At 72.9% G+C, this 56,724-nt stretch carries 50 protein-coding genes (2 of these 50 running past the window's edge); 17 read left to right on the forward strand and 33 right to left on the reverse strand.

The features are described from left to right. Together ACWD6N_RS16130 and ACWD6N_RS16135 are read left to right on the forward strand one after the other, a co-directional pair. A protein-coding gene (locus ACWD6N_RS16130; RefSeq protein ID WP_172899115.1) for an ABC transporter permease crosses the window boundary here: on the forward strand, positions 1-245 show its end. It extends 571 nt beyond the left edge of the window; the window shows 245 of its 816 coding nt (coding positions 572-816); the start codon falls outside the window, past its left edge; the stop codon is at positions 243-245. Continuing rightward, positions 242-1,309 carry an ABC transporter ATP-binding protein gene (locus ACWD6N_RS16135; protein ID WP_354962357.1) on the forward strand — a complete coding sequence of 356 codons (1,068 nt, stop codon included), beginning with the start codon at positions 242-244 and terminating at the stop codon, positions 1,307-1,309. The genes ACWD6N_RS16130 and ACWD6N_RS16135 overlap by 4 nt, the downstream gene beginning before the upstream one ends. A 50-nt stretch (positions 1,310-1,359) precedes the next feature. Here ACWD6N_RS16135 and ACWD6N_RS16140 read toward each other — a convergent pair whose 3' ends face one another. The 3 genes from ACWD6N_RS16140 to ACWD6N_RS16150 form a co-directional block, all read right to left on the reverse strand. Further along, positions 1,360-1,773, reverse strand: coding sequence for a type II toxin-antitoxin system Phd/YefM family antitoxin (locus tag ACWD6N_RS16140; RefSeq protein ID WP_354962358.1), 414 nt, complete (start codon positions 1,771-1,773; stop codon positions 1,360-1,362). A gap of 41 nt (positions 1,774-1,814) precedes the next feature. Next, the gene (locus ACWD6N_RS16145) at positions 1,815-2,387 is read right to left on the reverse strand and encodes a GNAT family N-acetyltransferase (protein ID WP_354962359.1); all 573 of its coding nucleotides are present in this window, start codon (positions 2,385-2,387) and stop codon (positions 1,815-1,817) included. A gap of 94 nt (positions 2,388-2,481) precedes the next feature. Further along, positions 2,482-3,717, reverse strand: coding sequence for a hypothetical protein (locus ACWD6N_RS16150; RefSeq protein ID WP_354962360.1), 1,236 nt, complete (start codon positions 3,715-3,717; stop codon positions 2,482-2,484). Positions 3,718-3,906: 189 nt separating this feature from the next. Here ACWD6N_RS16150 and ACWD6N_RS16155 point away from each other — a divergent pair, with 189 nt between their 5' ends. Further along, positions 3,907-5,466 carry an NAD(P)/FAD-dependent oxidoreductase gene (locus ACWD6N_RS16155; protein ID WP_354962361.1) on the forward strand — a complete coding sequence of 520 codons (1,560 nt, stop codon included), beginning with the start codon at positions 3,907-3,909 and terminating at the stop codon, positions 5,464-5,466. A gap of 15 nt (positions 5,467-5,481) precedes the next feature. Here ACWD6N_RS16155 and ACWD6N_RS16160 read toward each other — a convergent pair whose 3' ends face one another. Then, positions 5,482-7,728, reverse strand: coding sequence for an NACHT domain-containing protein (locus tag ACWD6N_RS16160; protein ID WP_354962362.1), 2,247 nt, complete (start codon positions 7,726-7,728; stop codon positions 5,482-5,484). A gap of 217 nt (positions 7,729-7,945) precedes the next feature. On the opposite strand from ACWD6N_RS16160, the gene ACWD6N_RS16165 reads away from it, so the two are divergent. Further along, positions 7,946-11,410, forward strand: coding sequence for a ThuA domain-containing protein (locus ACWD6N_RS16165; RefSeq protein ID WP_354962363.1), 3,465 nt, complete (start codon positions 7,946-7,948; stop codon positions 11,408-11,410). A 62-nt stretch (positions 11,411-11,472) separates the two neighbouring features. On the opposite strand, the gene ACWD6N_RS16170 is transcribed toward ACWD6N_RS16165, so the two are convergent. The 9 genes from ACWD6N_RS16170 to ACWD6N_RS16210 all read right to left on the reverse strand — a co-directional run bounded on the left by ACWD6N_RS16170 (position 11,473) and on the right by ACWD6N_RS16210 (position 22,883). After that, positions 11,473-14,550 (reverse strand): S8 family serine peptidase, encoded by a 3,078-nt coding sequence (locus ACWD6N_RS16170; protein WP_450004941.1) that lies wholly within the window; start codon positions 14,548-14,550, stop codon positions 11,473-11,475. Between the two features lie 134 nt (positions 14,551-14,684). Beyond that, entirely contained in the window at positions 14,685-15,869 is a 1,185-nt protein-coding gene (locus ACWD6N_RS16175) for an SLC5/6 family protein (RefSeq protein ID WP_354962365.1), read from the reverse strand. Then, positions 15,862-16,659, reverse strand: a complete 798-nt coding sequence (locus ACWD6N_RS16180; RefSeq protein WP_354962587.1) for a sugar phosphate isomerase/epimerase family protein — start codon at positions 16,657-16,659, stop codon at positions 15,862-15,864. The genes ACWD6N_RS16175 and ACWD6N_RS16180 overlap by 8 nt, the downstream gene beginning before the upstream one ends. 65 nt (positions 16,660-16,724) lie before the next feature. Then, complete coding sequence (locus ACWD6N_RS16185; protein WP_354962366.1) at positions 16,725-17,876, reverse strand: dihydrodipicolinate synthase family protein; 1,152 nt, start codon at positions 17,874-17,876, stop codon at positions 16,725-16,727. Continuing rightward, positions 17,873-19,024 carry a Gfo/Idh/MocA family protein gene (locus ACWD6N_RS16190; RefSeq protein ID WP_354962367.1) on the reverse strand — a complete coding sequence of 384 codons (1,152 nt, stop codon included), beginning with the start codon at positions 19,022-19,024 and terminating at the stop codon, positions 17,873-17,875. The genes ACWD6N_RS16185 and ACWD6N_RS16190 overlap by 4 nt, the downstream gene beginning before the upstream one ends. 38 nt (positions 19,025-19,062) lie before the next feature. Continuing rightward, positions 19,063-19,818: an ABC transporter ATP-binding protein gene (locus ACWD6N_RS16195; RefSeq protein WP_387322808.1), complete on the reverse strand. Its 756-nt coding sequence runs from the start codon at positions 19,816-19,818 to the stop codon at positions 19,063-19,065. A 43-nt stretch (positions 19,819-19,861) separates the two neighbouring features. Further along, positions 19,862-20,863, reverse strand: coding sequence for an ABC transporter substrate-binding protein (locus tag ACWD6N_RS16200; protein ID WP_354962369.1), 1,002 nt, complete (start codon positions 20,861-20,863; stop codon positions 19,862-19,864). A 23-nt stretch (positions 20,864-20,886) separates the two neighbouring features. After that, complete coding sequence (locus ACWD6N_RS16205) at positions 20,887-21,867, reverse strand: ABC transporter permease (RefSeq protein WP_354962370.1); 981 nt, start codon at positions 21,865-21,867, stop codon at positions 20,887-20,889. Positions 21,868-22,160: 293 nt separating this feature from the next. Next, positions 22,161-22,883 carry a cupin domain-containing protein gene (locus ACWD6N_RS16210; protein WP_354962371.1) on the reverse strand — a complete coding sequence of 241 codons (723 nt, stop codon included), beginning with the start codon at positions 22,881-22,883 and terminating at the stop codon, positions 22,161-22,163. A 92-nt stretch (positions 22,884-22,975) separates the two neighbouring features. Between ACWD6N_RS16210 and ACWD6N_RS16215 the strand changes: the two genes are divergently transcribed. From ACWD6N_RS16215 to ACWD6N_RS16225, 3 genes are all read left to right on the forward strand, one after another. Then, positions 22,976-24,049: a LacI family DNA-binding transcriptional regulator gene (locus ACWD6N_RS16215; protein WP_354962372.1), complete on the forward strand. Its 1,074-nt coding sequence runs from the start codon at positions 22,976-22,978 to the stop codon at positions 24,047-24,049. A 32-nt stretch (positions 24,050-24,081) separates the two neighbouring features. Continuing rightward, on the forward strand, positions 24,082-25,065 hold the full coding sequence (locus ACWD6N_RS16220) for a phosphotransferase family protein (RefSeq protein ID WP_450004942.1): 984 nt from the start codon (positions 24,082-24,084) through the stop codon (positions 25,063-25,065). Between the two features lie 104 nt (positions 25,066-25,169). Then, positions 25,170-25,655: a GNAT family N-acetyltransferase gene (locus tag ACWD6N_RS16225; RefSeq protein ID WP_354962374.1), complete on the forward strand. Its 486-nt coding sequence runs from the start codon at positions 25,170-25,172 to the stop codon at positions 25,653-25,655. A 143-nt stretch (positions 25,656-25,798) separates the two neighbouring features. Here the strand turns inward: ACWD6N_RS16225 and ACWD6N_RS16230 are convergent, their stop codons facing one another. Further along, positions 25,799-27,073 carry an MFS transporter gene (locus ACWD6N_RS16230; protein WP_354962375.1) on the reverse strand — a complete coding sequence of 425 codons (1,275 nt, stop codon included), beginning with the start codon at positions 27,071-27,073 and terminating at the stop codon, positions 25,799-25,801. 122 nt (positions 27,074-27,195) lie between these two features. Between ACWD6N_RS16230 and ACWD6N_RS16235 the strand changes: the two genes are divergently transcribed. Both ACWD6N_RS16235 and ACWD6N_RS16240 read left to right on the forward strand, forming a co-directional pair. Further along, positions 27,196-28,401, forward strand: coding sequence for an NAD(P)/FAD-dependent oxidoreductase (locus tag ACWD6N_RS16235; RefSeq protein ID WP_354962376.1), 1,206 nt, complete (start codon positions 27,196-27,198; stop codon positions 28,399-28,401). Further along, positions 28,398-29,318, forward strand: coding sequence for an RNA polymerase sigma-70 factor (locus ACWD6N_RS16240; RefSeq protein ID WP_354962378.1), 921 nt, complete (start codon positions 28,398-28,400; stop codon positions 29,316-29,318). The genes ACWD6N_RS16235 and ACWD6N_RS16240 overlap by 4 nt, the downstream gene beginning before the upstream one ends. A 53-nt stretch (positions 29,319-29,371) precedes the next feature. On the opposite strand, the gene ACWD6N_RS16245 is transcribed toward ACWD6N_RS16240, so the two are convergent. Next, entirely contained in the window at positions 29,372-29,932 is a 561-nt protein-coding gene (locus ACWD6N_RS16245) for an NADPH-dependent FMN reductase (RefSeq protein ID WP_354962379.1), read from the reverse strand. A 136-nt stretch (positions 29,933-30,068) separates the two neighbouring features. On the opposite strand from ACWD6N_RS16245, the gene ACWD6N_RS16250 reads away from it, so the two are divergent. Next, positions 30,069-30,533 (forward strand): MarR family winged helix-turn-helix transcriptional regulator, encoded by a 465-nt coding sequence (locus tag ACWD6N_RS16250; RefSeq protein ID WP_354962380.1) that lies wholly within the window; start codon positions 30,069-30,071, stop codon positions 30,531-30,533. Positions 30,534-30,544: 11 nt separating this feature from the next. On the opposite strand, the gene ACWD6N_RS16255 is transcribed toward ACWD6N_RS16250, so the two are convergent. The 9 genes from ACWD6N_RS16255 to ACWD6N_RS16295 all read right to left on the reverse strand — a co-directional run bounded on the left by ACWD6N_RS16255 (position 30,545) and on the right by ACWD6N_RS16295 (position 40,321). Continuing rightward, positions 30,545-31,156: an FMN reductase gene (locus ACWD6N_RS16255; protein WP_354962381.1), complete on the reverse strand. Its 612-nt coding sequence runs from the start codon at positions 31,154-31,156 to the stop codon at positions 30,545-30,547. Beyond that, on the reverse strand, positions 31,153-32,250 hold the full coding sequence (locus tag ACWD6N_RS16260; RefSeq protein ID WP_387322268.1) for an LLM class flavin-dependent oxidoreductase: 1,098 nt from the start codon (positions 32,248-32,250) through the stop codon (positions 31,153-31,155). The genes ACWD6N_RS16255 and ACWD6N_RS16260 overlap by 4 nt, the downstream gene beginning before the upstream one ends. 126 nt (positions 32,251-32,376) lie before the next feature. After that, a complete protein-coding gene (locus tag ACWD6N_RS16265; RefSeq protein ID WP_354962383.1) occupies positions 32,377-32,877 on the reverse strand; it encodes an anthrone oxygenase family protein in 501 nt (166 codons plus the stop codon). Position 32,878: 1 nt separating this feature from the next. After that, positions 32,879-33,718: a Rossmann-fold NAD(P)-binding domain-containing protein gene (locus ACWD6N_RS16270; protein WP_354962384.1), complete on the reverse strand. Its 840-nt coding sequence runs from the start codon at positions 33,716-33,718 to the stop codon at positions 32,879-32,881. Between the two features lie 127 nt (positions 33,719-33,845). Then, positions 33,846-35,693, reverse strand: a complete 1,848-nt coding sequence (locus ACWD6N_RS16275) for an IucA/IucC family protein (protein WP_354962385.1) — start codon at positions 35,691-35,693, stop codon at positions 33,846-33,848. Next, positions 35,690-36,313 (reverse strand): GNAT family N-acetyltransferase, encoded by a 624-nt coding sequence (locus ACWD6N_RS16280; RefSeq protein WP_354962386.1) that lies wholly within the window; start codon positions 36,311-36,313, stop codon positions 35,690-35,692. Before ACWD6N_RS16280 ends, ACWD6N_RS16275 begins: the two co-directional genes overlap by 4 nt. Beyond that, positions 36,310-37,599, reverse strand: coding sequence for a lysine N(6)-hydroxylase/L-ornithine N(5)-oxygenase family protein (locus ACWD6N_RS16285; RefSeq protein ID WP_354962387.1), 1,290 nt, complete (start codon positions 37,597-37,599; stop codon positions 36,310-36,312). The genes ACWD6N_RS16280 and ACWD6N_RS16285 overlap by 4 nt, the downstream gene beginning before the upstream one ends. Positions 37,600-37,628: 29 nt before the next feature. After that, positions 37,629-39,179 (reverse strand): pyridoxal phosphate-dependent decarboxylase family protein, encoded by a 1,551-nt coding sequence (locus ACWD6N_RS16290; RefSeq protein ID WP_387322265.1) that lies wholly within the window; start codon positions 39,177-39,179, stop codon positions 37,629-37,631. 110 nt (positions 39,180-39,289) lie between these two features. Continuing rightward, positions 39,290-40,321, reverse strand: coding sequence for an ABC transporter substrate-binding protein (locus ACWD6N_RS16295; protein ID WP_354962388.1), 1,032 nt, complete (start codon positions 40,319-40,321; stop codon positions 39,290-39,292). Positions 40,322-40,567: 246 nt separating this feature from the next. Here ACWD6N_RS16295 and ACWD6N_RS16300 point away from each other — a divergent pair, with 246 nt between their 5' ends. Genes ACWD6N_RS16300 through ACWD6N_RS16320 form a run of 5 tightly spaced genes read left to right on the forward strand, consistent with a single transcriptional unit; the run spans position 40,568 to position 46,010 of the window. After that, positions 40,568-41,518 (forward strand): FecCD family ABC transporter permease, encoded by a 951-nt coding sequence (locus tag ACWD6N_RS16300; RefSeq protein ID WP_354962588.1) that lies wholly within the window; start codon positions 40,568-40,570, stop codon positions 41,516-41,518. Next, on the forward strand, positions 41,515-42,543 hold the full coding sequence (locus ACWD6N_RS16305) for a FecCD family ABC transporter permease (RefSeq protein WP_354962389.1): 1,029 nt from the start codon (positions 41,515-41,517) through the stop codon (positions 42,541-42,543). The genes ACWD6N_RS16300 and ACWD6N_RS16305 overlap by 4 nt, the downstream gene beginning before the upstream one ends. 29 nt (positions 42,544-42,572) lie before the next feature. Further along, complete coding sequence (locus tag ACWD6N_RS16310) at positions 42,573-43,397, forward strand: ABC transporter ATP-binding protein (protein ID WP_354962390.1); 825 nt, start codon at positions 42,573-42,575, stop codon at positions 43,395-43,397. Beyond that, on the forward strand, positions 43,394-45,448 hold the full coding sequence (locus ACWD6N_RS16315; RefSeq protein ID WP_387322262.1) for a penicillin acylase family protein: 2,055 nt from the start codon (positions 43,394-43,396) through the stop codon (positions 45,446-45,448). The genes ACWD6N_RS16310 and ACWD6N_RS16315 overlap by 4 nt, the downstream gene beginning before the upstream one ends. Beyond that, a complete protein-coding gene (locus ACWD6N_RS16320; RefSeq protein WP_354962393.1) occupies positions 45,438-46,010 on the forward strand; it encodes a GNAT family N-acetyltransferase in 573 nt (190 codons plus the stop codon). Before ACWD6N_RS16315 ends, ACWD6N_RS16320 begins: the two co-directional genes overlap by 11 nt. Before the next feature lie 20 nt (positions 46,011-46,030). On the opposite strand, the gene ACWD6N_RS16325 is transcribed toward ACWD6N_RS16320, so the two are convergent. The 3 genes from ACWD6N_RS16325 to ACWD6N_RS16335 all read right to left on the reverse strand — a co-directional run bounded on the left by ACWD6N_RS16325 (position 46,031) and on the right by ACWD6N_RS16335 (position 48,635). Further along, positions 46,031-46,648, reverse strand: a complete 618-nt coding sequence (locus tag ACWD6N_RS16325) for a bifunctional 4-hydroxy-2-oxoglutarate aldolase/2-dehydro-3-deoxy-phosphogluconate aldolase (RefSeq protein WP_354962395.1) — start codon at positions 46,646-46,648, stop codon at positions 46,031-46,033. After that, positions 46,645-47,688: a sugar kinase gene (locus tag ACWD6N_RS16330; protein WP_387322260.1), complete on the reverse strand. Its 1,044-nt coding sequence runs from the start codon at positions 47,686-47,688 to the stop codon at positions 46,645-46,647. Before ACWD6N_RS16330 ends, ACWD6N_RS16325 begins: the two co-directional genes overlap by 4 nt. Before the next feature lie 77 nt (positions 47,689-47,765). Continuing rightward, a complete protein-coding gene (locus ACWD6N_RS16335; RefSeq protein ID WP_354962397.1) occupies positions 47,766-48,635 on the reverse strand; it encodes a S1 family peptidase in 870 nt (289 codons plus the stop codon). A 177-nt stretch (positions 48,636-48,812) separates the two neighbouring features. Between ACWD6N_RS16335 and ACWD6N_RS16340 the strand changes: the two genes are divergently transcribed. Beyond that, positions 48,813-49,991, forward strand: coding sequence for a low temperature requirement protein A (locus ACWD6N_RS16340; protein WP_354962398.1), 1,179 nt, complete (start codon positions 48,813-48,815; stop codon positions 49,989-49,991). A 10-nt stretch (positions 49,992-50,001) separates the two neighbouring features. Here the strand turns inward: ACWD6N_RS16340 and ACWD6N_RS16345 are convergent, their stop codons facing one another. Next, complete coding sequence (locus ACWD6N_RS16345; protein WP_354962399.1) at positions 50,002-50,574, reverse strand: nucleosidase; 573 nt, start codon at positions 50,572-50,574, stop codon at positions 50,002-50,004. 212 nt (positions 50,575-50,786) lie between these two features. Between ACWD6N_RS16345 and ACWD6N_RS16350 the strand changes: the two genes are divergently transcribed. Next, on the forward strand, positions 50,787-51,218 hold the full coding sequence (locus ACWD6N_RS16350) for a Rieske (2Fe-2S) protein (RefSeq protein WP_387322258.1): 432 nt from the start codon (positions 50,787-50,789) through the stop codon (positions 51,216-51,218). A gap of 12 nt (positions 51,219-51,230) precedes the next feature. Here ACWD6N_RS16350 and ACWD6N_RS16355 read toward each other — a convergent pair whose 3' ends face one another. The 5 genes from ACWD6N_RS16355 to ACWD6N_RS16375 form a co-directional block, all read right to left on the reverse strand. Further along, the gene (locus ACWD6N_RS16355) at positions 51,231-54,122 is read right to left on the reverse strand and encodes an Hsp70 family protein (RefSeq protein WP_354962401.1); all 2,892 of its coding nucleotides are present in this window, start codon (positions 54,120-54,122) and stop codon (positions 51,231-51,233) included. Between the two features lie 126 nt (positions 54,123-54,248). Further along, the gene (locus ACWD6N_RS16360) at positions 54,249-54,872 is read right to left on the reverse strand and encodes a hypothetical protein (RefSeq protein ID WP_354962402.1); all 624 of its coding nucleotides are present in this window, start codon (positions 54,870-54,872) and stop codon (positions 54,249-54,251) included. A gap of 79 nt (positions 54,873-54,951) precedes the next feature. Beyond that, positions 54,952-55,659, reverse strand: a complete 708-nt coding sequence (locus ACWD6N_RS16365; RefSeq protein ID WP_354962403.1) for a RibD family protein — start codon at positions 55,657-55,659, stop codon at positions 54,952-54,954. After that, positions 55,656-56,339, reverse strand: a complete 684-nt coding sequence (locus ACWD6N_RS16370) for a GTP cyclohydrolase II (protein ID WP_354962404.1) — start codon at positions 56,337-56,339, stop codon at positions 55,656-55,658. The genes ACWD6N_RS16365 and ACWD6N_RS16370 overlap by 4 nt, the downstream gene beginning before the upstream one ends. 58 nt (positions 56,340-56,397) lie before the next feature. After that, positions 56,398-56,724, reverse strand: partial view of a lysylphosphatidylglycerol synthase transmembrane domain-containing protein gene (locus ACWD6N_RS16375; RefSeq protein WP_354962589.1) — the final stretch only. It continues 612 nt past the right edge of the window; the window shows 327 of its 939 coding nt (coding positions 613-939); its start codon lies off the right edge, out of view — the gene reads right to left on this strand; the stop codon is at positions 56,398-56,400.

Here is a 56,724-nt window from a genome sequence, read left to right on the forward strand (position 1 = left end):
TGCCGCTGGTGGCACCGGGGCTGGCCGCCGGCGCGGTGCTCTGCTGGGCCCGGGCGCTCGGCGAGTTCGGCGCCACGATCACCTTCGCCGGCAACTATCCCGGCCGGACGCAGACCATGCCACTCGCCGTCTACCTGGCGTTGGAGACCGACCTGGAGTCCGCGATCGTGCTCAGCCTGGTGCTGCTCACCGTCTCGGTGGTCATCCTGGCCGCGTTACGTGACCGCTGGATGACCAGCCCGTGACCGCGTCACTGCTCGACGCCCGGCTCGTCGTCGACCGGGGCGCCTTCCGGCTGGATGTGCCGCTGCGGGTCGCGCCCGGCGAGGTGGTCGCGCTGCTCGGGCCGAACGGCGCCGGCAAGACCACCGCGCTGCGCGCGCTGGCCGGGCTGCACCCGCTCAGCGCCGGGCACGTCACGCTCGGCGGCGCCGACCTGGACCGGCCGGCGAGCCGGCGCTGGGTGCCCACCGAACGCCGGCCGATCGGCGTAGTCTTCCAGGACTATCTGCTCTTTCCGCACCTCAGCGCATTGGACAACGTGGCCTTCGGGCCGCGTAGGCACGGCGTCGACCGTCGGGCGGCGCGGGCCACCGCCCGGGACTGGCTCGGCCGGGTGGGGCTGGCCGAGCAGGCGCACCGCCGGCCCCGGCAGCTCTCCGGCGGGCAGGCGCAGCGGGTGGCGCTGGCCCGCGCGCTGGCCGTCACGCCATCGCTGTTGCTGCTCGACGAGCCGCTCGCCGCACTGGACGCCCGCACCCGGCTGGACACCCGCGCGGAGCTGCACCGCCACCTGTCCGCGCATCCGGGGGCGACGGTGCTGGTCACCCACGACCCGCTGGACGCGCTGGCGCTGGCCGACCGTCTGGTCATCGTGGAGGGCGGACGGGTGGTGCAGGAGGGCGACGGCCCCAGCGTCACGGCCCGCCCGCGCACCGACTACGTGGCCCGCCTGGTCGGGCTGAACCTCTATCGGGGGCGGGCCGAGGGGCACGGGGTGCGGGTCGCACCGGAGCTGACCCTCACCGTCGCCGACCGCCTCGACGGGGAGGCGTTCGTCGCCTTCCGCCCGGCGGCGGTGGCCCTGCACCCGCGCCGACCGGAGGGCAGCCCCCGCAACACCTGGGCGGGCACCGTGGCCGGGGTCCAGCGGCACGGCGACAACGTGCGGGTGCAGCTGGACGGGCCGATCGGGGTGGCCGCGGACGTCACCCCGGCCGCCGCCGCCCAGCTGCGGCTGATCCCCGGCCAGCAGGTCTGGGTGGCGGTCAAGGCGACCGAGACGCACGCCTACCCGGCCACCGGCTGACACCTGGTCGCGGTGCCCCGTCGTCCGCCGGGCGGCCCGGCGGGGACGGCTCAGCCGGCGAGGAGGTCGGCGTGCGCGGCGCGCAGCCGTGCCAGCGCCGGGTCGCTGCCCGGGACGACACGGCGGTCCAGCTCGGCCCACACCTCGGCCAGTGCCGCGCGAACGGCACCGAGCTCGGCCGCGTGCCGGTGACTGCTGCGCCGGTGCTGCTCGTCGAGGCGACGGGCCCAGCCCGCGGTGACCGCGGCGAGCCGGTCGGCGTCGGCGCGGGCCTGTGCGCCGCTGCGGGCGGCAGCGGCCGGGACGATCGCGGCGACCGGGCGGTGATCGCCGTCGCGGGTGACGACGGTGACCGCGTCGGTCAGCTCGGCCAGCGCGACGAGCTGGCTGAACCGGGTGCGCGCCTCGCGCAGCGGCACGGAGCGCGGCGGATCGGGGTGCGGGGTGAGCGCGGGGACGGCCATGGATGCATGGTGCCGTCCGGGTACGACAGAACCCGCCGTCGTCAGTGGACGGTGGACTGCGCAACGGCCGGCCCGACCAGCCACTCGTCGGCCAGCACCGACCAGACTTCGAGGTCGATCCGCCCCTGCGGCCCCGGGTAGACCTGCCGCAGCGTGCCGTCGTGGCGCAGGCCGAGACGGCGGGCGAGCGCGATGCTGCGGGCGTTGTCGGCGTTGGTGCGCCACTCCACCCGCTGGATGCCGCGCTCGCGAACCGCCCAGTCGACGATCCGGCGGACCGCCGGCGCGACGATGCCCCGACCCTGCGCCGACGGCTCCACCCAGCAGCCCACCTCGCAGACGCCCAGCGCCGCGTCGAACGACACGAACATGACCCCGCCGACCAGCGTGCCGCGCCACCACAGGCCCCAGATGCCGCCGGCGTCGCGGGCCCAGCGGTCCGCGTACCGCTGGAGCACCGCCCGGGCCGAGGGCAGGTCGGTGGCGACGAAGGACGGCGACACCCAGGGCTGGATGTGCTCCCGGGCCCGGTCCAGGTTGGCGAGGAACTCCTCGGCCCGCCACGGGTCCAGCGGGCGCAGCTCGACCTCCTCGGTCAGCGGCAGGGCGAACACGGTGCCTCCACGGGGTGCGGTTCGGACGTCGTCGGGATGCAGGTTCGCACAGGCCGGCCGGCCGGACCCAGCGCGGGGCGCGCTCGGGCGCCACTCAAATGATCATGTGGGTCCAGTAGCTGAGCCAGAGCACGAACAGCGCGCCCTGCACCAGGGCGAGGGCCGCGGTCAGCCACACGTCGACGGTGGCGCGGCGTGCCCAGCGGGCCAGCACCAGGGCGACCGGGAAGGCGGCGAGCAGGTAGCGCAGCAGGCTCTTGTAGACCGCCGGGCCCATCGACAGCGGCACCAGGACCATGAGCACGCCGTACACCAGGTACGGCAGCTCCCGTCGGCGGAACCCGGCGATCAGCACGGCCAGCACGGCCACGGCGAACCAGACCCGGGCGGCGTCGCGGGGCTCCCCGGCCAGCCCGTCCAGCAGCACCGGCAGCGGGTTCTGCACCTCGATCCCCCAGCCGACCTGCTGGGCGTGCTGGTAGGCGAACCAGTCCCCGCCCCGCCACCGGCAGAACGCCATGAAGGTGAACCACCCGGTGGGCAGCAGCAGCAACGGCCAGCCGATCCGCAGGTAACCGAGCAGGGCGCGCGGGCCGAGCCGCCAATCGTGCTGGCGGAGCAGCACCAGGGCCAGCGGCAGCGCGACGAGCAGGCCGACCGACCGGCTCATCGCCAGGAAGTAGCCGAGTACGCCGACCAGGAGCCACCGACGGCGCTCGGCGTAGTAGAACGCGGCCAGCGCGAGGCAGACGAAGAGCGACTCGGTCAGCGCGGCCTGGAACAGGAACGCGGTGGGCAGCAGCACCAGGTAGCGGGTGAACCGGCGGGCCCCGTCCGGGTCGCCGAGCAGCAGCTCGGCCAGTCGGTAGCCGTACCAGAGGGCCAGCAGGAACGCGACGTTGCTGATCAGCAGCAGGGCCAGCGCGTTGTCGCCGCCGAGCAGCGCGCCGACCGGCCGGGCCAGGAACGGGTAGAGCAGGGGGAAGCCGAAGTCCCGCCACGGCCCGGTCAGCGGCAGCTCACTGAGCCGTAGGTAGAGCAGCGCGTCCCAGGCGAACCAGAAGGAGATCCACCGGTGCCCGGAGATCTCCCGCTGCTGCGCCCACATCAACGCCTCGTCGGCCGGCGGCGCGCCGGGAACGCCGTCCCAGGCGTGCAGGACCAGGAGCCCGACCAGGGTGAGCAGCAGCTTCGCGCCGAGGAACAGGCCCAGCAGGTACGGCCAGGGGGCCGGCACCCGGCGGGCCAGCCGTGCCCCGGCCCGGGCCGTCGCGGCCAGCCGGGGGGCGAGCGCCCTCGCGCGCCCCCGGCCGCTCCGCCACCGGCGCATCCGCCCCGCTCCCCCGGTCCGCCCCGGCCCACCCTCCGCGCGGGGGCGCCACTCTTCCCGTTGTACGCCGCCGCGCGCGCCGCCGGAGCCGAAACCGTCACATACCGGTGCGGTCGCGCGGGTGAAGTCCGCCGCAGAACGGGTACGCGCCGCGCCTCAACCACAGCGGTGAGCAGGGAGCGCGGCGGCATGAGCGAGCAGCACGGCACGGTGGTCATCGGCGCGGGGCCGGCGGGCCTCACGGCGGCGTACGAGCTGCTCCGGCACGGCCTGCCGGTCCGGGTGTTCGAGGCGGACGAGGTGGTCGGCGGGATCAGCCGGACCGTGGAGCGCGACGGGTGGCGGTTCGACATCGGCGGGCACCGGTTCTTCACCAAGGTGCCCCGGGTGGAGGCGTTCTGGCACGAGATCCTGCCGGACGAGGACTTCCTGACCCGGCCCCGGATGAGCCGGATCTTCTACCGGGGGGCGCTGTTCAACTACCCGCTCAGCGCGGCGAACGCGCTGCGCAACCTGGGGCTGCCGGAGGCGGCCCGCTGCCTGGGCTCGTACGCCCGGGCCCGGCTGCGCCCGCCCCGGGACCAGTCGCACTTCGAGGGCTGGGTGTCGGCCCGGTTCGGCTGGCGGCTGTACTCGATCTTCTTCAAGACGTACACCGAGAAGGTCTGGGGAATGCCGGCCGATCGGCTCCAGGCGGACTGGGCCGCGCAGCGGATCAAGAACCTGTCACTGGCGAAGGCCATCCGCAACGCCGTGCTGCCCCGGCGGTTCCGCACGGACGTGACCAGCCTGATCGAGCAGTTCCAGTACCCGAAGTACGGGCCGGGGATGATGTGGGAGCGGTGCGCCGAGCAGGTCCGCCACCGTGGCGGCGAGGTGTCGACCGGCACCTGGGTCACCGCGGTGCACCGCGACCCGGCGCGACGGCGGGCGGTCAGCGTGACGGTCAACGGGGCGGGCGGGCAGCGCACTGAGGCCGCCGACCACGTGATCTCGTCGATGCCGATCTCCGAGCTGGTGACCGCGTTGCGGCCGGCGCCGCCGACGGAGGTGCTGGCCTGCGCCGCCGACCTGCGCTACCGCGACTTCCTGACGGTCGCGCTGGTGGTGCCGGCCGAGTTCTCGTTCCCGGACAACTGGATCTACGTGCACGACCCGGGAGCGCGGGTGGGCCGGATCCAAAACTTCGGTTCCTGGTCGCCGTACCTGGTCAAGGACGGCCGCACCTGCCTGGGTCTGGAGTACTTCGTCTTCGAGGACGACGAGATGTGGCGTACCCCCGACGCCGAGCTGGTGGCGCTGGCCACCGCCGAGCTGGAGCGGCTGGGGTTGGCCCGGCCGGGCGTGGTGGAGGCCGGCTACGTGGTGCGGATGCCGAAGGCGTACCCGGTGTACGACGAGCGATACGAGCACAACGTGGACGTGATCCGGGCCTGGCTGGCCGAGGAGGTGCCGAACGTGCACCCGGTGGGTCGCAACGGCATGCACCGCTACAACAACCAGGACCACTCGATGCTCACCGCGATGCTGACGGCGGAGAACATCGCCACGGGCAGTACGCACGACGTCTGGTCGGTCAACGTGGAGCAGGACTACCACGAGCAGTCGTCCGGCGGCGACGGACGGCGGGGCACGGGCCGGGACGCGCCGGTGGTGCCGAGCCGGATCGTCACGGCCCCGATCACCGCGCCGGCGGGTACCCGCCACGTCGGCGACGAGGACCGGCCAGCCCAGGTGCCGCTGGCCTGACCGTGGGCTGTCGGCTCACCGCCTGACGCGGACACCGGGGCTCGCCGCGGTTTCGCCGCCGGCCCCCGGCGCCGGCGGCCGGCGTATCGTGCCTGGATCCTGCCGTCGCTGGTAGGCGGCGGCCAGGTGGTCCTGGAGTTCGGCGTGCCGGAACTGGTACACCACACCGGCCTGGCGCAGCACCTGCCGTCGCAGCGCCTCTCGAAACAGTACGGGGAACCGAACCGGCGGACGCCCACGCAGCAGCAACACGATCTGAGCGAACCCGGTCAGGACCGCCGGGCCGAGGCCGCTGAAGATGCCGTACGACATCCCGAGCAGGATGCCGAGCTCCGGTCCGACCGACACCATCCCGGGTCGAGGCGGATCCACGATATTGAACAGCGCGAACAGGACTCCGCCGAGGACGATGCCAGAAGTCACGGTCACCACGGTGCGGCGGCGGTCGGCCCGGTAAATGCCGTCCGGGGTGCTCGCCGGCGAGTCGGCCAACGGCTTCAGCCAGATGCCCAGCAGGCCGAATGTCACGTTGGATCGACCGATCGACGTGCCGACGATTGAGAGGCCCATCAGCGTCAACCCGAGCAGCACCCCGGCGAACGGGCCGAGGACAAGTCCGGTGGCTACGCCGATGGTCAGCGGTGGACCCGATCCGAGCAGCCACAGCGTGCGCAGTTCCGCCCTGGTCGGCCACCGCGGGTCCATGCCGATCGGGTCAGCGGGGGTTGGTGCCGGGCCGGGGGGCTTAGATCCCAGAACACACGCGCCTGCGGTGGCGGCGGCGCCGAAGATCACGCCGAGCACAGCCAGCAGTATGTCGGCCCTGGTGCCGTTGGCCAACGCCACGCATGTCCCAGCCAGCACGGCCGTCGGCAGTCCGATTCCGAAGCCGACAACGATCGACAGAGGCCCGAAGGGAATCCAGGTCGGGATCTCCCACCAGCGCAGGTCGCGGCGTCCCTGGAGGTGGTGGGCGAACCAGGACAGGTAGAACAGGTGACGCCGGTTCCGCCGCCGCTCGCGTCGGCCGCGCGGGCCGGAACCGGCCGGGTAGGCCCGCTTCAGGAACTGGCCGATCACGCGGGCCTTCACCTCCGCCACCGACGACAGCTCGGCCAGCTCAGCTGGGTCGGATGCCCCACCGTCCGGCCCGTCGAACGCGTCCCGGGCCAAACTCAGGATCAGGGGGTTGGCGAAGGCTTCCGCTACCGGCGAGTCGGGGTGGTTGCGCAGATGGTCGGTCAACTGCCGCCAGAGCCGACGTTGCCGGTCGCTGTCGTGGCCACGGCGCAGGTACTCGGCGGCGGTGTCTGGCTCGACCGGGTCGAGCTGGAGGACGACCGGGCGGGGCAGCCGTCCGCCGGCGCGCGCACGGTCGTACCCCTCGATCTGGGAGGTGAGTACGACCCGCAGCCCAGCAGCCTCACGGGCGATCGCGGTGAGCGCGGCCCGCTGCCCCGCCGCCGGCATCTCGTCGAGGCCGTCGAGGAAGAGCGCCACCTGTCCTTTCTCGATCAGGCGGCGTGCGACGTCCGCGCCGTAACGCGGGTGCCGAAGAGCCCGGAAGTTCGTCTCCATCTCCCTGACCACGTGGTCGAGCAGCGACCTCTCGCCCGGGTGCCAACTGCCCAGGGTCACCCATACCGGCACCGGCGTGCCGGCGTGCCCCCCTGTCATGATCGGTTGGACGCACTCCTCGGCCGCCCTGACCAGCAGCATCAGCATCGCCGCGGTCTTCCCGCTACCGGCCGGGCCGAGCAGGAGCAGTTGCTGGCGCTGGATCCGCCGGTAGAGGTCCGCATGCAGGTCGCTGACCACGCCCTGTTCGCCGCGACCGTCCTCGACCTGGTTCCGGCGATCGGCGCTTCGACGGCGGGGAGCCCGGCGAGCTTTCCCACCGGGGCGGTCGAACACTTCGTGAATCGGCAGCGACCGTTGGTGGTCCCAGTGCCAGGTGACCCGCACCGGGTCGGCGGTCGTTTCGATGCCCCAGGCCGCAGACTGCTTCGACCACAGCGACAGGGTGGCCTGGGCCAGTACGTCGGCTGCCGCCGTGAGCTGCTCCGCCGCCGAAAGCTGCGGCTCTTCTGAGCCGCGCCGCCACTCCACCACCGCCGCCGCGAACACGAGTAGGGCACACGGGATCCACATGGCCGTGTACACCCAGGACGGCAGGTGGACCGGGGCGGTGGTCAGGTTGATGACGACGGCGAGCGCGGCCGTCAGCGCGGCCGTGGCCAGAGAGTAACGGAATCGCCGCATGCACATCTCCCGGTCAGCGGAGCCAACAGTATCGACCGGGACGCCCTTCGGGCGGGGGCCCGGATGGGCCCGGTGCCACGGCACCCCGGCGTCCGGTCTCGGAGGCAGGAAACCGCTTACCTCTAGGCTATTGACGGTCATCACTGGCTGTCAGTACCGTGATGCGGGCAGCGAGAAAGCGCTTTCCGACCCTCACCGTCCGACAGGGAGCGCCCCCATGCCCAAAACCCTGCGCGCGTTCTGCCTGGCCCTGCTCGCCGTCGCCACCGTGCTGAGCACTACCGCCCCCCTGCCCGCCGAGGCCGCCCCCCGCTTCCGGGTCCTGGTCTTTTCCAAGATCACCAACTTCTACCACGACTCGATCCCGGCCGGCATCGCCGCGATCCAGCAGCTCGGCACCGCCCACAACTTCGAGGTCGTGGCCACCACCGACGCGGGCGCGTTCACCGACGCCAACCTCGCCACCTTCGACGCCCTGGTGTTCAACAACACCAACTCCACACCCGCCTCCGGTGACCTGCTCAACGCCGGCCAGCGGGCGGCCCTGCAGACATTCGTCCGCAACGGCGGCGGTTGGGCCGGCCTGCACGCCGCCTCGGCCAGTGAACGCGACTGGCCCTGGTACGAGGGCCTGGTCGGCACGATCTTCGACTTCCACCCCGACTTCTCCGCCACCGGCGGCACCTACCCCGGCCGGGTGAAGGTCCTCGACCGGGCGCACCCCTCGACGCGGAACCTGCCGGAGCTGTGGGAGCAGAGCGAGGAGTGGTACAACTGGCGGACCAACCCGACCGGCAACGTGCACACCCTCGCGCAGATCAAGGTGCGGGACGGGATCAGCGGGCTGGACGAGGGCGTCGACCACGCGTACTCCTGGTGTCAGCGCTACGACGGCGGCCGTTCCTGGTTCACCGCCGGCGGGCACGCCAGCTCCCGGTTCAGTGAACCGGCGTTCCTGGAGCACCTCCGCTATGGCATCGAGTGGGCCGCCGGCGCGGTCGCCGGCGACTGCTCGGCCTCCGAGACCGGCACCTTCGAGCGGGTGGGACTGGTCACCGAGAACCTCGCCGACCCGTTCGAGCTGGCCGTCGCCCCCGACCGGAAGGTCTACTACATCCAGCGCACCGGCGCGCTGAAGGTCGTCAACCAGGACACCCTCCAGGTCACCACGCTGCTGGACCTCGCGTACACCTCGGCGATGACCGACCAGTCCGACGGTCTGCTCGGCATGACCCTGGACCGCAACTTCGCCAGCAACGGCTGGATCTACCTGCTCTGGTCCGACAAGACCCTGAAACAGCTCAACCTGTCCCGGTTCACGGTCGCCAACAACAGCGTGGCGCTCTCCTCCGAGAAGCGGCTGCTGACGATCCCCACCTACCGTGGCGTGGGCCGGGCGAACTCGCACATGGGCGGCTCGCTCACCATGGACGCCGCCGGGCGGCTCTACGCCGCCATCGGCGACAACACCGATCCGTTCGCCTCCAGCGGATACACGCCGATCGACGAGCAGGCCGGACGGGCCGCCTGGGACGCCCAGGGCACCGCCGGCAACACCAACGACCTGCGCGGCAAGATCCTGCGGATCACCCCGCAGGCGGACGGGACGTACACCATCCCGAGCGGCAACCTGTTCCCGGCCGGCACCGCGAGGACCCGCCCGGAGGTCTACGCGATGGGCATGCGCAACCCGTTCCGGATCACCATCGACCCGCACACCAACGCGCTGCTGGTCGGCGACTACGGCCCGGACGCCCGCGCCGCCGATCCCAACCGCGGTCCGGAGGGGACGGTCGAGTTCAACCGGATCACCGCCGCCGGCAACTACGGCTGGCCGTACTGCGTGGGCAACAACATCCCGTTCAACGACTACAACTTCGCCACCAGCACCCCTGGGGCGAAGTTCAACTGCGCCGCGCCGGTGAACAACTCCCCCAACAACACCGGCCTGACCACCCTGCCGGCGGCGAAGCCAGCGCTGGTCTGGTACGCGTACTCCGCCTCCAGCCAGTTCCCGGAGGTGGGCACCGGCGGGGGCGGGCCGATGAGCGGTCCGGTCTACGACCACGACCCGGCCAACACCCGGACGACGAAGTTCCCGGAGTACTTCGACGGCAAGTGGATCACCTACGAGTTCACCCGCAAGTGGTTCAAGACGCTCTCGATCCACAGGACGGCGCAGACGTTCACCAACGCGCGCTTCGGGCCCACCGCCGTGGGCGACCTCCAGTCGATCAACGGAATCTTCGGCAACATGACCTGGATCCAGCCCTTCGAGGCGGAGTTCGGCCCGGACGGGTCGCTCTACGTCATCGACTTCGGCGAGGGAACCGGCAGCGGCCGCGGCGGCAGCAACGCCGGGGCGGGCATCTACCGCATCGACTACGTGGCGAACGGGAGGCCGCCGACCGCGAAGATCGCCTCCAACCCGGACAGCGGGCGCCCTCCGCTGACCGTGGCCTTCTCCTCGGCCGGCTCGACCGCTGGCGACCGCTCGGCGCTCAGCTACGCCTGGGACTTCACCAACGACGGCACCACCGACTCCACCGCCGCCAACCCGAGCCACACCTACCCGTCGGCGGGGACGTTCACCGCCCGGCTGACCGTACGCAACAGCGGCAACGGGTTGACCGCCAGCGCGGTCACCGACGTGGTGGTCGGCAACACCCGGCCCACGGTGACCATCACGGTGCCCGACGGTGGCTTCTTCGACTTCGGCGACAAGATTCCGTACACGGTGACGGTCACCGACCCGGAGGACGCCACCATCGACTGCGCGAAGGTGACCGTGCAGACCCAGCTCGGCCACGACTCGCACGCCCACCCGCTGGACAACTACACCGGCCGCTCGGGCCTGCTGGCCACCGAGGCGGACGCCGGTGACGGGCACGGACCCGGGCAGAACCTCTACACGGTGGTCACCGCGCAGTACACCGACGGCGGCGCGGCCGGCGGCGTACCGGCCCTGACCGGCTCGACCCGGGCGCAGTTGCAGCCCAAGAGCAAGGAGGCCGAACACCTCAGCGGCCAGTCCGGCATCACGGTGAACGACCGGCCCACCGCCCGCGCCGGCAAGCGACTCGGCGACGTCGACCACAACGACTGGGCGGCGTACGGACCGGTGGACCTGCGCAACATCGGCTCGGCGACGCTCGGGGTGACCAACGGCGGAGTCGGCGGCGACATCGAGCTGCGAACCGGCTCACCCACCGGCACGCTGATCGGCAGGGCCACCATCGGATCGACCGGCGGATGGGACAACCTGGTCTCGCCCACCGTCACGCTGACCAACAAACCCGCCGGCACCACCACCCTGTACGCGAGGTTCGTCAACGCCGCCCAGGTCGGCGGCACCCCGGACCTGCTCTCGCTGGACTGGCTGCGGTTCAACGGGGCCGGTGTCAAGCAGGAGCCCGGCGGGTCGCTCTCCCTCGCGGCCAGCCCCGGCAGCGGCACCGCGCCGCTGACCACCACCCTGACCGCCACCGCGACGGCGCCGTCCGGGCGGAGCATCACCGACTACGCGTGGGACTTCGGCGACAACAGCGCCGTCACGCACGGAGCGACGCTGCGGTCGACCGGCCACAGCTACCCGCGCAAGGGGACCTTCACCGCCCGGGTCACGACCACCTACACCAGCGGGGAGACCCGCTCAGCCAACCTGACCATCACGGTCAACTGACCGTCGAGCGGTGGCGGGCAAACGTCCATCCCGCCCGCCACCGCCCCACGGACAGGTGCGGTTTACTGCCAGGAACTCTGCTGCGTGTAGACGAGGTTGCCGGGAATGACCGTGCCGTCGGTGCTCAACTCGGTGTAGGCCCAGAAGTCACCCTCGGGCAGCGGCTTGTTCGGCTTCAGCGTGAATCCGACCGTCGAACCGCGCTCCACCGTGCTGGGCAGCGTCAGCGTCGCACCCGAATACTTGGCGTTCCGACCGATGATGGCGTGGCTCAGCTGGAAGTCGACGACCGGGCCGCCGGGCAGCTGGGCGAACACGTAGGCGGTGTAGCGCCCCGGCTCGGGCAGGAACTTGTAGGCCTGCTCCGCGCTGGTCCAGAACCTGTCACTGCTGTAGATCAGGGTGTCGCCCTTGTACAGGTAGAGGTCGAGGTTCGTGTTCGGGTCGTCGGTGTTGGCTTCGACAACGATGCCGGCGGTGTTCGCCGGCACGGTGAAGTCGAACTTCCTCACTCCGGTCGCGGTTGGGTCGAAGACGCCGCCGTAGACGCCGGCCGGCATCGAGTACGACTTCCGCTGCATCGGCGTGTAACCGGTGCTGCGACCGTCGAGTGGTCCGGTGAAGCCCGGCTGGAGCGAGCCGAACGCGCCGTTGGTCATCCGGCCGAATTCCTCCCCGTCGTCACCGTACGGTCGGGGGGTGATTCCCCACGGGCGGGCGGTGACCGGGATCCGGGCGTCGTGGGCCTTGCCGCGCCAGGCGATCGACCCGGTCACGTACCGGTCCCAGGGCGCGCTGCCCCGACGCAGGGTGACGGTCACCGTCGCGGACCGGCCCGGCTCTAGCGTCACCGATGCCGGCGTCACGGTGACCTTCATACCGTCCAGTCCGGACACCGACGAGCGGTAGGTCTCCCGCGCCTTGCTCACGTTGGTCAGGGTGCGGGTGAGGGTCACCGGCCGGGTCCCGTCGTACTCGCGCAACGAGATGGCCGGCAGGTTGAGCGCCTTACCGTCGGGCTGGGCCGTCTCGCTGAACTCGATCAGGTCTGCCGCGGTCGGCTCGATGACCAGTCCCGGGTCGGTGGCTCCGGCCAGGTTGATGAAACCGCTGCCCTGGTCCAACGGACTGCTGGTGCCGACGGTGTCGGTGGCGGTGGTCCGCAGTGCCGAGGAGACCGCGCCCGGTGACCAGGTCGGATGCGTGGCGCGCAGGATCGCCGCCGCGCCGGCCACGTACGGCGAGGCCATCGAGGTGCCGGAGTACGCGTCGTAGTTCCGCCCGAAGTTGCCGGGCGGTGCGACCGCGGCGATGATGTCCGAACCCGGCGCGACCAGGTCCGGCTTGAGGATGCCGGTGGCCACCTTGTCCGGACCGGTGGAGGAGAAGTCCGCGACGCTGGGTACGCCCGGCACGCTGGAGCCGTCGCCGCCGCTGCGCAGAGACACCTTCGCGTCGGTGGGGTGGCGCATCAGATAGTTGAACAACGTGCCGGCCTGCTTCTCGGTCGGCAGGTAGACGACCGGGAAGTTGAAGATCGAGTTGATCCGGTAGTTGCCGACGGGGTCGAACAGCACCATCGCCGCCCCGCCCTTGGCCTTGATCTCGGCGGCGGAACCGAACGTGTCGGACAGCGCGCAGGCGACCACTTTGCCCTTGATCTTGGCAGGGTCGAGGCTGCCCGGTTCGCAGTACACCGAGCCCTCCGCCGATCCGGCCTGCTCACCGAAGACCATCGGCAGCGAGTTGCCACCGGGCAGAGCGTCCAGCGAGCCGCCGACGAGCTTCGTGCCGTCACCCAGTTTGACGGTCGCTTCGTCGAGGTTCGTCACCGCCGCGCCGACCGTGGTCACCCAGGGCGCCGCGTTGCTGATCGCCCCGCTGACGATGCCGGTGTTTCCCGCCGACGCCGCCACGAAAACTCCGGCCAGCGACGCGTTGAGGAACGCGACGCCGATGGGGGTGTTGGCTTCCCAGTCGCCGAGATCGGAGCCGATCGAGAAGTTCAGCACCTGCACACCGTCGGAGACGGCCGCGTCGATGCCGGCGATGATGTCGGCGTCGTAGCCCATCCCGCCCCACAGCACCTTGTAGACAGCGATCTGGGCGTCCGGCGCGACCCCGGAGACGGGACCGAAGCGGCGGCCGTCGATCGTGACGTTCGACAGCGGCAGACCCGCCGCCGTGGACGCGGTGTGCGTGCCGTGACCGGCCATGTCGCGGGCGGACAGGACCTCACCCTCCGGGATTGAGCCACCGTAGGCGAGCCACGAATCGGCGAAGTACCGAGCGCCGACGATCTTGCCGTTGCAGTGCTCGGCCACGAAGGCGACGCCAGTCTGGCAGGTGCCGCGCCAGGTCGCCGGGGCGGTCATCCGCTTGGCGAACGACGCGCTCTCCGGCCAGATGCCGGTGTCCAGGACGCCGATCACCATGCCCGCGCCCGTGCCGGGGCCGGGCTTGACCGGTTTGCCGGCGACGCCTGATGCCACCGGCTGGTCCGGCTCGCCAGGAGCGGTGGCGGTCGGGGTGCCGGCGGTCGGGTTGGTCGGCGTCGCGGCCGGCAGAGCCGTTCGGGTGCCGAGCGCCCGCGAGGCGGTGACGGCGCGCACCCGCTTGTCCGCCCGCAACGTGGTCACCTGCTGGGCGGTCAGCTTCGCCGAGAACCCGTTGAAGGCGGTGGTGTACGCGGCGGTGACCTGGACCCCGGCCGCGGCAGCGACGGCGTTGCGCTGCGCGTCGAGGTGTCCGCGGTAGGCGCGTGACGGTGCCGACGTCACGTCCAGCCGGTCACCCGCCTCCGGACGGGTTCGCGCCAGCCCGGACACGCCACCGGCGTACGAGGTCAAGGGATCCTCGGCCAGTTCGACGATGTACATGCCCGGACGGGTCTCGTCCACCATGGCTCGCTGGCTGGCCGCGTTCTTGCCGTCGGGCCGGCGATCGGCGCCGTCGGTCAGGGTGACTCTCTTGTCGGAACCGGGGGTGAAGTATCCGGCGGCGCTGCTGCCGCTGCCCGTCGGCCCTACCGGGGCCGCCGACGCCGATCCCGCGACACCGGTGGTGCCGGCGATCACGGCGAGGACCAGCGTCGGTAGCGCCAGTCTTCGCAGCCTGTCTCCGCTCGTGCTTGTAGCCACGAGGCTCCTTTCGATGACTCCCTTGTGGAGCGTTCTTACGATCACGACCCGCGCCTGGGAGCGCTCCCCCGCCTAGGCCGCCGAGAGTTGATCGGCGGTTTGGGGAGTGGTACGGATCGCTGGTGCGTATAAGATCATGATCCGTCAGCCGAGACCAGATGCGCGTTTCCTCGGTGCCGCCAGAGCACAGTGCACACCCCGGCGAGGGCCAGTCCGAGCAGCGGAGCGACGCCGACCCCGGCGAGCGTGCAGGCCACCGCCAGCAACGCCGGCGGCACCCAACACCAGGCGGGCACGGTACGCGGCGCGCGACCGCGCCGACGTGCCGCCGCTTCCACGGCTATCGGCACCACCAGCACCGGCAGCGCAGCGGCCAGGAGCGTCAGCCAGGGCAGCACGAGGCGGTCGAAGCGCGCCACCGCGAGCAGCCCGCCGAGCACCGCGACGCCGAGCATCGCCGTGCGCGCCGGCACCCGCGGCGTCAGGCCACGCAACGCCAGCGCCCCGGAGTACGTGGTGGTCAGCGCGGCGGCGAAGACCGCCACGGCGACGAAGAGATTCGCGTACGCGGCCAGCCCCGAGCCGGCGGCGAGCAGCGCGACCACGTCCGCCGAACCGGTCCGCAGCCACAGGCCCGCACCGGCCACCACCCCGAGCAGCGCCGGCCCGAGCAGCAGCCCCACACACCAGGCCAGGTCCCGCCGCCGGGCCAGGCCGACGCTGAAGTCCGGCGCGCGCAACGCGAAGACCGCCACGTAGCCGATCATCGCGGCGGCGTCGGCGAGACCACCGGCGGCGACGCGGACCGGCGCGCCCGGCGGCGGCAGGACGATCAGGCACCAGCCGACCAGCACCACCGCGCTGAGCGTGGTGAGCACCGCGACCCGGTTGCCGAACCGGGCCGGCGCCCAGGAGACGACGAGGACGGCGACCTCCAGCAACGCCGGCCCGACCCAGCCGGGCAGGTGTGTCAGCGCCGCCAGGGACGCGCCGCCGAGCCCGACGTTGAAGCCGTTCCAGCCGACCATCGACACGGTCAGCACGGCCGCCAGCAGCATCCGCGAGGTGTTCCCCAGGTACGCGGGCAGCACCGCGGTCAACGTTCCGCCGTCGCCGAGCGGCCGGCGCAGCCCGATCCGGCCCTGCCCCCAGAGCAGCGCCGCCATCAGGGCGCCACCGACCAGCAGCCCGGCCACCGGCACCGCGCCACCGTGCCGGGCGGCCATCGCCGCGCCGAGCACCAGTGTCGCCGGGGCGGTGCCGATGCCGAGCCACGCCCCGATCGCCGCCGGCCACCGGCGTTGCGGAGCCTCAGGCAACGTGGTGCAGGTAGCCGGCGATCGCCGCGTCCAGCACCTCCGCGCCGGGACGTGCCCACACCTCGGCGGAGAAGACCTCCACCTCGATCGGGCCGAGGTAGCCGGCCGCGTCCACCGCCTCGCGCAGCCGGCGCAGCTCGATGCACCCGTCGCCGGGCAGGGCCCGACCGAGCAGCACCCCCTCCGGCAGCGGGGTCACCCAGTCGCAGACCTGGAAAATGGCGATCCGGGCGCCGGCCCGGTCGATCTGCGCGTACACGGTGTCGTCCCACCAGACGTGGTACGCGTCCACGACCACGCCCACCACCGCCGGGTCGAAGCGCTCGGCGATGGCCAGCGCCTGGCCGAGTGTGGCGATCACGCAGCGGTCGGCGCAGAACATCGGGTGCAGCGGCTCGATGGCCAGCCGTACGCCGGCCGCCGCCGCGTGTGGGGCCAGTTCGCCGATCGCGTCGGCGACCCGGCGCCGGGCGCCGTCGATGTCCCGGCTGCCCTCCGGCAGCCCTCCGGACACCAGCACCAGCTCGGGGGCGCCGAGGGTGGCCGCCTCCTCGATGGCCCGCAGGTTCTCCGCGCTCCAGTCGTCGGCCTGGAAGAAGCCACCCCGGCACAGCGACGTGACGGCGAGGCCGGCGTCACGGACCAGCTTCGCCGAGCGGGCCAGCCCGTACTCGGCGACCGGCTCCCGCCACAGCCCGATGCCCGGCACCCCGGCCGCGACGCAGCCGGCCACCACCTCGGGCAACGGCCAGTGCTGGGCGGTGGCCTGGTTGAACGAGAAACGCTCCAGCCCGCTCACTGAGCTGGCTTCCGTTCGCGACTGCGGGGCTCGCAACACCGGCTCACTCCTCGCGCTCACTGGGCAACTCCCGCCACGGTGAACAGCGCCCGGGCGCGGGTGGCGGCCAGCTCGGCGTCGGGCAGCAGCCCGGCGGCGTCGGCCAGGGTGAGCAGGGTGGCCAGGTGGGCCGGCGACCGGCCGGACTGCGCGCCGCCGACCATGGTGAAGTGGCCCTGGTGCCCGGCCAGCCAGGCCAGGAACACGATCCCCGTCTTGTAGTGCCAGGTCGGCGCCGCGAACAGGTGCCGCGCCAGCGGCACGGTCGGCGCGAAGATCTCGTCGTACGCGGCCAGGTCGCCCCGGTCCAGGGCGGCCAACGCGGCGGCGGCGGCTGGCGCGATGGCCGCGAACACCCCGAGCAGCGCGTCGGAGTGGCCCACCTCGTCACCGCGGATCAATTCCGGGTAGTGGAAGTCGTCGCCGGTGTAGAGCCGTACCCCGGCCGGCAGCCGGCGGCGCAGCGCGACCTCCCGCCCGGGGTCGAGCAGCGACACCTTGATTCGGTCCACCTTGGACTGGTGCGCCTTGATCAGCTCGACCACCGTGTCGGCGGCCAGGTCCAGGTCGACCGCACCCCAGTAGCCGGTCAGCGCCGGGTCGAACATCGGGCCCAGCCAGTGCAGCACCACCGGCTCCTCGGCGGCGGTCAGCAGGTCGTCGTACACCCGTAGGTAGTCCTCCGGGCCGCGGGCCGCGGCCGCAAGGTGCCGGCTGCACATCAGCACCGGTTGGGCGCCGGCCGCCCGCACGTCGTCCAGCTGCTCCCGGTAGGCCACGGTGACCGCCGTCAGGGTGGCCGGGCCGGCCGGCAGCTGGTCGGTGCCGACCCCGGCGACGATCCGCCCGCCCACCGCGCGGGCCTCGGCGGCGCTGCGCCGGATCAACTCCCGGGTGGCCGGGTAGTCCAGCCCCATCCCCCGCTGGGCGGTGTCCATCGCCTCGGCGACGCCCAGCCCGTACGACCAGAGGTGCCGCCGGAAGGCGAGGGTGGTGTCCCAGTCCACCGCCGCCGGTGCGCCCGGCACGTTCTCCGCGCTCGGGTCGGCCACGACGTGCGCGGCGGCGTACGCGATCCGGCTGGTCGCCGGGGCGGCCGGACGGGGGAATCCGCGCCCTCCGGCCAGCCGGTGCCGCCGGCCCCCGGGCAGCACCACCTCCGCCGTCATGAGGTCAGCTCCGGCACCTCGACCCGGACGCCCTCACGGGCCGAGCGCAGCCCCAACTCGGCGAGCTGCACGCCGCGTGCGCCGGCTAGGAAGTCCCAGCGGAACGGCTCACCGGCCACCACGTGCCGCAGGAACGCCTCCCACTGCACCTTGAAGCCGTTGTCGAACTCCTCGTTGTCGGGTACCTCCGTCCACTGTGCCCGGAAGTCCTCGGTGACTGGGAGGTCCGGGTTCCACACCGGCTTCGGGGTGACCGCCCGGTGCTGCGCCCGGCAGCGGCGCAGCCCCGCCACCGCGCTGCCCTCGGTGCCGTCGACCTGGAACTCCACCAGCTCGTCGCGGTACACCCGCACGCACCAGGACGAGTTGAGCTGCGCGATCACCCCACCGTCGAGTTCGAAGATGCCGTACGCGGCGTCGTCGGCGGTCGCCGGGTAGCTGCGGCCCGCCTCGTCGACCCGCTCGGGCACGTGGGTGGCGGTCACGCAGGAGACGGCGTTGACCCGGCCGAACAGCTCCTCCAGCACGTAGTGCCAGTGCGGGAACATGTCGACCGTGATGCCGCCGCCGTCCTCGGCCCGGTAGTTCCAGGACGGACGCTGGGCCGGCTGCCAGTCGCCCTCGAAGACCCAGTAGCCGAACTCGCCGCGCACCGAGAGGATCCGGCCGAAGAAGCCGCCGTCGATGAGCCGCTTGAGCTTGCGCAGCCCGGGCAGGAAGAGTTTGTCCTGCACCACGCCGGTGCGTACCCCGGCGGCGTCGGCGGCACGGGCCAGGTCGAGCGCGCCCGCGGTGTCCTCAGCCAGGGGCTTCTCCGTGTAGATGTGCTTGCCGGCGTCGATGGCCTGCCGGATCGCCTTCTCCCGCTGCTGGGTGACCTGGGCGTCGAAGTAGATCTCGACGTCGTCCCGGGCCAGCGCCGCGGTCAGGTCGGTGGTCCAGTCGGTCAGCCCGTGCCGTTCGGCGAGCTCACGGAGCTTCGTCTCGTTGCGCCCGACCAGGACCGGTTCCGGCCAGATGGTCGTGCCGTCGGCCAACGTCACGCCGCCGGCTTCGCGGATGGCCAGCAGCGAGCGGACGAGGTGCTGCCGGTAGCCCATCCGTCCGGTCACGCCGTTGACGATGATGCCGATCGACCTGCGGGTCATGATGTTCCTTCCGTCGTGCTGGTCGTACCGATGCGGGCTCAGTGGTTGGCGGCCGCGCTGCCGAGCAACCCGCGCAGGTCGGTGGCGAGCCGGTCGAAGCGGGGATCCGACATCACCTGCGCGTAGTCGCGGTGCGCCGGCAGGTCGACCGGGAAGGTGCGGATGATCCGGCCGGGTCGGGCGCTCATCACCACGACCCGGGTGCCGAGGAAGACCGCCTCGGCGATGGAGTGGGTCACCAGCACCACCGTGGTGCCGGTCTCCCGCCAGATCCGGTGCAGCTCGGCGTTCATCTGCTCGCGGGTCAGCGCGTCCAGGGCACCGAAGGGCTCGTCCATGAGCAGCACCGGCGGGGAGTGCAGCAGCGCGCGGCAGAGTGCCACCCGCTGCTGCATGCCGCCGGAGAGCTCGTGCGGCAGCGCCTTCTCGAAGCCGGTCAGGCCGGTCATCTCGATCAGCTCGTCCGCCCGGCGGGCCGCCTGCGCCCGGTCCATGCCGCGCATCTCGGCCTGGAGCAGGATGTTGGCCCGCGCGCCGCGCCACTCGAGCAGCGCGGCCTTCTGGAAGACGAAGCCGATCTCCTTCTGCGGGCCGGCTACCGGGCGGTCCAGCAGCGACACCTCGCCGCTGGTCGGCCGGACCAGCCCGGCGACGATCTTCAGCAGGGTGGACTTGCCGCAGCCGGACGGACCGACGATGGTGACGAACTCCCCCGGCTGGATGTCCAGCGACACGTCGTCCAGCGCGGTGGTCTGCGACCGCCGCGAGCTGAACCGCACGGTCAGCCCGGACATCCCGATGGCGGTGCCGGCCCGGGCCGGCGCGGCGGTCACCGGGTCACCCCTGGGCCGCGTACGAGGCGTCCCAGTACGCGTTGGGCGCGCCCGGGTCCTTCAGCTCCGCGTAGCGGGACATCAGGTCGATGGTCTCGCTCCACTGGGCGTCGGTGTTCACGCCGGGCGGGCCGTCGGAGCCGATCAGCGGCAGGTTGAGGGTGAGCTGCTTGGTGAGGACCTCGGGCGCGGGCTCGTTCTCGGCCAGAGCGGTCATCGCGCTCACCGCACCGGCCGGGTCGCGGGCGGCCTCGGCCCAGGACTTCTGCGTGGCCCGGACGAACTTGCGGGCCAGCTCGGGGTCCTTCTGCAGGGTCTGGGTGTTGGCGATCAGGCCGGTGCCGAGCAGGTTCATCCCGTAGTCGGCGAAGAGCAGCACGTCGACCTTCTTGCCGGTCTTGCTCTCGATGGTGGGCGCCTGGTCGTGGAAGAAGCCCATGATGGCGTCGACCCTGCCCTCGGCCAACGCCGCGATCTTGCCGGCGGCGTCCACGTTGACCACCTTGACGTCGCTCTGCTTCAGGCCGTTCTTCTCCAGCCAGGCCGGGAAGGTCGCGTAGAGGGCGTCGCCGGGGGTGCCGCCGACGGTCTTGCCCTTGAGGTCGGCTGGGCTCTTGATGTTCTCCTCCGCGAAGAACTCCACCGAGGAGGGGCCCTTCTCCAGGTACGCGCCGAGGCTGCGCACCGGCATCCCGCTGGCCACGGACTTGAGCAGCACCGGGCTGTCCGCCCAGCCGAAGTCGGTCTGCTTCTGGGCGACCTGCTTGACGGTGTTGCCGGAGCCGTTGCCCGGCAGGATCTTCAGGTCGATGCCCTCGGCGGAGAAGAAGCCCTTCTGGAGCCCGTAGTAGAACGGGGCGTGCTCGCCGTACGGCACCCAGTTGAGGGTGAGGGTGACCTGCTTGCTGCCGTCGGTGCCGCCGTCGGAGGAGTCGTCCCCGCCGCAGCCGGTGGCGGCGAACAGCAGGGCGACGGTGGCCAGGATGGTGGTGGCGGTGCGTTTCATCGGTGCCTCCGTGATGGGGTCGGTCAGGAGGTGGTGAGCGGTACGCCGGCCCGACGGCTGGCGTGCCAGGGAATGAGCAGTGCCTCGGCGATCTCGACCAGGACGAACAGGACGATGCCGATGGCGGACATCAGGATCAGGTCGGCGAACAGCAGCGGGGCGTCGAGGTTGCCGTTGGCCAGCAACAGGACGTAGCCGAGCCCTTCGCTGGCGCCGACGAACTCACCGACCACGGCGCCGACCACCGCGAGGGTGACCGCCACCTTGAGGCCGGCCATCAGGTGTGGCAGCGCGTTCGGGAAACGGATCTTGCGGAAGGTGCGCCACGGCCCGGCGCCCATCGTGGCGGCGAGGTCGAGCAGCTCCGGGTCGGTGGAGCGCAGCCCGGCCACGCCGGAGATGACCACCGGGAAGAACGCGATGAGCACCGCCAAAATGATCTTCGGGGTGAGGCCGAGACCGAACCAGACCACCAGTAGTGGTGCGATGGCGATCTTCGGGATGACCTGCGCGAACAGGACGATCGGATAGAGCGCCTTGTCCAGGGTGCGCGAGTAGGCGATGGCGACCGCGGTGGCCAGCCCCAGCGCGGCGGCCAGCACGAAGCCGAGCACCGTCTCGTAGAGGGTGACCATGGTGTGCCGGGCCAGCTCGGACCACTGCTGCGTCATCGTGGTCCAGACCTGGCCGGGGGTCGGCACCAGATAGTTGGGCACGTACTCCCGGGCGGCCACGAACCACCAGGCGGCGAAGAACGCCGCCAGCACCAGCGCCGGGCGCCAGAGCGAGTCGGCGAGGGCCAGTGCACGCCGGCCGAGCGTCGGTCGTGGCGGGCGGCCGCCGGTGCCCGGTGGCGGACCGCCCACTGCGGACGGAGTCGCGCCGTCGACGGAAGCCGGCCCACCGACGGACCCGGGCGGGAGCGAGGAAGCGGCAATTTGTTCGCCGCTCGCCGCCTCGGTGGCGGCTTGCTGACCCGCCGCGTCCAGAGCGTTGTCGGTCACGCGGAACCTCCTCGAAGCCCGGCATGGCATGGCACCGACGGACCGGGCCGGTCGGCGTATCAGGCAAACGCTTTCCAGGAGCGTAGGCGGCTCCCCGACACCAGGCAAGGCCTTTCCTGGGTCTGTTCGCCGCTACGCCAGGTCCGCCCGCGATCGTGGCCTCCGAGATCGACTCGACTTCCAGGGAACCGGGCCATCGTCTGCCCTCGATCACCCCGGCTTCAAGGAAACCGAGTCGATCAACCACGACGTAGCGCGGACCGTCCGAGAAGGACGGCCAGCTAACCGCGCCGTCAGATGGCCGCCGGATAGGTGTCGAGCAGGCCGCACATGCCCAGCCGGCCCCGCTCGACCGGCTCGTCCACCGCGTACACCCCGGCCTCGCCCAGGTGCCCGGCATCGCCCCGGCCGAGGGCGTCGAGCTGCTCGCCGGTCCCGGCGGCGGCCCGGCCCGCGCCGGCCGCCCAGCGCTCCCGCCAGCGCGCCAGCAACGGCTGACGCAGCGCCACCGCGGCGGAGTGGAAGGCGGCGAGCGCCGCAGGTCCGCCCGCCCGCAGCGCCTGGAAGCCGGTCACCGCCAGATCCCGCCGCCGGTACGCGGCGGTCACGTCGGCGCCCGGCGCTCCCCCGTCGGGCAGCGCCGCGGCGGCGGCGTACGCGGCCGGGTCGGCCAGCACCTCAGGCGGGAAGGTGAGCACGGCATCGCCGGCCTCGGGCAGGCCGCTGTTCTGCATGAGCACCACGATGGTCAGACCCCCGCCGTTGACGAGGCGGTGCACGGTGCCCGGCTCGAACCAGACCACCGCACCCGGCCGCAGCGGGGTCTCCCGGTAGCCGCCGGCGGCGGTGAGGGTCTGCACCGCGCCCTCGCCGCCGGTCACCACGTACCCCTCGGTGCAGCACAGGTGCACGTGCGGGGTGCCGCCGACCACGCCGTCCGGCGCGGGGGTGTCGTAGACGCGTAGCCGGGAGAGCCCAACCCCGCCGGGCAGCGGGGCGGCGAAGCGTTCCGACACGGCGGGCCTCCCTGCGGGAAAGGGCTTTCTCTGCGGTACCGTGACGCTAGCCGGCGCGGCGAAACGCCGTCAACAGACCGAGGGGGCGGGCCATGGCCACCCTGTCCGACGTGGCGCGGCGCGCGGGCGTCTCGCCCGCCACCGCCTCCCGCGTGATCAACGGCAGCAGTAAACCCGTCACCGACGAGCTGCGCGAGCGGGTGCTCGCCGCCGTCGCCGAGTTGCAGTACGTGCCGAACGCGCACGCCCAGTTGCTGGCCCGCTCGCACCGCAGCGCGGTCGGCGTGATCGTGCACGACGTCTCCGACCCGTACTTCGCCGAGATCACCCGTGGGCTGCAACGCGTCGCCACCGACCAGGGCCGGCTGCTGATGATCTGCAACAGCTACCGCGACCCGGACCGCGAGTTGGAGTACGTGGAGCTGCTGCGCGGCCACCAGGTGGCGGCGCTGATCCTGGCCGGTTCCGGCTACCACGACGACGCGTTCACCCGGCAGCTCAACGAGAAGCTCGCCGCGTACGAGGCGACGGGCGGGCGGGTCGCGGTGATCGGCCGGCACGAGCACTCCGGCGACGCGGTGATGCCGGACAACCGGGCCGGCGGCTACCTGGCCGGGCGGGAGCTGTGCGAGCTGGGCCACCGGGCGATCGGCGTGGTGGCCGGTCCGCGCATCCTCACCACCACCACCGACCGGCTGGCCGGGCTCCGGCAGGCCCTCGCCGAGCAGGGCCGTGACCTGCCCGAGCGGCGGATCCGGTACGCCGAGTTCGACCGCGACGGCGGCGCCGAGGCCACCGCCCGGCTGCTCGACGCCGACCCGGAGCTGACCGCGATCGTGGCGCTCAACGACTCGATGGCCATCGGCGCGCTCGCCACCCTCCGGGCCCGATCGCTGGCGGTGCCGCAGCGGGTCTCCGTGGTGGGCTTCGACGACATGCCGATCGCCCGGGACGTGACTCCGGCGTTGACCACCGTGCGGCTGCCGTTGGTCGCCATGGGGGTCCGGGCGATGTCCCTGGTGCTCGGCGCGGAGGCGCCGGCGCCCCGCGTCGAGGTGCTTCCCGCCGAGCTGATCCGCCGGGACACCGCCGGCCCCGCCCTTCGGTCCACGTTGGACGCGACCGGCGCGGCGCCGCGCGCGCGTCGGGGTGACGCCGGCTCGTGACCGTGGCGAGCCCGACCCAGCGTCCGCTCACGATGGACGACGTGACGTACCTGGTCCGTGCGTCGTTCGGCCCGCACACGCGGGTACGCGACGGCGGCCCACTGACCGGCGGCGGCTACGCCACGGTCTGGTGGGCGCTGCTCGACGACGACCGCAGGGTGGTGCTGAAGCTGGCCCCGCCGGCCGGTACGCGGCTGCTGCGCTACGAGCGCGGGCTCTGCACGGCCGAGGCGCGGTACTTCCGGCTGGTCACCGAGCGGGCACCGGGGGTGCCCGTTCCTCCGGTGCTGCACCACGGCGCCGACCCGGCGTACGGCGAGTGGCTGGTCACCGGAATGCTGCCCGGCCGGTCACTGCGCCAGTTGGCCGAGGCCGGCGCGGCGGTCGACGACGGCTCGGCGCGGTACGACCTCGGCGCGGCCCTCGCCGCGCTGCACCGGGTCACCGGCGACCGGTTCGGTTATGACGGCGACCGGGCCAGCGGGGCGACCTGGCGAGCGGCGTTCACCGGGATGCTCGACGCGCTCCTCGTCGACGCCGCCGACTGGGACGTCCGGCTGCCGGTCACCCCGGACCGGTTGCGCGCGCTGGTCGGGCGGCACGCCGGCGCGCTGGACGAGGTACGCCGGCCGGCGCTGCTGCACTTCGACTGCTGGGACGGCAACGTGCTGACCGTGCCCGGCCCGGACGGCCGGCTGCAGTTGAGCGGGCTGGTGGACGGCGAACGGTTCCTGCACGGCGATCCGCTGCTGGATCTGGTCTCTCCGCTGCTCTACCGGCGGATCGAGGACGAGCCGGAGCATCCACTGCTGCGCGGCTACCGTGCCGCGGCCGCCGAGCCGCTGGTGCTGGACGCGGCGGCCCGCCGCCGGCTCGGTCTCTACCGGCTGCATCTGTACCTGCTGATGACGGTGGAGATGCCGAGCCGGGGCATGACCGCGCGGAGCCATCCTGGCCGGCATGCCCGGCTGGCGGCCCTGCTGGACGAGGAGATCGCCGCGCTCGTCCGGGACTGACGCGCGGGTCTCGTCACTACCCATGCTTCGCACCGGGTGTGCCGCACGGATGCGCCTCGGCACAACGGATTGTCCCGGGCCCGTCCCGGGCTTAACCTCCCCCGGTGCAGATTCGGGAGTTCGTCGACCAGGACTGGTCGCAGGTGTGGCCGATCATCGAGGAGGTGATCCGGGCACAGGAGACCTTCCCCTACGATCCCGCGATGACCGCCGAGCAGTCGTATGGCATGTGGGCGGAGGCGGCGCCGGGGCGGACCGTCGTGGCGGTCGACGGCACGCGGGTGCTCGGCACCGCGAAGATGGGCACCAACCGACCCGGGCCGGGCTCGCACGTGTCCACCGCGAGCTTCATGGTCGCCGCCGACGCGCGCGGGCGGGGCGTGGGCACCGCCTTGTGCCGAGACGCCGTGGTTTGGGCGCGCCACCAGGGGTACGTCGGGATGCAGTTCAACGCCGTGGTGGAGAGCAACCGATCGGCGGTCGAGCTGTACCGCCGGGAGGGCTTCGAGGTGGTCGGCACGGTGCCGGGCGCGTTCCGTCACCCCACCCTCGGCCGGGTCGGCCTGCACGTCATGTACCAGGAGCGGTGACCGGGCCTGCGGGTGCGGCGGAAACGCTGGCGGGTGCGTGGCCCTGCCAGGTGCCTGTCGAGCTGCCCCACAACTGGGGCAGCTCGACAGGCAGCCGTGGAACAGGCCGACTCGGAGGACGACGACCCGGGGTGGAGCCGGGGCTAACCGGCCCCTCCTACCGGGACGGCGACGGGCGACCGATGCGGCTCCGCGCCGGCTCGGCGGATCGGCGTGAACAGGCCACCGATCGCGACCAGCAGACATCCCGCCCCCGACACGATGGCGACCGCCGCGACGCCGTACCGGGCGGCGGCCCAGGTCAACGCGACCGCACCGGCCGGCCCGAGGGCGTAGTGCGTGCTCCAGAACGCCGAGGTGACCCGGCCGAGCAGATGATCAGGAGTGATCTCCTGGCGCAGGGACATCGAGCAGATCCCGCCCACGCTCAGGCAGCACAGGTACACGGCGGTGAGCGCGGTGACCGTCGGCACCGACGTCGCGAGGCCGACGCCCGCCACGGCGAGACCGCAGATCGCGTGCGCGCTGATCCAGGTGACGCCGAAGCCGCGCCGGCGGCGCAGCGGGGCCACCAGGAGCGCCCCGGCGATGGTGCCCACCGCCGCCAGGCCGAGCACCGTGCCGACGGTGCCCTCGGATCCGCCGAGGTCGTGCGTGACGTGGTAGATCAGCACGTCGGTGAAGCCGTAGGTCAGGAAGATGAAGACCGACAGCAGCACCGTCAGCGCACGGAGCACGGGTTGGCGCCACAGGAACCGCGCCCCGGCCAGGAACTCGACCAGCGGTCGCTGCCGGGTCAGCGGGGCGGCGTCGTCGGCCTGGACGGGTCGCAGCCGGATCAGCCACAGGCCGACCGCGGAGGCCGCGAAGCTCGCCGCGTTGACGGCGATCGCCACCGCCGGACCGAACCGGGCCGACACCACGCCGGCGAGCAGCGGCCCGAGCACGGCCGCTGCCGCGTACGTCGCCTGCAACCGGCCGTTGGCCTCGGTGATCCGGTCCCGGTCGACCAGGTTGCGGACCGCGGTCACCGCGGCGACCTGGAACATCATCCCGGCCGCCTCGCAGATCGGCAGCACGACGAAGAGCAGCCAGACCTGCGGCCCGGCGAGCCAGGCCAGTGGCACCAGGCCGTAGAGCACCAGGCGGGTGAGGTCGGCCACGATCATCAGGGTCCGCCGGTCGTACCGGTCGACCAGCACGCCGCCGAAGATCCCGGCGACGACGGACGCCGCGCCCGCGACGGCGGTGAGCAGGCCCATCCGGGCCACCGACCCGGTCGCCTGGAGCACCAGCAGCGGCACCGCGAGGAACGCGAACGAGTCGCCGGCCGCGGAGAGCGACTGCGCGATCCAGTACGTACCGAATGTGCGGTCCCGCCACAACGGAGGCCGGACCGCACCGGCAGGTCGGCTCATGGCGACGAGGGTAGTGGGCGCGGCCGCCCGCATCGGCTGTGCCGGGCGTCACACCAACCCATGTCACGAATCGTCGGGCGACACGCATCTCGTGGTCGTCACCCAACGAGAGAGGCCAGACGATGAGCACATCGCACGACGCAGGCACGGCCACCACGCACCGCGTGCTGGTCCTGGGCGCGGGGTACGCGGGCATGGCCGCGGCGATCCAGCTCGCGGCCCGCACCAGGGGACGCGCCGACGTGCAGGTCACCCTGGTGAACGCGCAGGAGCGGTTCACCGAACGGTTGCGGCTGCACATGGTGGCGACCGGGCAGCACCTGCTCGAGATGAACATTCCGGCGCTCCTGGCCGACACGGGCGCGCAGTTCGTCCGCGGCTGGGTCACGGCGGTGGACCCGAACGCGAAGACCGTCCGGATCGACGACAGTCGGGTGCTGCACTACGACACGCTGGTGTACGGGTTGGGCAGCGTGGCCGACACGGCGCTGGTGCCGGGGGTCGAGGAATACGCGTACACCCTGGACAGCGCCGACGACGCGGCGTCGCTGGCCGACCGGCTGGCGCGGCTCGCCAGCGGCACGGTCGTGGTCGCTGGCAGCGGCCTGACCGGTGTCGAGTCGGCCGCGGAGATCGCCGAGTGGCACCCGCAGCTGAACGTCGTGCTGGTGGGCCGGCAGGAACCGGGCGCCACCATGAACCCCAGGGCCCGGGCGTATCAGCGGGCGGCGCTCGAACGTCTCGGTGTCCAGGTGCGCAGCGGGACGGCGGTGACGAAGGTGCTGCCCGATTCGGTCGAGCTGGCGGGCGAGGCGACCATCGCGGCCGACGTCGTCCTGTGGACCGGCGGTACGCGGGTGTCACCGCTGGCGGCCGCCGCGGGCCTGACCGTCGACCAGGGCGGTCGTGTCGTCACCGACGCCACACTGCGGTCGGTGTCGCACCCGGACGTGTACGCGATCGGCGACGCGGCCGCGATCCGGCAGGGTTACGGCGTCATGCACGGCACCTGCCAGAGCGGCATGCCGACCGGCGTGCACGCGGCGGTGTCGATCGTCCGCGCGCTGGACGGCAAGCTGCCCAGGCCGTTCCGGTTCGGTTACTACCACACCCCGGTGAGCCTGGGACGGCATGACGCGGTCGTGCAGTTCACCCACCCCGACGACAGCCCCCGACGGGCGTGTCTGACCGGCCGCGCGGCCATCTGGTACAAGGAGACGGTGAGCGCATCCCCCTGGCCGACGTACCGCCGCATGGTGAAGCTGCCCTCCTCCGGCGCGTTCTGGCCGCGCGGTGGTCGCTTCACCCGCCTCCGGGACGCGCGGTGACCCGCCCCTACTCGGACGTCGACCAGCAGGTGTTCCACCGCCATCGCAACCTGCTGTTCTCGGTCGCCTACCGCATCCTCGGCTCCGCGGCCGACGCCGAGGACGCCGTCCAGGACGCGTGGATCAAATGGTCCGGGGCCGACCGCGCCCAGGTGGCCGACCCCAAGGCGTACCTGGCGCGCATCGTCGCGAATCTGGCGTTGCAGCGCCTGCGCTCCAGCCAGCACCAACGTGAGACCTACGTGGGTCCTTGGCTTCCCGAACCCGTCCTGACCGAGGGCGACACCGCCGATGCCGTCACCGACGCCGAGTCGGTGTCGATGGCGATGCTGGTGGTGCTGGAGACGCTCAGCCCGCTGGAACGCGCGGTGTTCGTCCTGAAGGAGGTCTTCGACTTCAGCCACGCCGAGATCGCGGTGGCGGTGGAACGCTCCGAGGCCGCCGTACGCCAGGCCGCGCACCGCGCTCGGGAGCACGTGCGCGCCCGGCGACCACGCTTCACCGCGGACCGGTCGCAGCAGCGCGGAGTCACCGAGCGGTTCCTCGCCGCCGCGACCGGCGGCGACATCAACACCCTGCTGGAGTTGCTGTCGCCGGACGTCACGTTGTGGACCGACGGCGGCGGCAAGGTCCGCCAGGCCCTGCGCCCGATCGTGGGCGCGGAGACGGTCGCCGCCTGGTTCGCGGCCATCGGCACCGTCACCTACCAGGGTGTCCGACCCGATGACATGCGCGCCGCCCTGGTCGAAATCAACAACGGGCCGGGCGTGGTGTTCAGCGGTGCGGGCCGGGTGATCGCCACCGTCACCTTCGACATCGGCGCTGACGGCCGCATCACCACCATTCACAACGTCGCCAACCCCGACAAGCTCCGGGCCGTCGGCGACGGCGCCACCCGCGACCTCACGACGAGCTGAGCCGGCCGCGGGAAGGATCCCGGCGGCCGGCCCCGGATCGGTGTGAGACGTGGTCAGCGCTGGCGCAGGGGTGCGAGCGCGGTGCTCCAGGCCACGACCTGGTCGAGGGTGACGCCGAGCGCGTCCCGCTGGTGCTCGTTGGGCTTGAAGACGCTGAAGTTCTCGAAGTCGGTGAAGAGCGACAGCGCGACCTGGGACCGCACGTCGGCCATCTGGAGCTCAGCGGAGATCAGCCGCAGGTGCTCGACGGCCCGCGCACCGCCGACCGAGCCGTAGCTGACGAAGCCGACGGCCTTGTTGTTCCACTCGGCGTAGAGGAAGTCGATGGCGTTCTTCAGGGCGCCCGAGGTGGAGTGGTTGTACTCGGGCGTGACCATCACGAACCCGTCGAACGACGCGATGGTCTCGGCCCAGCGCAGCGTGTGCGGCTGGGTGTACTGGCCCATCGCCGGCGGGTACGCCTCGTCGAGGTGCGGCAGGTTGTGGTCGAGCAGGTCGATCAGCTCGAACTCCGCGTCGGAGCGCTGCTTGGCGACCTCGAGGACCCAGCGGGCGACGGCTTCGCCGTTACGGCCCGGGCGGGTGCTCCCGAGGATGATCCCGATCCTGGTCATGGTTGCGCCTTTCAGAAGTCCTTGCCTGGCGACGAGAACGCTAGCCATTTGTTGCTTCGTCAAGCAACCTCCTGATCCATGTCGAGCATCACAGCGAGGGCGAGCAGTTGCTCGGTCAAGCAACTAGGATGGGGGCATGTCCGGCAACTCCGCAGAACCCCTTCGCCCCCTCAACCCCGACGAGGAAGCCCTGGTCCGCTCCCTGGGCCAGCTGATGTTCGTCCTGCCCCGGGCCATCGACGCCGACATGACCGGCGACCGTCAGCTGCCGCTGACCGAGTACACGGCCCTCCGGGTCCTCTCCGAGGCGCCGGGCCGGCAGCTGCGGATGCACGAACTCGCCGCGGAATGCCAGCTCTCGCTCAGCGGGATGACGCGCACCATCATCCGGCTGGAGACGCAGGGCCTGGTCGAGCGGGTCCGCAGCGAGCAGGACGCCCGCGGCTGGAACGCCGTCCTCACCGACGCCGGCTTCGCCCGGTTGGAAGAGTCCTGGCCGAGCCACCTGACCGCCGTGCGGCGGCGGTTCCTGGACCACCTCGAGGGCGTCGATCTCGTCCAGCTGGCCCGTGCGTTCCGGCAGATCGGCACGGCTGACTGAGCCGGGTGCGCTCACCCGCCGAGCAGCCGCGCGAACGGCGTCGGGTCGTCGTACGGGTCGGCGGGAGCGGGCGAGTCGCGCCGCTGGACCTCGCGGGCCAGCTCGCCGGCCGCCCGGTCGATCCGTTGCACCAGGGAGCCCTGGGCCGCGTCGCCGGCACCCCAGTCCTCCGGCGCCGCGAACACCCCGGTCGGCACCACGACCGCGCGCAGGTAGCTGAAGAGCGGTCGCAGCGCGTGTTCCAGCACCAGCGAGTGCCGGCCCGTCCCCCCGGTGGCGGCGATCAGGACCGGCTTGTCGATCAGGGCCGTGTCGTCGAGGACGTCGACGAACATCTTGAAGATCCCGTTGTACGAACCGGAGAACGTCGGGGTCACCGCGACCAGCGCGTGGGCACGCCGGACGGTGTCCTGCACCCGTTCCAGCTCCTCCGACGGGTACCCGGCCAGCAGATTGTTGACCAGGTCGTGCCCGTGGTCGCGCACCTCGATCAGCTCCACGTCGACCTCGGCGCCGAGCCGCTCCAGCTCGCGGCGGACCGCGTCGGCCAGCCGGTCGGCGAGCATCCGGGTCGACGACGGCTGCCGCAGGCCGGCGGACACGACGGCGATGGTGCGCTTCATCGAAGCTCCTCCCCCGCAGCGGCAACCGTCGCCGCCTTGAGCGAGGCGTGGGTCGGGGCGTCCGGGACGTGGGCGGGACGGCCCACCGCGAACTCCTTGCGCAGCACCTGCACGACCTCGCCCAGCATCTCGATCTGCTCCAGCACGGTCTTGCGGGGGACGCCAATGCCGTCGACGTTGAAGAGTTGGCGCTGGTAGTCGCCGCCGGCGTACTCCCGGAAGGTCAGGGTTCGGTCGATCACCTCCTGCGGGCTGCCGACCAGGAGCGCCGTCTGCCTCATCGTCTCCTCCAGGGACGGCCCGTGCCCGTACGCGGCGGAGTTGTCGAAGTACGGACGAAACTCGCGGACCGCGTCCTGGGAGTTGCGCCGCATGAACACCTGCGCGCCCAGGCCCACGATCGCCTGATCCGCCGGGCCGTGCCCGTAGTGCTCGAACCGTCGGCGGTAGAGCTCGACCATCCGCTGGACGTGCGCCTTGGGCCAGAGCAGGTTGTTGTGCAGGAACCCGTCGCCGTAGTAGGCGGCCTGCTCGGCGATCTCCGGGCTGCGGATCGAGCCGTGCCAGACGAACGGGGGCACCCCGTCGAGCGGGCGCGGCGTGGAGGTGAACGACTGCAGCGGAGTGCGGTAGCGGCCCTCCCAGTCGACCACGTCCTCGCGCCACAGCCGGCGCAGCAGGTCGTAGTTCTCGATGGCGAGAGGGATGCCGGCGCGGATGTCCTTGCCGAACCACGGGTAGACCGGGCCGGTGTTGCCACGGCCCATCATCAGGTCTACCCGGCCGTCGGCGAGGTGCTGGAGCATCGCGTAGTCCTCGGCGATCTTCACCGGGTCGTTCGTGGTGATCAGCGTGGTCGAGGTCGACAGCAACAGCCGCTCGGTACGCGCCGCGATGTAACCGAGCATGGTGGTCGGCGACGAGGGCACGAACGGCGGGTTGTGGTGCTCGCCGATGGCGAAGACATCCAACCCGACGTCCTCGGCCAACGTGGCGTACTCCAGCACGGCCTTGATCCGCTCGTGCTCCGACGGCATCCGCCCGGCCACCGGGTCCCGTGCCAGATCCCCCACGCCGAAGATTCCGAACTGCATCTGAAGTCGCCGCCTCACTCGTACCGGTTGTGCCTGACGCTCGTCAGCAACCCGGGACACACGCGGCAGATTCCTTGACCAGTCAAGTACTTACGTGACGGCGGTCACGTGGAGCGAGCGGGCGGCTCAGCCGGGCAGTCGGCCGAGCGCGACCAGGGCCCAGGTGAGCAGCCCGAACGCGCCGGTCGAGGCGACGGCCCGGACCACGTTGCCGCGCACCCAGGCAGCCTCGAAGCCCTCCCGCAAGCCGGCCAGGTCGGCGACCCGGTCGACGTCGCCGGCCTGCGCCAGCACGTTGTTGAGGGGCACGTTGACGACGGCCGTGACGCCGAGCACCACCAGGTACAGCAGCAGCGCGGCGACGATCCACGGCAGCACCGCGCGGTGCCCGGCGTCCAGGTGCAGTGCCGCCGCCAGCAGCGTGAACACCAACGCACCGCCGAAGCAGACGGCGAACCACCCGTTGAGGATGGACTCGTTGATCCGCTGCATGGCGAGCACCAGCGTCCGGTCGTCGGTGCGGGCCAGGCCCGGCATGACCGCGTACGAGAACGCGGTGAACAGCCCAGCGGTCAGACCGGTGGTCACGGTGGCGGCGAGCAGGCTCGCGGTTCGCAGGACACTCATCTCACACCGCCCAGACGCTGGTCGCGGCGGCGGCCCGGGCGTACCCGCTGAAGTCAGCTGGGTCGCGGCCGAGAGCCCGCCGCACGCCGTCGGTCAGGCTCGCGTTGCGACCGTCGAGCACCGTGCCGAAGAGGTACGCCAGCAACGCCACCGTCTCCGCCGGCACGCCGGCACCGCGCAGCGCGTCGGCGTACTCCGCCGGGTCGACCGGGACGAACCGGATCGGTCGGCCGCTGGCCTGGGCGATCTCCGCGATCGCGTCGGCGAAGGTCAGCAGACGCGGTCCGGTCACCTCGTACACCTCGCCAGCGTGGCCCTCGGCGGTCAGCGCGGCCACCGCGATGTCGGCGATGTCGTCGACGTCCACGAACGGCTCCGGCACGTCACCGATGGGCAGCGCCACGGTGCCCGAGCGCACCGCGTCGGTCAGGTCCCCCTCGCTGAAGTTCTGTTGGAACCAGCTCGCCCGGACCACCGTCCAGGTGCCACCGGCGTCGTCGAGCACCTTCCGGACGGCCTGTTCGGCCTGCTCGGCCTCGGCCTCGCCGCGCCCGGAGAGCAGGACCACGCGGTCCACTCCCCCGGCGACGGCGAGCCGGGTGAACGCGTCGACCGCCGGCACCGCCCCGGGCACCGCGAGGTCGGGCTGGTAGCTCAGGTACACCGACCGGACGCCGGCCAACGCGGCCGGCCAGGTGGCCCGGTCGGTCCAGTCGAAGGGCAGAGCGCCGGCGCGGGAGCCGAGCCGGACCGGCAGCCCTCGGGCGGCGAGCCGGGCGGCGACCCGGCGGCCGGTCTTGCCGGTGCCACCCAGGACGAGTACGGGGGAGGTTTCAGTCACGCCTCCATTGCACTGGCCGGCGAACGCTTCGACCATGCGTCACACCGTCGGGTGCATACGCAATCGTCTCGCGGTCGCGCCCCGGCCGGGTGTCAGCCTCGCCGACCCGGCCGGAGCGCGACCGGTGTCACCGGGCCGGCGCGTAGCGGGCCAGCGGATTGGTCAGCGTGCCGACGAACTGGAGGGCGGCCGACGGGTCGGCCAGGTCGATCATCTGCTGGTTGTCGCGCAGTTGCAGCCGGTTGAGGCAGGACAGCGCGAACTCCGGGGCGAACAGGTCGTAGCGGCGGGCACGCTCGGCCAGGTGCGGCACCCGGTCCAGGTAGTCGGCGGCGCAGGCCGCGACCGTACGCCAGAAGGCGTCCTCGGCCAGCACTCCGGCCTCGACCAGCACCGCGTTGAGGTGGCGCAGGAAGCAGTCGACCACGTCGGTGAAGATGGTCAGCAGTTTGGTGTCGTCGGGCACCTCGACCCGGATCCGCTCCACCGCGGGCGGCAGCTCGACCTCGGTGCTCATCACCGCGATCTCCTCGGCGATGTCCTTGAAGATCACCCGCTCGACGGTGTCCCGCTCGTCGAGGACCAGGATGACGTTCTCGCCGTGCGGCATGAACGCCAGATCGTGGGCGTAGAAGCTGTGCAGCAGCGGGGTCAGGTAGGCGTCCAGGTAGCGGCGAAGCCACACCTCGGGCGCCAGCCCGGACCGGGCGATCAGCTCCGCGGCCAGCGAGCCGCCGTCACTGTCCACGTGCAGCAGCGCGGCCATGGTGGTCAGTCGCCGGCCCGGCGCCAGGCCGGGGACCGGACTCTCCCGCCACAGCGCGGCCAGCATCTTCCGGTACGGGGAGGTGCGGTCGGTGGCCGCCTCGTACTGCCGGTGCCGGTAGCCCACCGCGGCCCGCTCCCGGATGACCGTCAGCCCGGTGCCGGCCAGCACCTCGTCCCCCGCGATCAGGTCCGCCAGCCAGTCGTTGATGGCCGGCGTGGCCGCCATGTACGCGGCCGACAGACCGCGCATGAAGCCCATGTTCAGCACCGACAGCGCGGTCTTCACGTAGTGCCGGCCCGGCTCGGTGACGTTGAAGAAGGTGCGGATGGACTGCTGGGCGAGGTACTCGTCCGACCCGGGGCCGAGGTGCACGAGCCGCCGCTCGGCCAGCTCGCCGGCGAAGGTGACCGCCAGCTTGTTCCACCACTGCCACGGGTGCGCCGGGATCAGGTGGTAGTCGGCGAGATCCAGCCCCAGGCCGGCCATCGTCGCGGCGAACCGGGCCCGGGTGTCGACGTCCAGCTCACCCTCGATCAGCGTGTCGTAGTCGAGGTCGGCGGCGCTGCTGAACGTCGAGTGGTCCCGGTGTGCGGCCAGCCACTCCAGTCGGACCGGCGCGGCGGCCTCCGGGGCGTACCGGTGGTACTCGTCGACGCCGAAGCCGAGCCGGCCGTTGTTGGCCACGAAGCAGGGGTGGCCCTCGGTCATCGACGTCTCGATGGTCTGGAAGTCCGCCCCGGCCAGCTCGGCGGCGTCCGGCGCGGGGCGGGCCAGCTTGTACGCGGTGCCGGCGAGGGTGGAGGTGATCTCCTCCAGGTAGACCGGAAGCACCCGCGCGGAGAGCCCGAGAGTGTCGCGCAGCTCGACGATGAGGTCGACCGCGTCGGGCGGCAGGGCGACCCCGTCGCGGTGCCGGGTGATGCTGTCCGGGTCGATCTGCCAGTGCGCCAGGGCGAACACCCGCGCGGCGAACCGGTAGGTGACCGCGCCGTCGTCGCTGCGGACCTCGTACCACTGCCGGTCGTCGGTGGTGACCGGGACGGGCTCCGGGGTGATCAGCCGTTCGTGGGTGAACTCGGCGAGCGCCTTGCGGACCAGCAGCCGGTTGGCCCGGGCCCAGCGCTGCGGGGTGAGATGCCCGACCGGGTCGACGGCGGCCGAGGCGGCGGCGGAGGACGGCTGGGTGGGGACGGCGGTGGCGGTCACGCCGGGGCTCCTTCGGTTCGGGTGGCGGCTGCGCGGTCTGTGGCGGCCCGGTCGGCCGCTGCCTGGTCGGTCGCGGCGTGGAACCGGGCCCGGGTGCAGACGCTCAGCAGCGCCTCCTTCTCGGGCTTGGCGATGGCGCCGACGACCTCGAAACCGACGGCGGCGTTCAGCGCGTGCACGGCGGTGTTGCGCACGTCCGGCTCGACCACCACCCGGCGGGTCGCCGGGTCGGCGAAGAGCCAGGCCATGACGGTGGTGATGACCGCCCGGGTGAAGCCGTGCACGGGGGTGCCGGTGGGCGCGCAGAGGAAGTGCATGCCCACGTCGCCGGGCTGGGCGTCGTACAGGCCGACCAGCTCGACGCGCGCCGGGTCGTAGCGTTCGGCCAGGAAGGCCGGACGTCCGTCGCACAGGCCGAGGTACGCGTCGTGGTGCGGGTGGGCGGCGATCCGCCGGTACTCCTCGGCCACCCCGGCCGGGTCGGCGTCCTGCATCAGCCAGAACGCCGCCTTCGGGTGGGTCACCCAGGCGTGCAGCAGCGCGGCGTCGGCGTCCGGGTCGAGGGTACGCAGCGTGAACTCACCGAGCCGGTCGTCGACGCGGGTGTAGACGACGGTCACGACGCCACCCCGGCGGGCGCGCCGAACTCCTGGAAGGTGATGCTCTTCTCGATCGGGTAGTGCTCCCGGCCGAGCAGCTCCCGGATGATCCACGAGTTGCGGTACGCGCCCATGCCCAGGTCCGGTGAGGTGATGCTGTGCGTGTGGGTGCCCGCGTTCTGCAGGAAGATGCCCCGGCCGGTGTGGTCGATGCTGTAGTTGCGGGCCACGTCGAATCGGCCGCGCGCGTCCCAGCGGATCCGGTCGCGCACCGGCGTGAGGAACTCCGGCACCCGGTAGTGGTAACCGGTCGCCAGCACCAGGCCCTCGGTCCGCAGGGTGAAGTCGCGCTCCTGCTCCACCTGACGCAACCCGAGCGTGTACGCCCCGTCGTGGTGGTCGGCGCCGGTCAGCTCGGTGTTGGTGAGCAGCCGGGTGTTCACCGGCCCGTCGACGCTGTGCGCGTAGAGCAGGTCGAAGATGTCGTTGATCAGGTCCGCGTTGATCCCCTTGAACAGCCCCTTCTGCTCGGACTCCAGCCGGTAGCGGGTCGCCTCGGGCAGCGCGTGGAAGTAGTCCACGTAGTCCGGTGACGTCATCTCCAGAGTCAGCTTGGTGTATTCGAGGGGGAAGAACCGCGGCGAGCGGGTCACCCAGTTCAGTTGGTAGCCGTACCGGTCGAGGTCGCCGAGCAGGTCGTGGTAGATCTCGGCGGCGCTCTGCCCGCTGCCCACCACGGTGATGCTGCGTTTGGTGCGCAGCGCGTCCCGGTGCTCCAGGTAGCGCGAGTTGTGCACCGCGTCGCCGGGCAGCGCGGCGACGGCGGGCGGCAGGTGCGGCGGGGTGCCGGTGCCGAGCACCAGGTGCCGGGCCCGGTATTCGACCGTCTCCCCCGCGGCGGTGCTGGCCCGCACCACGTACCCCTCGTCGGCGGGGTCGTACTCCACGGTGGTGACCGTCTGGCCGAAGCGCAGGCTCGGCAGCTTCGCCGCAGCCCACCGGCAGTAGGCGTCGTACTCGCTGCGCAGCGGGTAGAAGCTCTCCCGGATGTAGAACGGGTAGAGCCGGCCGATCTCCTTCAGGTAGTTGAGGAAGGAGTACGGCGAGGTGGGGTCCGCGAGGCTGACCAGGTCCGCGAAGAACGGGGTCTGCAACCGGGCCGACTCCAGCAGCATGCCGGGGTGCCAGGCCAGGCTCGGCCGGGCCTCCAGGAACACCCCGTCCAGCTCGTCGATCGGCGCGGTGAGGCAGGCCAGGCCCAGGTTGTACGGGCCCAGCCCGATGGCGATGAAGTCGTGGGTGGACATCCGGCCCTCCAGGCGCGGGTTCGCCGGCATCAGCCGACGTGGCAGGTCAGGTCGGCGGCGGTACGGTCGTGCACGTACCGGCCGGCGTGGGTGGCGATCAGTTCGAGCACGTGCCCGACGTCGTCGAGAGTCGTGGCCGGGTTCAGCAGGGTGAACTTCAGGAAGTGCCGGCCGTCCACCCGGGTCCCGGCGACGAGCGCGGCGCCGGAGGCGGCCAGCGCCTCCCGGGCGTGCAGGTTGGCCGCGTCGGCGAACTCCCGGGCAGGGCCGGTGGGCAGGTAACGGAACACCACCGTGCTCAGCTCCGAGCGGGTCACGACCTCGAAGCGGGGATCCTCGCTGACCAACTCCCAGGCGTCGGCGGCCCGGTCGACCACCTCGTCGAAGAGCGCGCCGAGCGCGTCCGGGCCCATCACCCGCAGGGTCAGCCAGAGCTTCAGCGCGTCGAAGCGGCGGGTGGTCTGCAGGCTCTTGTCGACCTGGTTGGGGATCCGCTGCTCCACCATCCGCGCCGGGTTGAGGTAGTCGGCGTGGTAGGTGGCGTGCCGCAGCACCCGCCGGTCGCGCACCAGCAGCGCGCTGGAGCTGACCGGCTGGAAGAACGACTTGTGGTAGTCGACGGTCACCGAGTCGGCCCGATCGATGCCGTCGAGCAGGTGCCGCCGGGTCCGCGAGACCAGCAGGCCGCAGCCGTACGCGGCGTCGACGTGCAGCCACACCCCGGCTGCCGCGCAGACCCCGGCCAGGTCGGCGAGCGGGTCGATGGAGCCGAAGTCGGTGGTGCCGGCGGTGCCGACGACCGCCATGACCACCAGCCCGGCCTGCCGGCACCGGGCGATCTCGTCGCGGACGGCGGTCGGGCGGATGCGGCGCTGCGGGTCGGTGGGCACCGCGAGCACCGCGTCCGGGGCCAGGCCGAGCAGCTTGGCGGACTTCTGCACGCTGAAGTGACCGGCCGCGGAGGTGAGGACACGCAGGCGGGGCAGCAGGTCGGCGCGGGCCGCCGGAGTGGTCGCGGCGGCGCACGCCTCCTCCCGGGCCAGCAGCAGCGCATGGAGGTTGGACTGGCTGCCCCCGGTGGTGAAGACGCCGTCGGCGGTGGGGCCGAGGCCGACCCGCGCGGCGGTCCAGTCGATCAGGCGCCGTTCGATGAGGGTGGCCCCGGCGCTCTGGTCCCAGGTGTCCAGGGAGGAGTTCACGGCGGTGAGCACCGCCTCGCCGAGCAGTGCCGGGATGGCCACCGGGCAGTTGAGGTGGGCGAGGTAGCGGGGGTGGTGGAACCAGACGGCGTCGCGCAGGTAGACGTCCTCCAGCTCGTCCAGCGCGGCGTCCGCGTCGCCCAGGGGTCGGTCCAGGTCGACGCCATCGACCACGGGCGCCAGCTCGGCCGGGGTGATCCCGGTGCCGGGCCGGTCCACGGTGGCCACCCGGCGGGCGACCCGGTCGACGCCGTCGGCGAGTGTCCGCCGGTACTGCTCGACCGAGTCGCCGTGCAGCAGCTGGGCCCGCGCGACTGCCGGCGCGGTGGCCGGTGCCGATGGCGGCGCGGTGGTCTCGACGGGGTACGTCGGCAGGGTCACGGATGTCCTCCACGTTCTCGACGATGGGCAGCCGGAACCGTCCCCCGGCGCGGTCGAGCGCCGGGGGCCGTGCTGCCTTCGATTGGGTCGCCGGTCAGGCGGTCATGGCGTCAGCTGATCTTCTTCGCGTTCCGGATGGCGGTGGCGAGGTTCTCCAGCAGCGGCGCGGAGCCGGCGTACGAGAAGCGGGGCACCGTGTCCCACGGGGTCACCTGGTTGGCCTTGACCGCCGGCAGCTGCTGCCAGGTGGGCTTGGCGGTGAGGTCCTTGGGCTGCAGGGCGGTGCTGCGGTTGTCCAGCAGGATCAGGTCGGCCGGGAACTTGCCGGCGTTCTCCCAGCTCAGCGCCTCGAAGTAGTCGCCGGCTTCGAGCTTGGTGGGGACCACGATGTCCACGCCCAGCTCGGCGAAGTACATCAGGTCGGTGCTCACCTTGGGGTTGGAGACGTAGAACAGGTCGGGGCTGCCGGAGCAGGCCATGACCTTGATCGCCGGGTTGGCCTTGACGGCCTGGCGGACCGCCTCGGCGCCGGCCTCGAAGCGGGCCTTTGCGTCGGTGACCTTCTTCGCGGACAGGTCCGCGCCGAGCGACTCGGCCAGCGCGGCGTACCGCTCGATGGGCTTGGTCATCGGCACCCGGGCGGTGGTGATCGCCACGCTCGGCGCCAGCGGCAGGATCTTGGTCTTGCTCTCGTCCGGCACGTACCAGAGGGCGTCCGGGTCGTACATGTGCGTGACCAGCAGCTCGGGGCGCAGCGCCGCGTACTTCTCCAGGCTGAACTCGCCCCACACGTTGCCGAGGATCTCCACGGCCTCGATGTTCAGGTCGCCGGCCTGCGGTTCGGCCGTGCCGTCGGCGCGCTTGGTCTCGCCGAACACGCCGACGAGCTGCTTGTCGAGACCGAAATCGATCAGTGCGGCCGCTACCCCCGTGAAGGCCACCACGCGGGTCGGACGAGCCGCCACCTCGATCTTCTGGTTGCGGTCGTCGGTGAACGACCAGGGGCCACTTCCGTTGCTGGCGTCGGGCTTCTGGGCGTCGTCCTTGCCACAGCCGGCGAGCAGGGCGGCCAGCGTGGCGGCGCCACCGGCGGCCAGCAGGCCACGACGGGAGAGGCGACGGGCGGACAGGGCATCGGGCATGGTGTTGTCTTTCGATCAGGGGACGGCCGGGGTCGACCAGGACGGCGGGGTTAGGTTAGCCTAACCTCGTTCGTTGTCAACATCGGTACGTCGTGTCGCCACACCCCGGAGCCCACACTGGACGCCACACCCTCCGTCACCAGACCGGCACCAACCGTGCCAGCTGACCTGGCGGCACCACCCCTCGCACCACCGCCGGTGCGGCGCGGTCGCGACGCGGCCCGCGCCACCGGCCTGATCGGCGCCGTGGCGCTGCTCGGCGTGGTCCTGCTGCTCAGCATCGCGGTCGGCGCGAAGTCCATGTCACTCGGCGACGTCTGGTCCGGGTTGCTGCACCGCGACGCCACCGAGTACGCCGTGGTGCACCGGATGCGCCTGCCACGCACCCTGCTCGGGCTGATCGCCGGCGCGGCGCTCGGGGTCGCCGGCGCGGTGATGCAGGCCCTCACCCGCAACCCGCTCGCCGACCCCGGGCTGCTCGGCATCAACGCCGGCGCCTCCGCCGCCGTCGCCTCCGCCGCCGCCTTCCTGGGCGTCACGGCCATCGGCGGGTACGTCTGGTTCGCGCTGCTCGGCGCGGCGGTGGTCACCGCGCTGGTCTACGCCGTGGGTGGCGGACGCGGGGCCACTCCGGCCCGCCTCGCGCTGGCGGGCGCGGCGCTGAACGCCACCCTCTACTCGTACGTGAGCGCGGTGATGCTGCTGGACACCGCCTCGCTGGAGCGGCTGCGGTTCTGGACGGTCGGCTCACTGGCCAGTGCGGACTCCGCGACCGTGACCCGGGTGCTGCCGTTCATCCTGGTCGGCCTGCTGGTCGCGCTCGGCGCCGCCCGCCCGCTGAACGCCCTCGCGCTCGGCGACGACGCCGCGCGCGCCCTGGGCGCCCGACCCGCGCTGATCCGGGCCGCCGTGATCGTCGCGGTGACCCTGCTCTGCGGCGCGGCGACCGCGGCCTGCGGCCCGATCGTCTTCGTCGGGCTGCTGGTGCCGCATCTGGTCCGCGCCCTGATCGGCCCCGACCTGCGCTGGCTGCTGCCGTACTGCGCGGTGCTCGCACCGGTGCTGCTGCTCGGCGCCGACGTGCTGGGCCGGGTGCTGGGCCGGCCGGGTGAACTCCAGGTCGGCATGGTCACCGCCGTGCTGGGCGGCCCCCTCTTCCTCTGGCTGGTCACCCGCGGACGGGTGGCCCACCCATGACCGTCCTCCGTACCCCGGGCGGGCTCTCGCTGCGCTTCCGCCCCCGCGCGCTGATCGTCGGCGCCGGTGCCGCGCTGCTCGCCGCCGGGCTGGGTCTGGTCGCCCTGGGCAGCGGCGACTACCCGATGGGCGCGGCCGACGTGCTGCGCACGTTGACCGGCGGCGGCACACCGGCCGAGCAGTTCATCGTCGGGGAGCTGCGGCTGCCCCGGTTGGTCACCGCCCTGCTGGTCGGCGCGGCGCTGGCGCTGGCCGGCACCGTGTTCCAGTCCCTGGTACGCAACCCGCTGGGCAGCCCCGACGTGCTCGGCTTCACCCAGGGCGCGGCGACCGGCGCGCTGGTGGTGGTCGTCCTCGGCGGCGGCAGCCTGGCGCTGGCCGGCGCGGCGGTGGCCGGCGGGCTCGGCACCGGCGTGCTGATCTACGCGCTCGCCTGGCGGCGCGGGGTGCACGGTCACCGGCTGATCCTGGTCGGCATCGGCGTCGCCGCGATCCTCACCGGGGTCAACGGCTACCTGCTGACCCGGGCGCCACTGATGGACGCCGCCCGCGCCGTGCTCTGGCTCACCGGCAGCCTGGACGGCCGGGGCTGGGCCAACGCCGGGCCGCTGCTCGCCGTCGTGGCCGTGCTGGCACCGCTGGTGCTCATCGGCTGCGCCCCGGCGCTGCGAATGATGGAACTGGGCGACGACACGGCCAGCGCCCTCGGCGTGCCGGTGCGGCTGCTGCGCCTGGTGCTGCTCGCCGCCGCGGTGCTGCTGGTCTCGTTCGCCGCGGCCGCCGCCGGGCCGGTGTCCTTCGTGGCGCTGGTCGCGCCGCACGTGGCGAAGCGGTTGACCCGCGCGCCGGGCCCGAACCTGGTGCCGTCGATGGCGGTCGGCGCGGCGCTGCTGGTCGGTGCCGACCTGCTGGCCCAGCGTGCCTTCACCGGGCACCAGCTTCCGGTCGGTGTGGTGACCGGGGTGATCGGCGGCGGCTACCTGGTGTGGCTGCTGGCCATGGAACGCCGGGCGGGTCGGCTGTGAACACCCGCGACGCCTTCGAAGGAGCATCCATGCACCCCGGCAGTTCACGGCTCGGCGGCACCGCGCTGACCCTCGCCTACGATCGGCGCACCATCACCGAGGACCTGACCGTGGCGGTGCCCGACCGGTCGTTCACGGTGATCATCGGCCCGAACGCCTGCGGCAAGTCGACCCTGCTGCGCGCCCTGTCCCGGATGCTGCGCCCGACCACCGGCGCGGTGCTGCTGGACGGGCGGGACATCCACGACGTGCCCGCCCGGAAGGTGGCCCGCACCCTCGGCCTGCTGCCGCAGACGTCGATCGCGCCGGACGGGATCAGCGTCGCCGAACTGGTCGCCCGGGGCCGGTACCCACACCAGGGGCTGCTGCGGCAGTGGTCCCGGGAGGACGAGCGGGTCGTCGAGGAGTCGATGGCCGCCACCGGGGTCGCCGACCTCGCCGACCGGTCGGTGGACGAGCTCTCCGGCGGGCAGCGGCAACGGGTGTGGATCGCCATGGCGCTGGCCCAGCAGACCCCCCTGCTGCTGCTCGACGAGCCGACCACCTATCTCGACATCGCCCACCAGATCGAGATCCTGGACCTCTGCGCCCGGCTGCACGAGGAGCAGGGGCGCACGCTGGTCGCTGTGCTGCACGACCTCAACCACGCCGCCCGCTACGCCACCCACCTCATCGCCATGCGCGACGGGCGGGTGGTGGCCGCCGGCGAGCCGGCCTCGGTGGTCACCGCGGACCTGGTGGCCGAGGTGTTCGGGCTGCCCTGCCGGGTGATCGACGACCCGGAGACCGGCACCCCGCTGGTCATCCCCGCCGCCCGGCGCCGGGCCACCGTGCCCGCCCCGGAGCCGGCGTGAACGCTGAGCGGTTCCGCGACCGGTGGGGTGTGCCGCACCTGCGGGCCGGCGACCCGCTCGCCCTGGCGACGGCGCAGGGCCGGGTGACCGCGTACGACCGGGCGTGGCAGATCGAGGTGGAACGGCACCGGGCGCAGGGCACCAGCGCCGCCTTCCTCGGCGCTGACGCGCTCGGCTGGGACCGGTTCGCCCGGCAGGTCCGGCTCGACGACACCGCCCGCCGCTGCCACGCCGCGCTCGACCCGGCGACCGCCGCCTGGGTGGGCGCGTACGTGGCCGGGGTGAACGCCGGCCTCGCCGCCGGGGCGGCCCGCGCTCCCGAGTTCGCCGCCACAGGGCTGAGCCCGGGCCGGTGGCAGCCGTGGACGCCGCTGGCCATCTGGCTGGGTCACCACATCCTGTTCGCGGGGTTCCCCAGCAAGCTCTGGCGCGAGCACGTGGCGCGCCGGCTCGGCCCGGACGCGCGGGACCTGTTCGCCACCGACGGGCCGGCCGTCGCCGGCAGCAACGGATGGCTGCTCGCGGCCGAACGGACCGGCACCGGGGCGGCGCTGCTCGCCGGCGACCCGCACCGGTTCATCGAGGATCCCGGCGTCTACCAGCAGATCCGGTTGGCCTGCCCGGAGTACGACGTGGTCGGGCTGGCGATGCCGGGTGTGCCGGGCATCGCGCACTTCGCGCACGCCGGCGCAGTGGCCTGGGCGATCACCAACGCGATGGCCGACTACCAGGACCTGTACGCCGAGCGGCTGCGCCGGCAGCGCCCGGTGGTCGAAGCGCTCGGCCCGGACGGCTGGCGACCGGCACACACCCACGTCGAGACGATCGAGGTGGCTGGGGCGGACCCGGTCGAGGTCGAGGTGGTGGAGACCGAGCGAGGCCCGGTGATCGTCGGCGGGCCGGACGAGTCCAGCGCCATCAGCCTCCGCTACCCTCCCCGCGTCCGCGCCGAGCTGGGGTTCGCGGCGTTGCCGGAGCTGCTGCGCGCCCGGAGCGTGGCGGACGTGGACCGGGCACTGCGGCACTGGGTGGAGCCGGTCAACGTGGTGCAGGCGGCGGACACCGCCGGCGGGCTGCTGCACCGGGTCGCCGGCGCGGTGCCGGTGCGGAATCCGGAGAACGGCCGGGGGGTGGTCCCGGCCTGGCGGGCCGAGTACGCCTGGCGCGGCTGGTACGCGCCGCTGCCCCGGGCCGACGTGGCCGGCCGTGCGGTGATGGCCAACGAGCGGGGGCTGGCGGCGCCGCTGGGTGTCGAGTTCGCCCCGCCGCACCGGGCGCACCGGATCGCCGAGCTGCTCGACGCCGGCCACGCCTGGACGGCCGAGCGCCTGGCCGCCGTGCACACCGACACGTACCTGGCGTCGGCCGGTCCGCTGCTGGCGATCCTGGCCGGGGTGACCGGGCTCGGTCCGGATGCCGACGCGCTGCGTGAACGCCTGCTGCGCTGGGACCGGCGGATGGCCGCCGACAGCACCGACGCCGCGGACTTCGCCGTGCTGCGGTCGGCCGTCGTACGCCGGCTGGCTGCCCACCCGGCGCTGGCCGCGCTGGCCGAGCCGCCGGCGTACCCGGAGGTGTTCGCGCCCTGGCTGGCACTGACGCCGCGGGTCGGCTACGCGCTGTCGCACCTGCTCGGCGGCGCCCGGCTGCCCGGCGTGGACGTGGCGGCGCTGGTCCGCACGGCGGCCGAGGAGGTCGCGGGCGCGGCGGACGGGCAGGTGCGCTGGGGAGACCTGCACCGGTTGGCGCCGTGGCGGGCGCTGCCCGACCCGGACGCCGGCCCCGGCCCCCGCCTCGGCGGCGACCACGACTGCGTGCTGTCCACCTCCAGCGTGCCCGGGGTGACCCATTGGTGCTTCCGGGGACCGGCCGCGCGTTTCGTGTGGGACCTGGCCCGGCGGGACGACAGCCGCTGGGTGGTCCCGCTGGGCGCCTGCGGGGTGCCCGGCGACCCGCACCACGACGACCAGAGCCCGGCCTGGCTGGCCGGGGAGCTGTTGCCGGTGACCACGGGCTGGGAGAAGCTCACCGAGGAGCGTGATGAGCACTGACACCAGGACCGCCGATCGACACCGCCACCGGCGGGACATCCCCGCTTTTGGGCTGGTGACCATCCGGCCGGTGCGGCCCGACGAGGACGCCGACCTGTTGCACGCCTGGGTGACCCAGGAGCGGGCCCGGTTCTGGGGGATGCGCGAGGCGAGCCGTGAGCGGGTGCACGAGATCTACGCGTACCTGGACTCGCTGGCCACCCACCACGCGTACCTGGTGCACCGCGACGGCGTGCCGGTGGCGCTGGCGCAGACCTACCAGCCGGAGGCCGACCCGGTCGGCGAGCGCTACGACGTGCTTCCCGGCGACGTCGGCGTCCACCTGCTGATCGGGCCACCGGTGACGGTCGAGCGCGGCTTCACCGGCACGCTGTTCGGCGCGATCCTGGATTTCGTCCTCGCCGACCCCGGCCGCCTGCGGGTCGTCATGGAGCCGGACGCCCGCAACGACAAGGCCGTCGACCGGTTCGTGCGCGCCGGCTTCCGGCCCGGCCCGCTGATCGACCTGCCGGAGAAGCGCGCCCGGCTGCTCTTTCTCGACCGACCGGCGGCCACCGGCTGACGCCGGGCGGCGAACCGGGATCAGCGGGCGGAGGTTCCGAGGGCGACCAGCTCGGACAGCCGGTCCAGCTGATCGGGATCGGCCAGCGCCGAGCCGACCGCCACGACCCGTACGCCGGCGTCGAGGAACGCACCGGCGTTGCCCGCGTCGAGGCCACCGGTGGCGACGAACCGTAGCTGCGGCAGCGGGCCGGCGACCGCCCGGAACCAGCCCGGTCCGAGGGAGATCGCGGGGAACGCCTTGAGCCAGGTGAGGCCGTGTCGCAACGCCTGCTGTGCCTCGGTCGGCGTGGCCACGCCCGGCAGGTGCGGCAGGCCGCGCGCGGCAGCGGCGTCGGCGACCGCGAGATCCAGGCCGGGCGCGACGGTGAACGCGGCCCCGGCGTCGGCCGCGGCCGCGACCTGCTCCACGTCGAGCACGGTGCCGGCGCCGACGATCCGGCCGCGCTCGGCGCCCGCCTCGACGGCCGCGCGCAGCGCCGGCACCGCGTCGGCGGTCGCCACCGGCACCTCGACCACGTCGATGCCAAGGTCCCAGGCGCGGCCGGCGAGCCGGACGGTCTCCGCCACCGGCAGGCCGCGCAGGATCGCCATCACCCGGGCCGTGCCGAAGACGTCGCCGAAGTCCGCTGTGCTCATGATCCACTCCATCCGAGATCGCTTGGAAGCCGGGCCAGGTCCAGCGGCGACCAGGCCTCGGCGGGGGCGTCCAGCAGCTGGTCGAACCAGGCCCACGGCGGCACCGGCGCGTTGTCGCCGCTGCTGCCCAACGCCTGGGCCGCGACCAGATGCCCGAGACGCAGCCGCCGTACCGTGTCGAGGCCGCGCAGCAGCCCGGCGAGGTAGCCGGCGGCGAACGCGTCTCCGGCGCCGACCGGCTCCACCACCGCCACCCGCGGCGCCGGGACGAAGACCGGCTCGGCGTCGCGGCACAGCGCGATGGCCCCCACCGCGCCATCCTTGACCACCACCGTCTCCGGCCCGGGCAGCAGGCGGCGCACCGCCGCCGGATCGTCCGTGCCCCACAGCGCGTCCGCCTCGTCCTGACCGACGAAAACCAGGTCGCTGCGGTCGGCGAGGTCGCGCAGCACCGACGCGGCCCGGTCGGCCGGCCAGAGCCGGGCCCGGTGGTTGACGTCGAAGCTGACCAGCGCGCCCGGCAGCGGCCGGTCGGTCACCGCGTGCTCGGCCAGTGCTCGACAGGGGGCGGAGAGCGCGGGGGTGATCCCGGACAGGTGCAGCACCCGGGCGCCGGCCAGCCGCTGGTCGGCCAAGGTGCTGGGGCCCATTCGGGAGGCGGCCGAGCCGGCCCGGTAGTAGTGCACCTCGGTCGCCGTCGCGCCCGGGTCCTTGACGTACAGCCCGGTGGGGGCCGCCGGATCCACAGTCACCAGATCCACCCGGACGCCGGCGGCGGCGACGTGTCGGACGACGGCCCGGCCGAAGGGGTCGTCGCCGACCCGGCTGACCCAGGCCGCCCGGTGCCCGAGCCGGGCGAGGTAACCGGCCACGTTGGACTCCGCGCCGCCGACCGAGACGGCGACCCGCTCGGCGTGCTCCAGTGGCTCGCCCGGCGCGGGGCACAGCACGACCATGGTCTCCCCCACCGTGGCGACCTCGACCGACGGGGAACCGGCCGGAGCGGTCGCGGAGTCGGGTCGGGCGTCGGGGGTCGGCACACGTCCTCCGGGCGAGGGTTCGGGGTGCGCCGAGCCTAGGCGCGTCGCGCGGGACGAGCAACTGCATCGCGACGAGGTCAGGGCAGCGTCAGCCCGTACGCGGCCAGCACCTCCCCGATCGGCTGGTAATAGGTGGTGCCGCCGGAGGTGCAGTTGCCGCTGCCGCCGGAGAGGATGCCGATGATCATGCCGGTGGCGGCCACGTAGAGCGGGCCGCCGCTGTCCCCCGGCTCCGCGCAGATGTTGGTACGGATCAGGCCGTAGACCACGTTGCCGCCGGCGTAGTTGACGGTCTGGTTGAGGCCGGTGACGGTGCCGCAGCGCACGCCGGTGGTGACGCCGCTGCGGCACACCGCCTGACCGACGTACGCGCCGCCGGCGCCGTAGATCGTCAGCAGCCCAGGGTAGGTGTAGACCGCGCTGGGATGGGCGATCCGGCCGGTGTAGCGGATCAGGCCGTAGTCGTTGCCGGGGAAGCTGGTGGCGGTACGGGTGCCGAGCACGGTGGTCTGCGCGCTGTCGGCGTACCAGGCGCTGGCGACGGTGGTGCAGTGGCCGGCAGTGATCACGTAGTAGGTGCTGCCGCTGCGCACGTTCGCGCCGAGCGAGCAGCGGCTGCCACCGCCGTAGACGCCCTGTCCGGCGGCGATCAGGGTGCGCAGCGTTCCGGGTTCCCGACGCAGCAGCGCGCCGGCCCGGTCGGCCACCGTCCGCAGCGCCGCCACCTGGGCAGGAGTCACGGTGTCGTCGACGGTGAGGGTCATCCGGCCGGTGGCCGGGTCGAGGCCCCAGGCGGTGCCGGGTGTGCGTACACCGGCCAGCGCGGCCACCGGGTCGGCGACGGGCGCGGCGGGGGCGGCGCGGTCGGGGACGGCGGCCTGCGCCGCGCCGGGCGCAACGAGCAGGAGGGCGGTCAGGACGAGGGCGACGAGCGGGCTGCGGAGCATCCGAACCTCCAAAGAGATCGAGATATATGGATGCCGTCAAGCATCGCCCGGCGGCTGTCGCCATGGCAACCACGCCCGGTCGCGCGCTTGACCAGGGGTCGGCGGGAATCGTCGATCCGGGGACGGGCCACGCCGTCGCCGCCGATAATCCTCGAAGGATGCGGCGGGAGGCCGGGCATGACCACCGGAGGCACTGCGGCGCTGGTGCGCCGCCCGGACGGATCGGCCCGGGCCACCCTGCTGGAGCTGCTCTTCGACGTGGTCTTCGTGGCCGCCCTCGCCTTGGTCTCGAAGCTGATCGCCGAACGTGAATCCTGGACCGGCGCCGCGGAGGTGCTGCTGACGCTGACGGCCATCTGGTGGACCTGGTCGGTCACCTCGACCACGACCGAGTTCTACGACCCTGATCAGCGCCCGATCCAGGTCATCCTGATGGTCGCCATGGTGGGGTCGGTGGGGATGGCGGCGGCGCTGCCGATGCTCTCGGCAGGGCACGCGATGGTCTTCGCGATCGCGTACGTCACCACGCACGTGGTGCGCGGCGTCGTCCTGATCACCTCGTTGCACCGGCAGCGGCATGAGGCGGCCAAGAAACGGGCCACGCGGTTCCTGTTCTGGTTCGTGGTCTCCGGCGTCTTCTGGATCGCCGGGGCGGTGACCGGCGCGCCGGACTGGGGACTCTGGGCCGTGGCGATAGCGATCGACCTGTTCTTCGCGGCGGTCCGGTACCCGACGCCCTGGCTGGGTCAGGTGCCCATGGAGCAGTACGACCGGACCACCGGGCACCTGGGCGAGCGGTACCAGCAGTTCATCATCCTGGCCCTCGGCGATATCATCCTGGTGCCCACCCTGGAGGTCAGCCGGACACAGTTCGACCGCTTCCGGCTCACCGCCCTCTTCTGCGCCTTCGCCATCATGCTGCTGCTCTGGCAGGTCTACGTCTTCCGGGCCGGCCAGTTCCTGTTGGCCGGGGTCGAAGCGAGGCAGGCGTCCCGACTGGCTCCGTACACCCATCTGGTGATGCTGACCGGCGTGGTCGGCACGGCGGCGTCGTTCGACCTGGTCGCCGCCCGGCCCACGGGAGAGACGCCGGTGCGGTGGCTCATGCTGATCGTCGGTGGTCCGCTGCTGTTCGTGCTCGGGCGCGTCCTGTTCACCTGGTTGGTGACCAACAACGTGCCGTGGCGGCGGTTGGCCTGGCAGCTCCTGCCGCTGCTGGTGCTGCCGTGGGCCGGCGGCTGGCCGCCGCTGCTGGTCACCGTGGTCGTGGCGGCCGGGCTGGCCGGTCACATCCTGACCCCCGGCGGGGGTCGGGAGACCAAGCCGGGGCTGGAGTGGCGGCGAAGCAACGACTGACCCGCGACCGTCAGGCGAGGTGTCGGGTGGCCCACTCGGCGAGGTCCCGGGCGCAGGCGTCGACCGACTCCCGCCACGTCCGGGCCGCACCATCCCCCGCCTCGTCGCTGACCTGCTTGACCAGCCGGCATGGCACGCCAGCCTGGTTGGCGGCCCAGGCGATCGCGTACCCCTCCATGTCCACCAGGTCTGCGCGCTGCGCCAACCGGTCCCGTGCGCCGTCGTCGGCCACGAACGTGTCGCCGGTGGCCAGCACGGCGCCCTCCGCGGCCAGCGGGAGCGGCGCGCCGTACGTCTGGCCGGTGAGCGTGCGCAACAGGGCGGTGTCCAGGTCGTGTTGGAGCACCGTGGCGACCTCGTGGATGCCGGTCCAGCCTGGGCGCAACGCCCCCGCCGTGCCCAGGTTCAGCAGCAGGGCGGGGCGCGGGCCGGCGGCCAGCACCGCCGCCACGGCGCTGGCGGCGTTCACCTTGCCCATCCCGGTGAACAGCACCGGCAGCTCCGGCGGGAGGTACCGGGCCTCCTCCTCGACGGCGAGCACCACCAGCGGACGATCGAGCCGGACCGTACCCCGAAGAATCACCGCAGCATCGTACGGGCCGTCCCGGAGGCGGGCGTTTCGGCCTCGGCGGGCGTGCGCCCAGCCATCATTCAGCTGGCTCGCAACGCGCGCCCAGCCGGATGGGGCAGGCTGGCCCGGCGAGCCACCGGACCCGTCCGGGTGCGCCACCGCCGACACCGGCGACCGCGCGCGGACCGACGGCGATCCGGTCCGCCGACGGAGAGGTGACGACGGTGTACGACGGGCAGGAGTTCCTCCGCGACGACCGCTGGTGCCTGAGCAGGCGAGCGCTGCTGAGCGGTGTCGGCGCGGTCGGCGCGGCCGGACTGCTGAGCGCCTGCGGCGCCGGCGACTCCCCCACCGGTCAGGCGGCTGCCACACCCGGCACCGTGCTGGCCCGCACCGGCGACGTGCCGGTCGGCGGCGGCACGGTCGTCGACGGTGTGCTGGTCGTCCAGCCCGAGGCCGGCACCTTCACCGCGTACGACGCGACCTGCCCGCACCAGGGCGCGCGGGTCGGCGCACCCCGGGACGGGGTGATCACCTGCCCCGCGCACAACTCCACCTTCTCGGCCAGCGACGGCGCCCGCCTCGCCGGCCCCGCCACGCGGGGGCTCACCGAGATCCCGGTCCGGGTCGAGGGCACGAACATCGTCCGCACCTGAAGATCGCGGCGGTTACTCGTCCACGAAGCTGTACAGGACGAAGTCCTTGTCGGCGCCGCAGGCGATCACCCGGGTGTTCCACGAGCAGGACGCGCTGCGGACGTCCTGGAGTTCGCCCAGTTCGTCGACCGCGCCCGGCTCGGCCCACACGCCGGCCAGGACCCGGTTGTCCGCCACCGTGCTGGGCGCCTTGGCGAAGACCAGCAGGTTGCCCTCGTCGAGGCGGACCGCCACGCCGCGGCGGTCGCGCAGCACCGCCTTGCCCTCGGCGTCGAAGACAGTGACCGTCGACTCCGGGCTCTCCCGCTGGGCGAGCAGTTGGGCGCCGAGCGGGACCAGGCCGGTCGCGCCCGGCGCCGCCCACCGAACCGGGCTCTTACCCTCGGTCGCCGCCACCACCTCGGTGCGCTCGGCCTCGCTGTTCGGCACCTCCAGCAGGCACGCCCGCCGCTCACCGCAGGCCACCAGCTCCTTCGGCCGGCGCTGGTCGTTCCCGGCCCGGTAGAGAACCACGGGCGTGGCGTCGGAGTTCAGGTCGTACGCCAGCAGCTGGTATCCGCCGTCGTTGGCCGCCACGTAGAGCCGGTCCTCGTGTGCCACCACCAGGTCGTCGAGGTCCGCGACGTTGCCCCACTGACGCAGCACCGAGCCGGAGGCCATGTCGAGCAACCGCGCCGACCGGTCCGCACCGATCTGCACGAGTCGCCGCCCCTTGCTCGTCCACGGGTTGCGGGGCGTGCCGTCGAGGAAGGCCGGCCCGCCGGCCGCCCCATCGGTGCTGACCGGCCGGACGACGGTGCGACCGCCGCCGTACTGGTCGCGGGGGTTGGCCTCGGTCCACGTCTCGTGGCCGTCGCTCAGCCGCAGGCCGACCAGCCGGTCGCCGGCCCGGTCCACCAGCACCGCCACGCCGTCGGCGAAGTACACGCTGTCGTCGCCACGGATGGCGCGGTTCCAGCGCTGCGTGCCCAAGCGACCGTCGAGGACGGCCAGCTGGCGGGGGGTGCTGTCGCCCGGCGCGTCGGCGATGACCGCGACCGCCCCCGGGACGGCCACCAGCCCCGTCCAGTCGTCGGCGCTGACGTTGGTCGGCTTGCGCCACAGCTCGTCGCCGGTGCCGGTGTCGACGGCGACCACCTCGAGCCGTTTGTCCGGCAGCGGGTACCCGAGGTAGGCCCGATCCTCGAGCACCGCCGTCCACATGCCGCTCGGCCGCTCGGCGCCGGCATGCGGCCGGGACAGCACACTCAGCGGTCGGAACTCCAGGTCCGGGTAGCGGTCGCGGAGGAAGTAGAGCGTCGACGCGGTGGCCACCCCGGCCAGGGCGAGCACCGCGGCGAGCACCACCCAGTGGGCCCGCCGCCAACGCGTCCCGGGGACGCGGTTGGGCGTCGGCGGCGGGGTGGCACCGTGGCCACCGACCAGGGTCGCCGGTACGCCCGCCGGCTCTGGTTCGGTCGGCGTCGGCAACCCCGGCCAACCTGACCCGGACGGCCCCGACGGCAGCGTCGACACCGACCCGTGCTGCGACGGCACGGTCGGGGCGGCCTCGGCGGGGACGGTGGGCGCGGTCGAACCGGCCCCAGCCGGGATGGTCGGCGCGGTCGAACCGGGCGCGGCGGGCGAGGTCGGCGCGAACGGTGGTCCGGCCGGTGACGCAGGGGCCTGCGTCGGTACGGCTGGCGAGGCTGGTGCCTGCGCCGGTCCGGCCGGGGCGCTCGGCGGGGCGAGCGGCGGTCCGGCGTACGCCGGCGCGGACAGTTGCCGGAGCAGCGGCAGGTCGGTCAGCGCTCCCTCGGCCACCGGCAACTCCGGCTGGTCCAGCACCGTCGGCGCCACCCCCAGCTCGGCGTGCAGCATCCGGGCCACCAGCGGGATCCGCGACGAGCCGCCGACCAGGAACAACCCGGCGAGCTGCTCGGGGCTGAGGCCCGCGGCGGCGATCACCTCCCGGGCCCGGTCGACCGCGCGGCGCAGCAACGGCGTGGCCACCCGTTCGACGTCCGCCCGGGTCAGCCGCACCGCCTCGGCCACGCCGGGCACGGCGACCGGCGCCACCGTCGAGCGGGACAGCGTCTCCTTGGCGCCCCGGACCTCGTCCCAGAGCCGGACCTGGTCGCGGCGCTGCGCCGGGTCCGTCGGGTGAATCAGCCGGGCCCACTGCGCGGCGTGCCGGTCACCGACCAGCTCGCCGACCCGCCGCACCAACGCGGCGTCCAGATCCAGGCCACCGAGATCCGGCAGGCCACCATCGGCCACCACGCGGAAGCCGGAGTCACCCCACGGGTCGGCGCCCTCGTTGCGCAGCACCGCGACGTCGAGCGTCCCGCCGCCGAAGTCGAACACCGTGATCGCGCCGCCGACCGGCACCGGCCGGTGCAGCACCTGCGTGTAGTAGCGGGCCGCGGCCACCGGCTCGCGCAGCAGCCGGGTGCCCGGCGGCGTCGGCCCGGCGAGCGTGTGCTCGGCCGCCTGCGGCCAGCCGGCCCGCATGAGCGCGTCGCCGAGCACCTGGCGCCGCGTGGCGTCCCATGCCGCCGGGCAGGTGACCACAGCCGGGGGCAGGAAGCCGACGGTGCCCACCGCGGCCCGCGCGACCGCCGCCAGCACCGCGGCGAGCAGCTCGGCCGGCGGGTACGAGCGGTCCCCGAGCAGCACACCCGGCTCGTCCACCCGACGCTTCGGGTTCGCCTCGAACCGGGCCGGATCGGCCTGCGCCAACCGGCGGGCGTCCCAACCGGCGTGCAGCGTGCCGTCCGGGTCGGCGTACACGGCGGACGGACTGACCGGCTGACCGTCCATCAGCAGCGGACGGGTCCGCCCGTCCGGCCAGCGCAGCACCGCGACCGTGTTGGACGTACCGAGGTCGACGCCGAGGGCGAAGCCCTCGTGCTGGCCTGCCATCTACCCGATACCTCCGCCACGACGAGGGAAACCCAGCCCCGCATGGTACGCATCCGGTGCTGGCGGGCTGATCAGTCGGTCGGAGTCGCGTCGGTCCGGCCTACCCGGGTGCCTGTTCACCAGCGCTCAGGGGGTCGTACAGCGGACCCCGCGTACGGCGGTGACGGTGACCTCCAGGCTCCCGGCCTCGGGCCAGTCTTCCGGCGACGGGGAGACCGGAAAAGCCCGCCCGTCGGTCGTGCCCACCCAGCGCTCGTACACCGAGAGGAAACTTGGCACGCCGTTGACGTCCTTGCAGTAGTACAGACCGGCCTGTCCGTCGCCGCTGCTGTGCACGGGCGCCAGGTCCAACGGCTGCGTCTTCCAGCCCGCGGCCAGGATGGCCGGCTCGTACATCTCGGCCAGCTTGTCCTGGGCGAAGCCCACGTCGAGCGCGAAGAACAGGCTGACCCTGGTGGTGGTGACGCCGGGACCCGCGTCGACGGGCTGTCCCTTGATCCGGGTGCTCTCGCGTTCACCTACCTGCCGGCAACCCTTCTCGACCGCTGGTGGGCCGACCGCGAGCGCCTCCGGCGGGCGGAAGGCGAAGACCGGTTCAGCGAGGTAGGCGGCGAGTAGTTCATCTTCGTGGGCAGGTGGATGACAGCCCTTGGCGAGCGGAGTCGCACTCGGGTCACCGCTACAGCCAGCCAGCATGGCGAGCAGGCACAGCGCGGCAACGACACCCGACCGAACCGCTCGTGAAGCCATGCGCCGGGACCCTACCGGGCCGAGAGGCGGCCACCGCACTCGCGGCGAACCACCTGGTGTGGGCCGGTCCGGCGTGGCGTCAGTCGCCGGGGCAGCGGTCGGAGAGGGCGTAGCGGAGCAGGACCACGTCGCCGATCTGGCGGGCCTCGGCCAGCCGGGCCCGGCGGCCCGGGTGCCAGGGGAAGCTGCCCTCGCCGACGAACCGGGGCGCCCGGCCGTCGCCGACGAAGAACGGGGCGACCACCAGGTGCAGTTCGTCGGCGAGGCCGGCGGTGAGGAACTGGGCGTGCACCGTCCCACCCCCCTCCACCATCAACCGCCGTACGCCCCGGGCGGCCAGGTCGGCCAGCAGCCAACCGGGGTCGACCGGCTCGCCCGCGTCCACCACGGTGGCCAGTCGGCCGAGCCGTTCCCGGGTCTTCTCCAGCGCGTCGCTGGCGCAGTAGACGAGCCGGGGCGCGTCGCCCGCGGTGAAGAACCGAGCCGTCGGGTCGAGGTCGCCCCGGGCGGTCAGGGTGACCTTGATGGGCGAGGCCGGCCGCCCGCCCGCCACCCGCTCGGCCCGCCGCTCCGCCGCGCGCACCAGCAACCGGGGATCGTCGCGGCGGACGGTGCCGGCACCGACCAGGATCGCGTCGCAACTGGCCCGGACGGCGTCGACCCGGTCCAGGTCGTCCGCGTTGGACAACAGGAGCCGCTGGTCGGAGGCGTCGTCGATGTACCCGTCGATCGAGGTGGCGCAGCTCAGCAGCACGTACGGCCGCGCCAGCGCCGGCCGGCAGCTCATGGGGCGACGGGCCGATCGGGGGTACGCCCAGCGGGAGCCGCGTCCGCCTCGGTCTCCGCAGCCTTGGCCGCCTTCGCGGCAAGGTAGTCGGCGTTGGCCGGGGAGAGGAAGATGCCGGTGGGCACCCGTTCGGCGACCGCCACACCCAGGCGGGTCAGCTGCTCCGCCTTGTCCGGGTTGTTGCTGAGCAGCCGGATCCGAGGCACACCCAGGGTGGCCAGCATCTGCGCGGCGGCGGTGTAGTCCCGCTCGTCCTCGCCCCGGCCGAGCGCGACGTTGGCCTGGTACGTGTCCAGCCCGGCGTCCTGCAGGGCATACGCGTCGAGCTTGGCGTACAGGCCGATGCCCCGGCCCTCCTGGCGCAGGTAGAGCAGGAAACCGCCGGCCTCGGCGATCCGCTGCACCGCCTCGCGCAACTGCGGCCCGCAGTCGCAGCGCTGGCTGCCGAACACGTCGCCGGTCAGACACTCGCTGTGCGGGCGGACCAGTGGCGGCTCGCCACCGTCGGCGAGCCGGTCCAGCGCGCCGGCCCAGTCGCCGAGGCCAAGGGCCAGGTGTTCGCGGCCGTCCACCAGGCCCTTGAACGAGAACACCCGGGTGGTCGTGGCGTAGCCGTCGGGAAAGGTCAGCGGCACCGTGACCTGCGTACGGACCGTGGCGACCGGCAATGCTTTGGGCATGGGACTCCTTTGTCCGGCGCCACCACCGTGCGGTGACGCGTACCGTCTCACAACCGGCTCAACAGCCGCTACCGGAGGCGGCTTCCCGACCGGGGGCCGGAGTCCGAGCACGCCGGGCGAGCAGCACGGCGGCACCCGGCAGGCTGGCCACCAGCACCAGTCCACCGTAGACGGTGGCGGTGGCGACCCCCTCGGCGGCGCTGAGCCCGGCCGCGCCGAACGCCCACGCCGCCACCCCCTCACGCGGGCCGAAGCCGGCGATGTTCAAGGGCAGGCCCATGGCGAGCAGCGCGAGCAGGGTGAGCGGCAGCAGCCGGGACAGCGGGGCGTCCGAGCCGGCGGTACGCGCCGCCACCAGGAAGGTGGCCAGGTGACCGGCGACCAT

Source organism: Micromonospora sp. NPDC005163, from assembly GCF_053599835.1.

Bases quoted from the DNA above. Each gene is read 5' to 3' on its own strand.
- ACWD6N_RS16140 (WP_354962358.1), bottom strand. From the start codon at position 1,773: ATGGCCGTCCCCGCGCTCACCCCGCACCCCGATCCGCCGCGCTCCGTG.
- ACWD6N_RS16150 (WP_354962360.1), bottom strand. From the start codon at position 3,717: ATGCGCCGGTGGCGGAGCGGCCGGGGGCGCGCGAGGGCGCTCGCCCCC.
- ACWD6N_RS16155 (WP_354962361.1), top strand. From the start codon at position 3,907: ATGAGCGAGCAGCACGGCACGGTGGTCATCGGCGCGGGGCCGGCGGGC.
- ACWD6N_RS16160 (WP_354962362.1), bottom strand. From the start codon at position 7,728: ATGCGGCGATTCCGTTACTCTCTGGCCACGGCCGCGCTGACGGCCGCG.
- ACWD6N_RS16165 (WP_354962363.1), top strand. From the start codon at position 7,946: ATGCCCAAAACCCTGCGCGCGTTCTGCCTGGCCCTGCTCGCCGTCGCC.
- ACWD6N_RS16185 (WP_354962366.1), bottom strand. From the start codon at position 17,876: ATGACGGCGGAGGTGGTGCTGCCCGGGGGCCGGCGGCACCGGCTGGCC.
- ACWD6N_RS16190 (WP_354962367.1), bottom strand. From the start codon at position 19,024: ATGACCCGCAGGTCGATCGGCATCATCGTCAACGGCGTGACCGGACGG.
- ACWD6N_RS16195 (WP_387322808.1), bottom strand. From the start codon at position 19,818: ATGTCCGGGCTGACCGTGCGGTTCAGCTCGCGGCGGTCGCAGACCACC.
- ACWD6N_RS16200 (WP_354962369.1), bottom strand. From the start codon at position 20,863: ATGAAACGCACCGCCACCACCATCCTGGCCACCGTCGCCCTGCTGTTC.
- ACWD6N_RS16215 (WP_354962372.1), top strand. From the start codon at position 22,976: ATGGCCACCCTGTCCGACGTGGCGCGGCGCGCGGGCGTCTCGCCCGCC.
- ACWD6N_RS16220 (WP_450004942.1), top strand. From the start codon at position 24,082: ATGGACGACGTGACGTACCTGGTCCGTGCGTCGTTCGGCCCGCACACG.
- ACWD6N_RS16230 (WP_354962375.1), bottom strand. From the start codon at position 27,073: ATGAGCCGACCTGCCGGTGCGGTCCGGCCTCCGTTGTGGCGGGACCGC.
- ACWD6N_RS16235 (WP_354962376.1), top strand. From the start codon at position 27,196: ATGAGCACATCGCACGACGCAGGCACGGCCACCACGCACCGCGTGCTG.
- ACWD6N_RS16245 (WP_354962379.1), bottom strand. From the start codon at position 29,932: ATGACCAGGATCGGGATCATCCTCGGGAGCACCCGCCCGGGCCGTAAC.
- ACWD6N_RS16250 (WP_354962380.1), top strand. From the start codon at position 30,069: ATGTCCGGCAACTCCGCAGAACCCCTTCGCCCCCTCAACCCCGACGAG.
- ACWD6N_RS16255 (WP_354962381.1), bottom strand. From the start codon at position 31,156: ATGAAGCGCACCATCGCCGTCGTGTCCGCCGGCCTGCGGCAGCCGTCG.
- ACWD6N_RS16260 (WP_387322268.1), bottom strand. From the start codon at position 32,250: ATGCAGTTCGGAATCTTCGGCGTGGGGGATCTGGCACGGGACCCGGTG.
- ACWD6N_RS16265 (WP_354962383.1), bottom strand. From the start codon at position 32,877: ATGAGTGTCCTGCGAACCGCGAGCCTGCTCGCCGCCACCGTGACCACC.
- ACWD6N_RS16285 (WP_354962387.1), bottom strand. From the start codon at position 37,599: ATGTCCACCCACGACTTCATCGCCATCGGGCTGGGCCCGTACAACCTG.
- ACWD6N_RS16295 (WP_354962388.1), bottom strand. From the start codon at position 40,321: ATGCCCGATGCCCTGTCCGCCCGTCGCCTCTCCCGTCGTGGCCTGCTG.
- ACWD6N_RS16305 (WP_354962389.1), top strand. From the start codon at position 41,515: ATGACCGTCCTCCGTACCCCGGGCGGGCTCTCGCTGCGCTTCCGCCCC.
- ACWD6N_RS16310 (WP_354962390.1), top strand. From the start codon at position 42,573: ATGCACCCCGGCAGTTCACGGCTCGGCGGCACCGCGCTGACCCTCGCC.
- ACWD6N_RS16320 (WP_354962393.1), top strand. From the start codon at position 45,438: ATGAGCACTGACACCAGGACCGCCGATCGACACCGCCACCGGCGGGAC.
- ACWD6N_RS16325 (WP_354962395.1), bottom strand. From the start codon at position 46,648: ATGAGCACAGCGGACTTCGGCGACGTCTTCGGCACGGCCCGGGTGATG.
- ACWD6N_RS16335 (WP_354962397.1), bottom strand. From the start codon at position 48,635: ATGCTCCGCAGCCCGCTCGTCGCCCTCGTCCTGACCGCCCTCCTGCTC.
- ACWD6N_RS16340 (WP_354962398.1), top strand. From the start codon at position 48,813: ATGACCACCGGAGGCACTGCGGCGCTGGTGCGCCGCCCGGACGGATCG.
- ACWD6N_RS16355 (WP_354962401.1), bottom strand. From the start codon at position 54,122: ATGGCAGGCCAGCACGAGGGCTTCGCCCTCGGCGTCGACCTCGGTACG.
- ACWD6N_RS16360 (WP_354962402.1), bottom strand. From the start codon at position 54,872: ATGGCTTCACGAGCGGTTCGGTCGGGTGTCGTTGCCGCGCTGTGCCTG.
- ACWD6N_RS16365 (WP_354962403.1), bottom strand. From the start codon at position 55,659: ATGAGCTGCCGGCCGGCGCTGGCGCGGCCGTACGTGCTGCTGAGCTGC.
- ACWD6N_RS16370 (WP_354962404.1), bottom strand. From the start codon at position 56,339: ATGCCCAAAGCATTGCCGGTCGCCACGGTCCGTACGCAGGTCACGGTG.